Raw genomic sequence first — 54,916 nt, 5'->3', positions numbered from 1 at the left:
GCGCGCTCGGCTCTGGCTGGTCATACCGCCGCCCGCGCGTGGCCCGCCGCACCGCGCCCCTGCTCAGGAGAAGAACTCCTGGCCGAGCGAGTTCTGACTGGCGACGAGCGGGCTCGCCGAGTCCTGATCGACCGAGTGCATCGCCCGCTCTCTGAGTCCGGCGCCCTACTGCCGACCGCGCGGACCTACCTGGAGCTCGGCGGTCTAGAAGCGACCGCGCGTGAGCTCTTTATCCACCCCAACACCGTCCGCTACCGACTCGGACGGATCGCGGACCTCACGGGCTACGACCTCGCGACACCGCACGATGCCTTCACCGCCAGGGTCGCCCTCTCATTGGCCCGGCTCGACGAGCCTCGGCCGTGGCGACGCCTCACCGCACCGGACTAAGCGACTTGTAGGTTTCCTCCAAATCCGTGCATCAACTCTCGTCCGTGTCAACAGCGCGTCGACACCCCTCGACAGGGCAGGCTGGATATGTGCTTGCGATCGTCTGCCCTGGACAGGGCTCCCAGACCCCCGGATTCCTCTCGCCCTGGCTCGAACTCCCCGGAGTTTCAGACCACCTCGCTCGACTCTCAGATGTGGCCGGACTCGACCTGACGGCGTTCGGCACCACGGCTGACGAGGAGGCGATCAAGGACACGGCGGTGGCGCAGCCACTCATTGTGGCCGCGGGAGCGATCGCACTCCCCCTGTTGTTCCCTGAGGGCGACATCGCCGCGCAGATCGACGTCACCGCGGGACATTCGGTCGGTGAGTTCACCGCCTCGGTCGTGGCAGGCGTCCTCACCGACGACGACGCCATCAGCCTGGTCCAAGTGCGTGGTCACGCCATGGCGGAGGCCAGTGCGGTGACGCCTACGGGTATGAGCGCGGTCCTGGGGGGCCAGGCGGAGGACGTCAGCGGCGCCCTCGAACGCCACGGCCTCACGGCGGCCAACATGAACGGCGGCGGCCAGGTCGTCGCCGCTGGCACCCTTGAGCAGCTGACGGCGCTTGCCGACGACCCACCGGCTCGCGCGCGGGTCATTCCGCTCAAGGTCGCGGGCGCCTTTCATACTCGCCATATGGCCACTGCGGTCCAGGCACTGGAGCAGCGGGCCGCCCAGGTGACTGCACACGACGCGCAGATCACCTTCCTCAGCAACAAGGACGGGGCAAACGTCACCGACCACCAGGATGCCCTCGCGCGCCTGGTCAATCAGGTGAGCAATCCGGTCCGGTGGGACCTGTGCATGGAAGCCCTGCTTGAGCTCGGCGTCACTGGCATGATCGAACTCCCTCCCGCAGGCACTCTCGCGGGCCTCGCCAAGCGCGGGATGCGCGGTGTCGAAACTGTGGCGCTCAAGTCGCCCGACGACCTCGAGGCGGCACGTAGCCTCGTGCGCGAGCACACCACTCCCCAGCGCACCGCCAACTGAGAAGGCGCTCCAATGTCTCACTCCCCCAAAGGAACAGGCTCTCTGGTCAGCACGGAAGGCACCCGCCACACACGCATCAGCGGCGTTGGCGGGTACCGCCCCGAGCGAGTGGTCACCAACGCGGAGGTCTGCACCTGGATCGACTCCACCGACGAGTGGATCCGGGAGCGTTCCGGGGTGGTCAGCCGGCGTTTTGCCGCCAAGGACGAAACCGTGGTCGACATGGCTCTGGAAGCAGCGGGCCCGGCCCTGGAGATGGCAGGGATCACCGCCGATCAACTCGGCGCCGTGGTCTGCGCGACAGTGACCCATGGCTACCGCACGCCCGCCGCTGCGCCCTTAATCGCGCTCCGGCTCGGCGCAAACGGCATCCCTGCCTTTGATGTCGGGGCTGCCTGCGCCGGCTACTGCTACGCGATCTCTATTGCCTCGGACATGGTCCGCGGGGGGTCAGCCGACCACGTTCTCGTCGTGGGCACTGACAGGCTTTCGGAGGCCACCAACCACCACGACCGAGGCAGCGCCTTCATCTTCGGCGATGGCGCAGGTGCTGCTGTCGTGAGCTCATCCGACGTACCCGGCATCGGGCCCACAGTGTGGGGCTCCGACGGCGAGAAGTGGGACGCCATCCGCCAGCGCCTGAGCTGGACAGAAATCCAGGATCGCAGTGAGCGCGAACTCGCAGGCGAGCCGCAAGACTGGTCGGATGCTGGCGCCGAGGATGCTCGATCCGCCAGCACGTTGATCATGTCCGGCCAGTCTGTGTTCCGCTGGGCGGTGTGGAGCATGGCCCCGGTCGCCCAGCAGGCCATCGATCAGGCTGGCATCACCGCGGACGACCTGGACGCGTTCATCCCCCATCAGGCCAACATGCGAATCATCGACGCGATGGTCAAGCAGCTCAAACTGCCCGCGGACATTCCCGTCGCTCGCGATATCGCCGAGACGGGAAACACCTCCGCAGCCTCCGTACCACTTGCCACCGAGCGCATGCTGCGCGAGGGTGAGGTTCCACATGGTGGGCTCGCCCTGCAGATCGGCTTCGGCGCGGGCCTGGCGTACGCCGCTCAGGTCATCCGATTGCCATGACACAAGTTCCCGCGGCCCGGCGGGCAATCCGGGTCAGCCCTAGAAATTTCCAACAGGAGGTAGACCCATGGCGCAGAGTGACGCCGAGATCCTGAGCGGCCTCGCCGACATCATCAACGAAGAGACCGGTCTGGAGCAGGACCTCGTTCAGCCGGACAAGTCCTTCACCGAAGACCTCGACATCGACTCCCTGTCGATGATGACGGTCGTCGTGAACGCTGAAGAGAAGTTCGACGTCCGTATCCCCGACGACGAGGTCAAGAACCTCACCACCGTCGGCGACGCGGTCACCTACATCAAGAACGCCCAGGGCTGATCCGGCTCGGCCGCGGGAGGGCCTCGATGCCCTCCCGCGGCCGGATCCGGCTCGTCCCCCGCCCCGCCCAGATCACACGTACACCAGGAGCACCCTCGTTATGAGCGCGACAGATCGCATCGTCGTCACAGGCATCGGCGCCACTACCCCGCTGGGCGGCACGGCCCCCGAGACGTGGGAGGGCCTGCTGGCCGGACGATCCGGCGCACGCCCGCTGGAGGAAGACTGGGTCGAGGGCTACGGCCTGCCAGTCACCTTCGCGGCCCGCTTGGCCACTCCGCCGACCGAGGTCCTCAAGAAGGTCGAGATCCGGCGGTGCGACCCGTTCACGCAGTACGCCCTCATCGCCGCCCGCGAGGCGTGGGAAGACGCCGGCGCGCCCGACGTCGAGCCCGAGCGCTTCGGCGTGGCCGTCGGCACGGGGATCGGCGGCGTACACAGCCTGCTCGATCAGTACGACGTGCTGAAGGAAAAGGGCCCGCGTCGCATCTACCCGCTGACGGTGCCGATGCTGATGCCGAACGCCGCAGCAGGCTTCCTCTCCCTAGAGTTCGGTGCCCGTGCGGGTGCTCACTCGACCGTGTCTGCCTGCTCCTCCGGCGCCGAGTCGATGGGCTATGGCGCCGACCTCATCCGCAAGGGTCGCGCTGACATCGTCATCGCCGGTGGCAGCGAAGCCGCGATCCACCCGCTGCCGATCAGCGGCTTCGCCGCGGCACACGCCCTGTCGACGCGTAACGACGACCCGCAGGCCGCCTCACGCCCCTGGGACAACGGTCGTGATGGATTCCTGCTCGCGGAGGGCGCTGGGATCATTGTGCTGGAGTCCTACGAACACGCCATGGCGCGTGGCGCCAAGATCTATGGCGAGCTAGCCAGTGTGGGAATGTCGGCCGACGCCTACCACATCACCGCGGGCGAGCCCGAGGGCAAGGGTGCGGCGCGAGCGATGACCGAGGCAGTCCAACTCGCCGACGTCAGCCTGACCGACATCAAGCACATCAATGCCCACGCGACCTCGACTCCGGTCGGCGACGCGGCTGAAGCCGCCGCGATTCGTCGGGCCTTCGGTGAGCACGCCTCCAGCATCGCCCTCACCGGAACCAAGTCGATGACTGGGCACCTGCTCGGCGCCGCTGGCGCGCTGGAAACCGTGATCGCAATCCAGACCGTGCACCACCGCACTATTCCGGCCACCATCAACCTGGACGAACGCGACGAGCAGTTCGCTGACTTGGACATCGTTCACGGTGAGCCTCGCGCGCTGCCCGATGGTGACGTCGCCGTGCTGAACAACTCCTTCGGCTTCGGCGGTCACAACATCGCGGTCGTGGTCAAGAACGTCTGAGCATTACGGCCGCGGCCGCTGCGTTCGTTGCTAGTCTCCTGGTCAAAACGATGTACGACCAGGAGACGATGCATGAGCCATATCAATCGCCGCACGGCCCTTGTTTCGGCGGCTACTGGCGCCAGTGGCCTGGCTGCCATCGTTCCTGTCGCATCCACTCAGGCCAGGACGCACCGCGTTCCCACTCGACGCAACAAATTCCACATCTTCGCGCTGATGGGCCAGTCCAATATGGCCGGGAACGGTGAGCTCACCGAAGACGATGTGCGGCCCCGCAAGAACATCGTGCACCTGCCGACGGTGACCGCCGATCCCAATATCTGGCGGCCCTCCGTGCACCCGCTGCACAACCGACTCATCTCGGATCGGTTCGGGCTGGGCCTGGTCTTCGCCGAGCGATACGTGCGCGAGAACCCGGGCGTCACGGTCGGTCTGCTCCCCTTGGCATGGGGCGGCGCCGGAATCACCAAGCTTCACAAAGGCACGCCGACCTACAACGACTTCCTCTCACGGTTGGCGTTTGCGCAACCTCGAGGCGTCTTCAAGGGCGTGCTGTGGCACCAAGGCGAGACCGACACCTTCACCGAGACCGACACCTCGCAATACGCCGACCGGCTCGACCAACTCATCGCCGACATCCGATCCGACGCAAACTCACCGAAACTGCCGTTCATCGTCGGCAACCTCTCTCCCCGCTGGGACGGCGCCCCGCAAGAGCAGGCGTACCCAGGTGTCACTTCGCGCGTGCCACGCATTCGGGCTTCCCTGCGAGAGCTCCCAACGCGGGTGCCGCACACCGGATGGGTTTCATCGGACTCGTGTGAGTCCTTCCCCAAGGACCCGATCCACTTCAACCGCGCCGGCCTCATCACCTTGGGTCGCCGCTATCTGCGGGCATACAACAAGCTGACCGACTGATCAACTCACGCGGTGCAGCCAACGGACGGTGGCACCATCGCCAGCGCAACGGAAGGGCTCGAGTTCCTGGTCCCACGCGGTGCCCAGCAACTCGGCCATTTCGCCCCGAAACGCCTCCGGGTTTCCGCCGCTCGCGGCGAGCGCAGATCGCAAGCGGTCCTCGGCAACCATTCCGTCGCCGTTGGCGGACGTCCAGGTGTGGTGGATACCCAACGAGGGCGTGTGCGACCAGCGGCTGCCATCGGCACCGGGACTGGGATCCTCGGTGATCTCATAGCGAAGGTGTTCCCAGCCCCGCAAAGCAGAAGCCAGGCGCGCGCCCGTGCCTTGAGGGCCCGACCAAGACACCTCACCCCGGACGAGTCCGGGCGCGATGGGTTGGTTGGTCCACTCCAGGCGTACGGGCGAGTCGAGGACGGCGTCTAGCGCCCATTCAACATGCGGGCACAACGCCGTCGGGGTGGAGTGCACAAAAACCACCCCGCGCGTGGCGACGTGCGACACGGCGACAGACATCCGGGACCTCCTAGCAACGAGAGACGTCTTCCCCAACGGCCTCGTGATCGCGGTCTCGCATGTCGTGCGTCTTCGGTTATGCCACACAGTATGCCTCACCTGTCACATCTGTACCAAGTGCTGCAGTCACTCAGCCTGGCAGACGTACCAAAAACCGGCAGCCCGGCGGTGCGTTCGTCACCGAAATCGTGCCGCCGTGGGCGTCGATGATTCCCCGAACGATGGCCAAGCCAAGGCCTGCGCCACTGCTGAACGCTGTCGCCTGGGTCGGGGTTCGAGCCCGACTTCGTTGCCAGGCCATGTCAAATACCCGCTCGAGTTCGTGGTCGGGCATGCCTCCACATCCATCGGCAACGGACAATTCGATGCTGCTGTCGCGGGAGGTGGCGTGGATATGAACGGCTCCGCCCACCTCGGTATGGCGGATCGCGTTGGTGACCAAGTTCGACAGGACTCGCGAGATGCCACCGGGGTCTGCCTGGAGTTGGAGTCCGTCGTCGACCACTCCATCGATGCCTACCCCACGTGTCCTGGCCATCGGTTCGGCGCTTGCGAGCGCCTCGCTGACCAGGTCGCTCAGGGATACCGGTTCCCGGTTGACGTGAAAACTGCCGGCGTTGATGCGGGAGAGTTCAAAGAGGTCATCAACCATAAGCGCCAACCGGTCGACCTCGGCACGAATCTGACGGTGATAGCGATCAGGATCTTCTGCAATGCCGTCTTCGAGCGATTCGGCCATGGCCCGGATCCCCGCGAGTGGACTACGCAGGTCGTGCGATACCCAGGAGATGAGTTCTCGGCGCGAGCCTTCCAGGCGTTCTTCGCGCTCGCGGGCAAGACCCAATCTGATGCTGGCCGAGGCTAGTTCGCGCGATATTCCGTCCAGCTCGGCTGGCATGTCCCTGAGCGCTTCGAATTGACCGGTCTCCGCGAACGACCCCACGGCCTGCTGCAGTGAGCGAGACCACCTGGAAAACGCCCAGCCCACGACAGCGGCGCAGAGGCAGGTGATCACTCCGGCGATGCACAGCACCCAGGCCATCACCGTGAAGTCGTGCGGTGAGACGAACATGGCGCGCGCTGCTCCGTAGACGCCCGCGAGTGCCGCAGCCACGGCGACGACTACGACTCCCGGCACCAGGACTCGCAATGACCGGCGCCGTCCCCACCACAACAGGCTGAGTCCGATCAACGCGACGACGATCGACCAGCCGCCCGCGAGGAGCGCGATCTGTAGTTGATCGCTCATGATGCGGGCACCCAGCGGTAGCCCACGCCCCAGACGGTGACCAGTCTGGTGGGTGACTGAGGCTCGCGCTCAACTTTCTCCCGAAGCCGGCGTACGTGCACGGTCACCGTCGATTGGTCCCCGAAACTCCAACCCCAGACCTCCTGGAGCAAGTCGTCCCGGGAATAGGCGATGTCCGGGTGCGCTACGAGAAACTGCAAGAGGTCGTACTCGCGGCCGGTGAGATTGAGTGGTGTTCCGGCGAGCGTGGCCCGATGCCGCTCGGCGTCGATCGAAAGATCACCGTCAGTGACCACTCCGTGAGCGGGAGCCGAGCGCTCGCCCGCACGCCGAATCAGGGCCGCCACACGAAGGACAAGCTCCCGCGGGCTAAACGGCTTGGTGACGTAGTCATCAGCGCCAGCCTCCAGCCCATCGACGCGGTGGGTCTCATCTCCGAGCGCCGTGAGCATGATGACGGGCACGCCACCCATGGCGCGCAGCCGCCGGCATACCTCGAACCCGTCCACCCCGGGCAGCATCAAGTCGAGGACAACCACATCGAACCGGTATTGGCGAACGGCACGCAGCGCGTCTTCGCCATCGGCCGCCTCGTGGACCTCATGGCCAGCCACCTTGAGATAGGACACCACGACTTCCCGAACGGTGAGGTCATCATCGACGACCAGAACCCGTGCCAACCTGCTCACCTGCCTCAGCCGTGCGGTCGCGCTGTCGCAGGGTGGCGAGCGCGCTCAACCCCAGGGTCACACTGGCGAAGATAACCCAGCCGGCCAGGTAGTTCCGGTCCAGCAGTGTCGCGTTATCTGGTCGTGCACCGAATCGGCCCAGCATGGGAACGACGGCCAACGTCACGGATCCAATGACGATGAGACCGACCACGATCGGCCGCGGGAGCTGAACGTGCAGCAAGGTCAGTACGGCCGCGATGCCAAGTACCAGGGGAACCAGCACCCCATCGTGCAGGATGACGCCCGCGAGCAACCAGGTGCCAGCGGCAACCACCTTGTCCTGCTCCTGGGCGAGGAGCAACCGGACGCCGTATGCCAGCGCGAGCGCACTCGCTACCACCAGTGCGGCGCGAACAACCCGCTCCATCACAGCACCTCCAGTCGAGTGATCCACTTGGTTTGAAGGACTCCCGGACGGTTGGGAGCAATCAGCCGACATGGAAAGCCGTGATCAATAGAGAGCTCAGATCCGTTGAGGCTCAGCGCAATCAAGGTCTGGGGCTCGTCCACGAACTGATGCGGGAGAATCGTTCGTCCGAACGAACCGCGAGTTTGCAAGGAGACGACCCGAACGTCCCGACCCATCGGGGCACCAACCAGCTCCAGCAAGTCCCGAAGCACGACGCCGCTCCATGACCCGGTGGCACTCCATCCTTCAACGCATGCGATCGGAAGGTCATGGGTGCGTTGGGGCAATTCCTCCAGATCGGCTCTGCTGAAGGTCCGACGCGTGTCGCCGTTGACCACGGTCAGTTCATAGGAGTCGGCCCGGGCCGTCTCGAGTACGCCTGCGGCGCGGGCCGATCGGTTGATCGGTATTCCTTGCGGGCCCTCCCCTGAACGCACCGCAAAGACCGACACTCGCCGCAGGAACGGCACCGTACTTCCGGCTGTGGTCAGCATGGCGATACCCGACGCGAGGAGCGCGCTATTCACCAACCCGCGGCGGCTCAGAGTGCTGGGACGGGTCGCTGCCGGGTGGTCGTCCTGGACCGCGTCGATGTCGGCGCCCAGAGCGCGTCTGATCACGGGCAACTTGACGGCGATGTGAATTCCCAAAGACCCGATTGCTACCCAGCCCAAGGCGTAGTGCGTGGCGCGGAAACTGAACTCCCAGGGGTACCACTGCGCGGCATTCATCACGCCGGTGACCACCTGGAAGATGGAACTGGCCACCAATGCCGCGATCGACGCCCGTTCGATCCCCACGATGAGAAGTCGGCGGGCACGCGTCGGTATGGGTGCAAAGAGTTTGGGGTAGACCGTCCACAATTTGAGGAGCAGCAAGGGAATCGAGGCTGTTCCGACGACGACGTGCACACCCTGCGTCACTTGGTAGAGCCAGGCAGGTTGAGTGGGGAACGGTACCCACGTCTCGGGATTCTGTGCCTCATGGCTAAGCCACCCGGTGACAAAGGTCAGCAGAAAACACACGCCGAGCCACACGCCGATGCGTGCGGCGACGGCCGGGCTATGCAGCCGTGAGGTGAAGCGGCCCTCATGCGGCAAAGGGGCCGCTTCCATCGCTCGTTGCACCCGCTCTCGGAGCCGCTCGACCATGTCAGCGCCCTCGCCGAACGACGGCGAACCAGCGTGCGCCGACCCGATAGACCTGTGGCACCCCGAGACCAGCCGCACCGGCCACAGACGCGATCCCGTCGACGCCCACTTCGGCCCATGGGAACGGTCGGCTTCGTGACGTCGTCGTTTCCAACCACAACCGTCGCCGTTGAACGGTGATACCCGGCGGGCTGATGTCGGCGACGATACGGCCCTTCGGGGTGATGAGTTCGGCCAGCCGGCCCAGCAACGCCACCGGATCTCCCCCGATACCGACATTGCCATCGGCGAGCAGCGCCGTGTCCCAATTCCCTTCTCCCGGAACGGGTCCAAACACATCGCAGGTCATCGCCATGGCACCCCTGGCCATAGTCAGGTTGACCGCGGCAGGCACGACATCGACTCCTAGCGCGATATGGCCTCGCCCGGTGAGCATCTCCGTCATGCGTCCCGGACCGCAGCCCACGTCGAGCGTCGTACCCACGCAATGCGATAGCACCGCGATATCGCTGTCAGTCGCCGTCCTGGACCATTGCGCCACCGGGAGCGGCAAGGAATGCCCGTGCACGTTGGTGACCTGGCAGTCTTCGCCGCCTAAGGCAGCCGTATAGACCGCGTCCAAGGGTGATTCCATCAAGGTCATGTCCGGGCTCCAGAAAGTTCCGCCCACAGGCGGCTGAAGCGGCCAGTCGGGTAGGTGTCAGCGACCGTTTGGGCATCGGACGCATCGTCAATGTCGACCAGTTCCGCGAGGAGCACCGGTTCGATCTCTTCGCCAAGGACTTTGCGAAGCGCGCGAACGGTCTCAGTTCGCGTATCCGGTTGGGACATTGGGACATCCGCGAGAGCGTCGGCGGCCCGCGGATCACCTAAGCCCAGCAGCCACCAGCCTCCGTCGGCAGCTGGCCCCAGCACGAGGGGCGAGCCGGAGTCGAGTGCTTCGGCGCCCCTGCGCAGTTCGTCCGGTGAAATCTGCGGGGTGTCCATGCCGATCTGGAGAGTGCGTACACCCGCACCTGCGCCCACGATTCGGTGTGCGTGAGCGAGGCGTTCGGCAAAGGTCTCACCTTCTTGGCCGAAGACAGCCCATTCCGACAGCCGCTGCTCTGTCTCCATGCCTCGCGCAGCCGCCCTCAGGTCTCCGTCAAGTGCTAGGTGGCAGCGGCCAGGAAAAACGTTGGCGCACAGGTCGATTGAGTCGAGCAGGGCGGCAGCTGCAAGGTCGGCAGCAGCAGTCATTCCGACCGTTGCTCCGAGTCGAGTCTTCGCCAATCCGGGCACAGGGGCTTTGGCAACCAACAGCAATTCAACGCTCATCGCAGCACCGCGTAGAAGTCGCGGGCGGTACGCACCGTTCCGCGCACGGATCCGGACACCTTTGACTTGGTGCCCTCAGCACGCGGACGGTAGGCCACCTCGTGTTCGGTGAAGCTCCAGCCCGCATCCACCGCGCGGCGCATGAGCTCGACGGGATAACCAAAACGCCGGTCCTGGATGTCGAGGTCAAGCAGGTCTTGGCGAGCCGCAACACGCATCGGCGAGATGTCGTGGAGGGGAAAATCGCCCCGGCGGCGGAGCGCGCTGACTGCGAGGTTGTTACCGAACCGGGCGTGCCAGGGCCAGTCGGCCGACCGGACTGGTCGACGCCTCCCCACGGACATCGTGGACCGTCCGAGGCGTACATCGTCCAGAAGTGGCAGAAGGTCCGCTGGATCGAAGGAATCGTCCCCGTCCATCACGGCGACCCACTGCGTGGTCGCGGCAAGGACTCCAGCATGAACCGCTGCGCCATACCCCGGCTGGGCTTCGTGGATGGCCCGAGCACCGGCCGCGCGGGCGACTTCAACGGTGTCATCCGTCGATCCGTTGTCGACTACCAGGACCTCGAAAGCTGGTGGCACGGCTGGCAACACCGCGCGCAGGGCAATGCCTTCATCGCGGCACGGCAAGATCAGAGTGCAATCGTTCATCACCCGCTCACCGTAGATTCACCACACCGTTCTCGTGGGCTCAGAACCCTTACAGATCGGTGACGCCACGTCTCCCAGCAGCCAAATTGCCGGCCGCAACGCCTACCGTCGAGGCGTGACTACAGTTCGGGATAGCTCCGCTTCGCGCTACGCATCGTGGGGACTTGCCGTCGTCACCGTCATCGCGGTCTTGGCGATGGCCCTCCCCGCCATCACCGGGTGGGAGGTCAATATCAAGTCCTTTCCGCCGATCCACGCGAACTGGCAGCCGCGGGTTGGACCAGGGACCCTCTCCGCCCTTCTCATCGCGTTTCTGGTCTTGGTCTACGGGCAACGGGTTTGCGAATCATGGCCGTGGCGGCGACTGCTCGCGGTGTGTTGGGTGACAGGTGCCGCCTGGGCGTTATCCCTGGCGATGGTCGATGGCAGCAGCGGTATCGGCTACATCCTCGGAAACGACTACGAGTACTTGCAGACCGCACGAGCGGTCAACGACGTGCCCATGGTCTTGAACGACTACATCAGCAAGATTCCCCTGGACGCACCCACGGGGAACTGGCCGACGCACGTCGCTGGCCACCCGCCGGGGGCCTTGCTCTTCTTCGTCCTGCTGGCCCGCACCGGATTGGGCGGTGGGTTCGCCGCTGGCATGGTGGTCACGCTCCTGGGCGCGACGACGGCCGTCGGCGTGCTGATCACCGTCCGGGTTCTTGGTGCGCCCGAATTGGCACGTCGCGCAGCACCGTTCGTCACCATCGGCCCCGCGGCGATCTGGCACGCAGTGTCAGCAGATGCGGTCTTCGCCGCGGTAGGGGCCTGGGGAATCGCCGCATTGGCCTATTCCGCGACGCGCAAGTCGCTCGGAACGATGCTTGGCTTCTCGGCGCTCGCCGGTCTACTTCTTGGCTACCTGGTGATGATGTCGTACGGCTTGCCGCTGTTTGGCCTTCTGGCCGTGGCGGTCCTGGTCGTGGCGAAGTCGTGGCGCCCGCTGATTCCCACCATCGTGAGCGCCTTGGTGGTTGTTGGCGCATTCGCCGCCTTCGGATTCGCTTGGTGGGAGGCGATCTCCGTTCTGCGCGAGCGGTATTGGGATGGCATCGCCAGTAGCCGCCCTGCTTCGTACTGGATTTGGGCCAACCTTGCAGCGTTGACTTTCGCAGCCGGACCGTTGCTGGGTGCCGGTGTCGCGGAGTGGGTGCGACGGGTGTTGCGCGTGCGTCCGACCGAAGCTGCGACGCGAGCCGTGCTGTGGCTCAGCGGCGCAGGGATAGCCATGGTGGCCGCGGCGGACCTGTCCCTCATGAGTAAGGCTGAGGTAGAACGGATCTGGCTACCGTTTGTCCCATGGCTCTTGCTGTCCTGCGCCCTCTTACCGCCGCGGTGGCGAACCGGCGGACTGGCAGTTCAGATCGCCTTTGCACTCCTCGTGCAGCACCTACTGCACACCAGTTGGTAGCCAGCTTTCTAGCCCTCCCGAAGTGGCTCCGTGGCAAAGGCTGGCAAGCCGTCCGTGGGGTCGACCGCGGCGATGAATCCCAGTTCGTGTGCAGCGCGCTGCGGCGAGGCGACCACGTGCCGCACATCACCCAGCCGGTAAGCACCGGTCACCTCTGGCGTCAGGTTGGCTTCGGTGCCGGATGACACCAGTTCCGCGACCTGACCGATCGTGACGGGGCGCCCCGAACACACGTTGTAGGCCACCAACCCGGTGTCGTGCTCCCCCGCCGCCTCAATGGCCAGCGCGTTCGCGCGGGCAATGTCGTGGACATGGACGAAGTCGCGTGTCTGCGCGCCGTCCTCATAGACCTGCGGGGCCAATCCGCGCTCAAGAGACGATCGGAACATGGCCGCAACGCCGGAGTACGGGGTGTCTCGCGGCATTCCTGGACCGTAGACGTTGTGATAGCGCAGGGCGATGACGCTACTGCTCGTCGCACGGGCCCACGCCGAGGCGTAATGCTCCTGCGCGAGTTTGCTGGCGGCATACGCACTCCGCGGGTCGAGTGGGGCATCCTCCCCCACCAACTCCCACGCGAGCCGGGCTCCACAATCTGGGCAGGTCGGATCGTAAACTCCCGCGTCCAGGTCGGCGGTCGCGCGAGGCTGTGGGCGCCGAATCCCGTGCTGCACACAGGAATACAGTCCTTCGCCGTAAACAACCATGGACGACGCAAGGACCAGGCTGGAGACATTTCGCTCGTGCATCGCCGCGAGCAGAGCCGCCGTTCCGAGGTCGTTGTGCGAGGCATACAGCGGCAGATCGGCCACGTTGGCGCCTGCCCCCACGACCGCGGCTTGATGGCATACGACGTCGACGCCGTCGAGCAGGTGTGCCCACTGTCGCGCGTCGCGCACGTCGAGTTGGTGAATTCCCTCCGGAGGCAACGTGTTTCCATGCGCCTGCTCCAGCATCAGGTCGACGCAAACAACCTCCGCCCCACGACTATTCAACTCACGCGCTATTGCCGTGCCGATGAACCCAGCGGCACCAGTCAGGAGGACCTTCATCCGCATACTCTCGCACGCGGTCGAGATGAACACCCGCCGCAGTATCGGCGGAATCGAGCACGTCCTGGCCAACATCCCTAGCCTTACGCCATGCGCGCTGTTGCCACTGTGAAGGACAATCTGAAGCCGAAGGCGTTGAAGAACGCCGCCGGCTTCACGCTGGTCTGGGTCACCGCGAAGATTGCACACCGGGTGCGCTTCACCCACTCGGCACATCTCCCGAGATCAGGTCCGGTCCTCATCGTCGCGAACCATCTGTCGATGTCAGAGGCTCTTGCGGTGGCCCGACTGACGATTGGGCACCGCCGCTTTCCCCACTTCTTAGCCATGGCCGAGGTGTTCTCCTGGCCCGTCGTGGGCACGCTGGCGCGCTGGACCGGTCAGATCCCTGTCGAACGCGGTACGGCAGCTGCTGCCGGTTCCCTTCAGGCCGCTGCGGAACGTCTCGAGTTAGGCCAGGTCGTCGTGCTCTACCCGGAGGGGCAGTTGACCAAACAACCGGATTTGCGCCCCGGGCCAGGTCGCACCGGCGCAGCCAGGCTTGCGTTGGCCCACCCGCAGGTCCCGGTCATTCCCATCGGTCAGTGGGGGCCTCGTCCCGGCAACCGCCACCTCTGGCACCGGCACACCACGCGCCTCGTCGTCGGAGCGCCACTCGACTTGTCCCCCTGGGCCGGCCGCGCAGACGACCCCGAGGCCGTACGCGCCGCCACCGACCTGACGATGAGCACCATCACAGCGTTGGTTGAGATCGCCCGCGGTGAGGAGTTCGACGAGCCAACGCCGGTCGAGCCGACGGGAACGCAGTGATCCGTCGTGTCGAGACACAGTCAATCTTTGGGCTTCGACCTGTGCATCACCACACCCAGGCCAATCAGGAGTGGCAGCCCGAACGTCTTCAGCGTCTCGGAAGTCGCCTGATCCTTGAGCTCTGAGTACCCGAGCACGAGGGCAACACCCCCGAGAGGAAACAGGGCGATACTGATGAAGAAGATGGACCAGTTTCTTTCCTGGTCAACTTCAGACCTGTCCTTGTGCATGAGGGCCTCCGCTTCCGCTCCTCTGTGACCGTCGGCCAGCATAGAAGCAGGGGCTCATCCTGGACCAGACTCGAAGACTCGGCGCTGGATCGGCGATCCCCCACGGGCTCAGCCGGTTGCGATTTCCGAGCCGAAGCGTCGCCGGGTGAGGCGATTAGAACCAGGATGCTGTTCACAGACGTCGGCTTGAGGGCGTCCTCCACGACAGTGCGGCCTTGGGACGTGACACGACGATCCTTTCACTCGCCGTAAATGTAGACGTGGAAACGATCGGGCACGTGCGCGCGCTGGAATTCCAATCCTTCAGTGAGCGCCTGGCCCGAGAGGGCTTTGTTCGTATAGCGCGGCAGGTTTCGTGCATGCCAACCCATGTGGGCAACGGCTACGGCCTGGCCGCAGACACGCGCTACGGACGCAGCCGCTGGGTCTGTGCAGTCGCGAGCAGCAGCGTGGCACCCGAGGGCTTGCTTGCGCATTGGGCCGACCGTCAGTTTTCCCTCTCGGAATTTCTCGACGGCGTCGAGTGCGATCGCGAGTCGGTCATCGTCCGGACGATGCCGATCGAACAATGGCAGGAGTCGGTGGGCGCAAGTAGCGGCCCATTCAATCAACTCTTGCCGATCCAGTTCGGACAAAGTCAAGTTGGTCAGTTCTGGCCCTGTGGCCTGATCGTTAGTCATGTGCATCGAGGCTGCGTTATATGCGTCGGCATAAGCGAGTCCTCCAGTTTTCTCAGTCAGCACCGGCAGCGCCGTCGGGCACACGGCCGCCCTGCCGACAACCATCCGGCTCACGCGACACCGACTCATCACCATGCCCCGACAAACAGATTTACCAGAGATCGAGACCAGAACGTGCCGTCGCGCTCGGGCGTACGGTGAGTACCTCGTTTTCCCAGGAATCCGCACTCTCGCGCAGTCACACCCCGTAGCGTGCGGTCATGACGCCTGATGCCTGCACCCTTCTGGTCGCTGTGAAGCGTGATCTGGGTAAGCCGACTACCTGGGGCGCGCCGGTCGAGTTCAGAGATTCTCTGGCTCTGGCTGCCTTGAACTCCGCGTACTCGCTGCGAGCCAAGTCGCCAGCTGTCCGGAACGTCCTCGCCCGCTATCGAGACGTGCGACCCAAAGCCGACACCGATGGTGGCCCGGAGCTCATGGCTGCCATGGACGCAGTCGGTGGCCCAGAGCGCTTCGCCGTCGAGGTCCTGCGCAACGAGAGCAAGCTGCCGGGCACCAAAAGGCTGCGGACGGTCGGGCTCTACGAAGGACTCACCAAGCTGTGCCAGCTCGAGCCATCGGTGTGCACCGCTGCTGACCTCCGGGCAAACGCGCAGACATCCACGACTAAGGAGGCGTGGCGTTCGGTCAGCGGTTTCGGGGACATGGCGTGGTCCTACCTGCTGATGAACGCCGGCGTGACTGACCTATCGAAACCCGACGTCATGGTCCAGCGGTATCTGAACAGGTGCCTGGAGCACTCGGGCAGCCAACGTCTCTCGTCGACCCAGGTGCGTGGCCTACTCGAGGAGGTCGCCGAGGAGCTGTGCGTGGATGTGCGATCCCTGGACCGTGCGATCTGGCTGTACGAGAGCCCTACCGGCTAGGACCGCCCGTCGACCTCGAGCAAAGGGCCTACGCATTCGGGAGCTCGAAACTGGCATAATCGTCCGGGTCTTCGACCAACATGCCGTCTTCTTCGCTCTCTGTGAGCACCGACGTCGGACGTTCACCCTTGGGCACCTGGAAGGCGCTGGCGAACTGAACGCTCTGCTTGGGGTTGATCGTGTCGGCGAAGCCCCCGAAGTCGACGCCGTCGTACCCGCCATACAACGTGTCATCTGGTCCCGCATAGGTGGTGCCATCAGACGTTTGCACCGCGTAGAACGTAGGTGCACTGTCCAGTGGCTTCTTAGATCTGTTCTCTACCGTCGCGAACACCACGCAGAACTCCTGCCCCTCGTCTGCGGTCGCGGGTGTCTCGTCGATCGTGACGTCCGGAAGAGCGAGTATGCCGCAGGTCAGCTTGTCGACGGTGACCGTGCCCGCCAAGTAAGTGTGCGCCTTTCCTACGGCGACTTTCACCGGCTCCAAGGGATTCTCGCCCTCAGCAGGGAAGTCCTCCTCGCTATCACAATGCTCGATCCACTCAGCTTGCGACAGACCCTCGTCAGAGCAGTCAACCGCTGGGGTGGACCCAGCCGCGTCATTGCCTTCTCCGTCATTGCCCTCGACTCTGAACTCCGGTGCCAGACCACCGGTCTTACCGGCCGGCTTCACAATGGCAAGCCACGTCTCCCGCTGGCCCTCCACCGAGATCGTGCAGGTCGTCGATGCGTTCTTGACCGCGGGCAACCCCTTCTTGCAGGTCGCATCCCCCATCGCAGCTCTGGGCACATTGAGGCTTTCCTTAAGCTGCTCGCCCAGGTCCTTCTTGCTCCACTCCACAGATGAGGCCCCATCCTCGGAAGAGCCCCCACAACCAGCCAGCGCCAGTGCCCCGGCAATGAAGGCCGTCGAGATCTTTGTTCCCCTCATAACTCTCATCTTTCGTCCCACCCCGAGAAATTTGGGCCCAAGCATAACCCGGAGCGGTCACGGCAGTGAGGGAATGCGGACCACAGATGGGAACGCCCGCCAACCCGCCAAAATGGACGACAATCGGGCGCACTGCCCGCTGAACGAGACCAGCAGGGCGGTCAGTTCGCTGAGCGGGCTGCCCTCCGCTTTGCCCGCTTCTTCGAAACGAAGCGACCGCTCACAGCACCTACCCGATTCGTCGCCATCGACTTCAGGCTCGTCGACTGCTGACGTGTTCGAGTTGTCTTCGAGGCAGCTAACTTTCGAATCCGATCTGGCACCGGCTCGCCCAACTTCTCGCTCGCAACAACATAGAGCTGTGCCGCAGCGACCCTGTTCGCCTGGGACACGGGCGCGCGCCGGGGCGTCACCTGCGACTCATTCGCTGTCGTCATGATCCGCCTCCTCACCTGCGTGTTCCTCCACGATACTCCCTGCGTCCAGCAGACCAGATGCGTTAACCACCGGAAAGACTGCATGCCTGACAAACGCCACCGCGTTGGAATCCGGTGGGGCGTGCTCGATCAGGAAGTTCAGCGTGGACAGCCCCAACGCCACGTCGTTGTCGTCGCCGGCGAGCTTCTCGGTCGCCCACTTGGCCTGCTCCCACCACCGGTCTTCGATTGCTCGTGCGTTCTGCGCCCGGACACCCTTGGTCGCGCCCCGATAGGCGATGACGGCAGCCGCCACGGCCGCGAGGCCACCGAACCCCGGGGACGTCACGAAGGTGCTCAGCCAGTCCATCCTCGCCCCCTCGCCATTGTGGTCTGCATAGTCTGGCCCATCGATCCGACATCCCCGTGCCTTGGTCAGACGAGTTACGGTGGCCGCCTGCGGATCGCGCGCCCGCACGAACGACCCCCGGTCGACGAACTTCCGAAACCCTCAGCGTCGCCCACCTGCATGCTGCCAAAGTAAGTCGCCGGGCTTCCGGAGACGTGGCGATCACTGGCGCGCCGTCGTCGGTGCTGAACCCCGAACACCGCGACGGCGTGGCCGAGCACGGATAATCCCGACGGGTCCCTCGCCGAACTCCTCTCACGCACGGCGGTGCCAGCTGAGCCAGCCACCCCCGATGGACCGCCCCAGACCCCTGGAGGGTTCTCAGGGTTTGTGAGGAATCGGACGAATCCTGTCGCGCTTCGACCCTGCAAAACCTTAGGAACGCCTGGTAAGTCGACGTTTTCTGGTGGGGCGACTGGGGCTTGAACCCAGGACCGACGGATTATGAGTCCGCTGCTCTAACCGGCTGAGCTATCGCCCCTGCAAAGCAGCACACTATCCGGCGGGTTCGTACCCTCGTGCGGGCATCCCTCGTCGCCCGGCGCGTTCATCTGGTTGATGTGCTCCTCCGGCGCGATCGGTACGCGTAGCGGCCGCCCGTCACCGGGACACTTTGGCATCGGCAAATGCACACGACTCAGGCCGTGGTCCCGCTCGACCAGACCAAGCGCGGGCATCGATCACGGTGACGACACCGCTCGCGGAACTGGCGTACGCCGCAAGAACGAGACTTGTCGTCTCATTAGGGTCACGACCTTCGACGATTCGGCCGCATACCCACCACTGCGGTCAGTAAGGTCTGGCGCATGAGCGAACCTCTCGCGCGGGACACCCCTGCCCACGGCGAACCACTCGTGGTGATGACGGACGTGCAGAAACACTTCGGCGACCTCCACGTTCTCCAGGACATTCAACTGACGGTTCATCGCGGTGAAGTTGTGGTGGTGATTGGCCCCTCCGGTTCAGGTAAATCGACCCTGTGCCGCACCATTAACCGGCTCGAGACCTACGAGGCTGGAACCATCACCATCGACGGCAAGGACCTCCCCGAAGAGGGCGCCGAACTCGCTAAGCTGCGCGCCGACGTCGGCATGGTGTTCCAGTCGTTCAACCTGTTCTCGCACAAGACGATTCTTGAGAACGTCACGCTCGGTCCGATCAAGGTCCGTGGCATCAAGAAGCCCGAGGCCGAACAGCGGGCCATGGAGCTACTCAATCGCGTCGGGGTAGACCATCAGGCCAAGAAGTACCCAGCCCAGCTCTCCGGCGGTCAGCAACAGCGCGTCGCGATCGCACGGTCGCTGGCGATGGAACCCAAGGTCATGCTCTTCGACGAGCCAACCTCGGCACTTGACCCCGAGATGATCAACGAGGTTCTCGACGTGATGGCCGATCTGGCCAAAGAGGGCATGACGATGATCGTGGTCACCCACGAAATGGGCTTCGCTCGACGTGCCGCCGACCGTGTCGTCTTCATGTCCGACGGCAAGATCCTCGAACAGAACACGCCACACGAATTTTTCGACCACCCGCAGACCGATCGAGCCAAGGACTTCCTTGGCAAGATCCTGACTCACTGAGCACTCAACACAAGGAGACCTCCATGCAGAAGACTCGTCGGATGGCCGGTGTCGCTGGCCTATCGGTCGTAGCGCTCAGCCTCGCAGCGTGCGGCGGCAGCGAAAACGAAGGCGGCGAAGACGGCGTCAACGTCGGTATCAAGTTCGACCAGCCCGGGCTCGGCCAGAAGGTTGGCAGTGGCTACGAGGGTCTCGACGTTGATGTGGCGAACTATGTGGCCAAGGACGCTGGCCTGGGCAAGGTCACCTTCAAGGAGGCGCCGTCCAAGCAGCGCGAACAACTGATCAAGTCTGGTCAGGTCAAGATGGTCATCGCGACCTACTCCGTCACCGACGAGCGCAAGCAGGAAGTCTCCTTCGCGGGCCCGTACTTCATCGCAGAGCAGGCGCTGCTCGTGGCGAAAGACTCGAAGATCAACGGCGTCAAGTCGCTGAGTGGCAAAAAGTTGTGCTCGGTGTCGGGTTCAACGTCAGCCACCAAGCTCAAGGAGCAGGTCCCGGGGGTCAACCTTCAGGAGTTCGACACCTACTCCAAGTGCGCTTCGGCCCTGTCAACCGGCCAGATTGATGCGATGACGACGGACGACACCATCCTGTCGGGCTACGCCCAGCAGGACTCGTACAAGGGCAAGTTCAAGGTCGTCAAGGGAGTCGGTGGCGATGAGATCTACGGCATCGGCATCAAGAAGGGCGACACCGCCCTGTGCAAGAAGGTCAACACCTCGTTGCAGAAGATGGTCGATTCTGGCGAGTGGAAGAAGTCGGTCGAGAAGCACCTCGGTGCCGAGTACCAACTGAATGCCGAAAAGAACCCGCCAAAGCAAGAGACCTGCTCCTAATCCAGGTTGTCTGAGTCCGGGCCTGCCGATACAGCGGGCCCGGACCCAGGCCCTGCCGGACCTATACCTCGAGGCCACCCGTGTCACAGATCTTCGAGCAGTTCGACGTCATTTCTTTCTTTTGGATGACGATCAAGCTCACCGCACTCGCAGCCGTTGCCTCGTTCATCATCGGCACGGTCATGGCGATCATGCGGTTATCGCCAGTGCCAGTACTCCGGTTCGTCGGTACGGCCTACGTCACCCTCTTCCGCAACACGCCCTTGACGCTGATTGTGTTCGGCAGCCTGTTCGGCATCAGCATTACCTTGCAGTTCAGCATCTCGGACACCCTGTCGACCAATGCGTTCTTCTTCGCCATCTTTGGCTTGGCCGTCTACCACGCAGCGTTCGTCTGTGAGGCAATCCGCTCCGGGGTCAACACCATTCCCCTTGGCCAAGCCGAGGCCGCGCGCTCGATCGGGTTGACCTTTACGCAGACCTTGCGCGAGGTCATCCTGCCGCAGGCCATGCGCGGCGCCATTACGCCACTCGGCAATACGCTGATTGCCCTCGCGAAGAACACCACGGTGGTCATGACGATCGGCGTTCTGGAGTCCGCGTACTTCCTCTCGAAGGTGAGTGAGGATGCCTCCAGCCAACTCAATAACGCGTTCCTCCTGGTCGCGGGATTCTTCGTACTCTTCACCGTGCCCATGGGCCTAGCGACCGGGTATGCCTCACGGAAACTGGCGGTGAAGCGATGAGCTCAAGCAGCGTGCTCTTCGATGCGCCCGGGCCTAAAGCCCGTGTGCGCAATCGGATCCTGAGCATCATCAGCCTCGTGACCTTTGCGGCATTCGCTTGGTGGATCATTTCCGTCCTCGCCGACCAGGGCCAGTTCGAGGCGGCCAAGTGGAAGCCCTTCATTCAGTCTGAGATCTGGTCTGAATACCTCGTCCCAGGTCTGATCAACACCGTGAAGGCCGCCGCGATCAGCATCGTGTTGGCCGCGGTCCTTGGCCTGGTCCTTGCCCTCGCTCGGATGTCGGCGCTCACACCCCTGCGGTGGGCGGCCGGTGTCTTCGTCGAGTTCTTCCGCGCCGTGCCGGTGCTGATGATGATGATCTTCACCTGGGGTCTCTTCATCCAGACACCGTCGATCCCACCAGACCAGGCGCCCCTGCTCGCCGTGGTGACGGCGTTGACCTTGTACAACGGTTCGGTGATGTGTGAGGTCGTCCGCGCCGGCGTCGGCCAACTCCCTGCAGGCCAACGTGAGGCCGGGCTGTCTGTTGGCCTCAGCGAGCAGCAAACCCTGCGGACAATCCTGCTCCCCCAGGCGATTACGGCGATGTTGCCTAGCCTGGTAAGCCAGTTGGTCGTAGTCCTGAAGGACACCGCGTTGGGCTTCAACGTGACGTATCTCGAACTCCTGCGCTCTGGCACGCAGGCCGAGTCCAACTACACCAACCTTGTCCCCGTGCTGATCGTGGTCGCCACGATCTACATCATCATCAACTACGCCGTCACCAAGCTCGCGGAGTACATCGAAGGTCGCCTGAAGCGTCGCGGACTGGGCCGCAAGGGGACCACTGGCGCTGCAGGCAGCACCGCCGCTGGTCCGGACATGGCGTTCAACCGGGAAACCGGCTGAACGCAGCGTCGTTCACGCCAGCAGGATCGAGTTCTGGGTCGGCGGCGCCATCGTGGGGTGTCCCGGGGTGTACCCGGGGTTCGATGCCGCGTAGTGCCGTAACTGCGCCTCAGTGATCCGCTCGGTGCGCGGCGTCGTCCCGATCGGGTCGAGAACCAAGTAGTAGCCCGAGTAGTAGCCCACGACCACGACCCAGTGGGAGACGGGGCTCTTGACGCGCTTGGAATACGGCATGCGATAGACGTCCCCGCCTGCGATCGAGGGAACGCCACGCTTGGCGTCGCGGATCGTGTCCTCGATGCCGCCGCGTCGCACTTTGATCCCGTAATCGCCCAAGCCCTTCTGGAAGTCGGGAAACTCGGTCCCACTCTTGTCACGCGCAGATGACTTCGCCAAGCCCATGGCTTCGTAGCGGAACCGCTCAACGGCGGTACGCGTGGAGCTGCTGTATCCATTCCACCCGGATGGGGTCTTGCGATGAGCCAGAATCATCTGGACTCCACACACTGGCCCGCAGTTCGACCACTGAGCGTTCCCAGTGCCCGACTGCTCCAACGGTGTACCCGCGATGGTGATCTGCTCGGAGAACAGGTTCTGCCAGGTCCCGACACCAACCAACGCACCGCGGCCTTTTCGATGCTGCATCTGGAAAGACTGCACCAGCAGACTGGTCTGCGCCCCGAACGGATTGTTGTTGATGCTCTTGTCGATGGGCATCGTGTGGAAGTTGTGCTTGCGCAATAGGAGAGCTGCAGCTCGTACCGCGGGCCGGTTTTGCCCGTACTTGACCGTGATGCAGAGCTTCTCGAGAGTCTTTGGTCCACAGACGCCGTCCTGCGTCAGACCCTTAGCCTTCTGGAAGGCCTTGATTCGGCTCTTGGTGTACGTCCCGAAACTGTCCTCCCAGGTGGTGATCGAGTACCCGTGCTCGCGCAGCAGGTGTTGAACAGCCCGGACGTTATAGGTCCGATTGACGGGAGTGGACCAGGTGGTGACGTTGTTGTTGGCAGCACCGGCCACCATCGCCCACGATGCATCTGCGGGGAGCAAGAACGGTGCGGCGACTCCTGCCGCCGTCGCCGTCAGGAGGGACCGTCGGTTGAGCGCGATCGACGGTCGGTCGCGGATCGCGTCCAGATCACCCACCCCGGCACCGCGGAACCGGTCATCTCCTCCGGCTGCTTCAACATCCATGAACGACTCCTCGGCAGTCGGTATACGACTCAGTGTCAGATGACTCAGTCCGCGTGTTTTCAGTGTGCTCGCTTTGGTCAACCCTTGGCGTCAGGCTGATCACCCGGTAAGGGGCCACAGACGCCCTCAACAAGGAAGCCCGTCATTCCGAGAATCTCGCGGAATGACGGGCAGGGCGCTCCCCCGGTTGGACTCGAACCAACAACCCTCCGGTTAACAGCCGAATGCTCTGCCAATTGAGCTACAGGGGAAAGGCGCCAGCACGCTGGCGCGACCGCAACGATATCAAAGGACTGACTGAGTCACGAATCGGTCGGCGTCCTTCACGCGGCCCGTTTCACAGTCCGGCTTGCTCCTCCAGAAAGGCGCGCAATCTGGACACTTCGGCACGTACCTCCGGGTCGTCCTGGCGCGTCCGGCGACCGAGCACCTCTTGAACGAAAACGCGTTGCTCGGCCAGGTCCTTTCGCAGCACCACCCGGCCGGAAGTCCCTGGCCCGACCAGGCCAAGCGGCTCGGATAACAGCACCGTCGCCTGCACCCGCTCCCGGAATGCTTCAGGGAAACGACCCTCGACCCGCTCCGGAAAGGTCCACTGCGCGGCCCAGCGACCATCGACCCAGGTCACGCTGAGCGTCCAGGTGTCGGAGTCCCACTGCCCCGCATCGACCTCATGCCACGGCCGGTCCACCCGGACATCGCCGTCCGCAGAAACCGCGACGACGCGGAAGGTGGTGGCCACAACCCACACCTCATCGGTCGTCGGCGCCCAGGTGATCGCCTGCTCGCCACGGCGCAGGCCGAGTGCGCTGCGGACTTGATCTGGGAGAGCAGCACCTTTGGTGCCGAACATCCTCATCACTGAACCTGTGTCCGGAAGCACGTGGTGACGTGGGGCAACTCGAGAAGACCATCGTCTCCGGCCACCCGCTGGCCCAAGGTGCGTACATCCCCAAGGATCTCTTCTTTGTCGGGATGGATCGTGATGTGCGACCACGAACGCACCTGCACGGCCAGATCTTCGGGACTGATCCGCATGATGTACGCACGCCGCACCGGGTGCGCCGGCGCGAACCCTGGGATGTCGAGGGGCTCCTCATCGGACGCTGTCTCGGATGCTTCTGGTCGACACGTCACCTCATGGAGCTCGCGAACCCACGGCACCTGCACATCCAGAGAGTGCCAGGCCAGCCCGAATGTGCCGCCAGGACGCAGAACACGCGCCACCTCAGGCCCAGCGATGTCGTGATCGACCCAATGCCACGCCTGGAGGCAGACGGCGGCATCAATGCTGCTGTCTGGCAAGGGAATCGACTCCGCTCCAGTTGGAAGGACCTGGACCGCGCGATGAGCCACACTCGCCTGCAACACTTCCCGCATTCCGGCCGCGGGCTCCAGAGCCGTGACGTGGTGCCCGAGGTCGGCCAGGACGCGGGTGGCCTTCCCGGTGCCGGCACCGATATCGAGGACATCGCGTGGCGCCCCCGGGTCACCGAGAAGCCAGGCCAGCGTTTCTGCGGGCCATTCCGGACGGACGCGCTCGTACTCGGCAGCGCCTTCTTCGAACGACGTCCGACGCGCCTCGTAAACCTCTTGGGTCATGCCCGAGCCCGTCAAGTCTGCCGCCATGTCAGGTCCCTCGGATCAGGTCGGCGCACTTCTCCCCCACCATCATCACCGTGATGTTGGGGTTGACTGTCGTGTGCTCGGGGAACACCGAGGCGTCCGCGACACGGAGGCCTACCACGCCCTTGACACGCAGTTGCGGGTCCAACGGTGACTGGTCATCGTCTGCCGCGCCCATGCGCACCGTGCCGACCGGGTGATAGACGGTGTTGTGCGTGCGCCGCACATAATCCGCGAGTTCCTCATCGGTCTGCGTCTCCTCGCCGGGGTAGAGCTCACGCCCTCGCCACTGCGCGAGCGCCGGCTGCGACACGATCTCGCGAGCCTTACGGATACCAGCGATCATCACCCGCATGTCGTGGCCCTCGGCATCCGTGAAGTAACGCGGGTCGACCTTGGGCTTGTCGCGAAAGTCGCGGGAGCGCAACCGAACCGTGCCGCGCGAGCGCGCGTGAGTCACGTTCGGAGTCAAGCAGAATGCGTTATCACTGGTCGGGTAACCCTGGCGCACCGTGTGCATGTCAAAGGGCACTGCCCCGTAGTGCATCATCAGGTCTGGCCGGTCCAAACCGTCAGTAGTCGTGGCGAAGACTCCAATCTCCCACCATTGGTAGCCCTCGGTGATCATCGGCTGAGTAGCCTCCCACTGGATCACGCCCTCGGGGTGATCCTGCAGGTGTTCTCCCACTCCCGGCGCGTCTACGCGTACGTCCACGCCGACTTCGCGGAGATGCTCACGTGGACCAATCCCTGACAACATCAACAACTTCGGGGTGTCGATCGCCCCACACGAGACCACCACCTCCCGTGTGGCCGAGATCGTCCGGGCCTTCCCAAAAGCGTTGTCTACCACCGATACTCCGGTGCACCGCGGCTGCTCGCCGGACTCATCGAAAGTCAGCTCACGGGCCCACGAGTCGGTAAGAACAGTGAGGTTCTCGCGCTCCAGAATGGGGTGCAAGTAACTGACCGAGGAGGATGACCGGGTGCCGTCGGCCTTGCGGTTGACCTGAAAGAAGTTGGCACCGTTGACCACGGTGGTTCCCGTGTTAAAGGTCGCCCGCGGGAGCCCTGCCTGCTCACACGCATCGAGCAGGGCTACGCCGCACGGGTCGTGTGGCGGAATAGTCATCAGGTGAACCGGTCCGTCGGAGCCGTGGTTCTCCCCACCGTCCGCATTCGTCTCTAGGCGCTTGACCAAGGGAAGGGTGTGCTCGGATCCCCAACCCTGGCAACCGTGTTCGCTCTCCCAGCCGTCCAGGTCCTCGACAGGTGGCCAGAACGCGATGCACGAGTTATGCGATGAGCAGCCGCCGAGCACCTTGGCCCGCGCATGCCGCATGAAGGAGTTTCCGTTCTCCTGCGGCTCGATCGGGTAATCCCAGTCATATCCGGACTCGAGCAACTCCATCCATCGGTTCAGTTGGAGGATGACGTCTTTATCGACATCGGTGGGCCCAGCCTCTAGAAGCGCCACCGTCACGCCGGGGTCCTCGGACAGGCGGGCCGCAACGGCTGCGCCCGCGGAGCCGCCCCCAACGATGACGTAGTCAAAAGTGTGGTGAGTCAACGGATCTCCTCTCAACGCTGAGCGAACCAACCGGTGACAGCCGGACGCAGATTCTCATAAACATGCTTGTGCTCTTGGTACTCGGCCAGACCGGTTGGTCCCAGCTCGCGCCCGAAGCCGGAGTACCCGAAGCCACCCCATTCGGCCTGCGGGAGGTACGGCCCGAATTCGTTGATCCAGACCGTCCCATGCCGCAGCCGCGCAGCAACCCGCTGAGCGCGGGCGCTGTCACCGCTCCACACGGCGCCAGCCAGCCCGTAGACCGTGTCGTTGGCGATACCTACTGCCTCATCCTCGGTGGTGAAGGTCTCCACGGTGACGGTCGGACCAAAGGCCTCGTCGTGCGCGCAATCCATGTCGCGGGTGACGTTGTCCAGAACGGTCGGGAGGTAAAACCATCCCTCGTCGAGGCTGCCCGCCCCCAGGTCACCGGAACCGAACTCACCGCCACACCGCAACGTTGCGCCCTGCTCGACCGCGCGCTGCACATAGGCATGCACCTTGTCCCGATGGTCGGCCGAGATCAATGGGCCAGTCTCGGTGGCCGCGTCGTAAGGCAGGCCCACCATGATGGCCTGCGCGCGGCGTACCAGCTCGTCGACGAAGCGGTCCTTAACCGACTCCTCGATCACCAAGCGCGCGCCGGCCGAACACACCTGACCCGAGTGTAGGAAGGCCGCGTTGAGGGCGTTGTCGACTGCTGCATCAAACCGATCGTCGGTGTCACAGGCGTCGGCGAAGACCACATTGGGGTTCTTGCCGCCGAGCTCCAGCGCGACCTTTTTGACGGTGGCCATGGCCGTTGCGCCGATTCGACGCCCGGTCTCCAGACCACCCGTGAACGACACCATGTCGACGTCGGGATGCTCCGACAGGGGCGCGCCCGCCGAGGCACCAGCACCCAAGATCAGGTTGCCCACCCCAGCAGGAAGACCGGCTGCCGCGAGCGCCTCCATCAGCAGCATGGAAGTGTGCGGTGTCAGCTCAGAAGGCTTGAGCACAAAGGTATTTCCGGCAACCAGCGCCGGTGCGACCTTCCACGCCGCCTGCAGAAGGGGATAGTTCCAGGGCGTGATGAGCGCACATACCCCGACAGGTTCGTGCACGATGCGCGAGGCCACGTCCGGGCTTCCCGCATCGACCACTCGGCCGCTGTCCTGCCCGGCAAGGCGGCCGAAGTAGTCGAAGCAGTTGGCGATGTCGTCCATGTCGACCTCGGACTCCATCGGACGCTTACCCGTGTCGAGGGTCTCCGCCTTCGCGAATTCGTCCCGTCGCTCCCGAATGATGCGAGCAACCTCGATGACGAGCGCGCCGCGAGTCGCCGCAGGGACAGCGGACCAGACTCCGGAGTCGTGCGCCGCCCGAGCGGCAGCGATGGCGCGTTCGGTGTCAACGGCAGTCCCCTCCGAGACAGTTGCCACGAGCGTTCCGTCTGCGGGACAACGGATCTCACGAGTGCCGCCATCCGCTGCGGCCACCCACTCGCCGTTGATGAACAAGCTGTGCGGACTGGACATACTCACACCGTCTCCTCGGACTCTTCAGTGTTGTGGTCGACGTGCTGCTGGTAGGCATGCAGGTAGGACAGGTGCATTTCGTACTGATCCAGCACGTCCCCGATGATTTGCTCCCGCGTGTAGCCGTTGATGTGGTAACCCTCACTGCCCTCGTTCAGGCACACCTCGCAACGGTAGTACCGGTCAACGGATTCCCCAGCCCGGTATGTCGCGAAGGACGGGGTCGGCGCCGCGATCGGCGTGACGCGATAGCGGAAGTCACCTTCACCACCGAGATCAATCCGCAGTTCTACGGAGTCCAGGTCAGACCCAGGCTCCGAGGTGCGACCGACGACAGCCGGCATGTCAGTCGTCGCCAGTTCGGCGGCCACCGATTCCAGTGCAGGCTCGACTCGTTCATCAAGGAACCGCTGGGTGGCCTTAGCCCCAGGGAAGACCGCCAGGCGCGCCAGACGCTGCTTCCAGTCTGGGCTGTCCTGCATCCGACCGGATGCGAGTGCGGCACGAAGAGAAGGACGCAAGGCATCGGTCTTGAAGGACTCCTGCCGCAACTTGCGCCACATTCCGAACATGACGAGCGCCAGCACGAACGAGAATGGCAGACCCATGATGATGGTCGCGTTCTGCAGGGTGACGATCGATCCGGCGTCGCCTCCGGCAAAGAGCATGCTCAGGGTCAGGACGCCGATGGCCACTGACCAGAAGACGCGTACGCCCTTGGAGCAGTCCTGCATCGGGTGCGTCAACCGCGACGTGAAGTTGCCCATGACCAGGGCACCTGAATCGGCACTGGTCACATAGAACAGCAGACCCGTCAGCGTGGCCACGCCGACGACCAGCGGTGCCCACGGATAGGTCTCGAGCAGCGTATAGAAACCGACCTCGGGGGTGTTGTAGGTGGCATCAGCGAACGTCTTGTCGTCCCGTGCCGTGGTGAGAGCACTGTTGCCGAAGATCGAGACCCACAACAGGATGAACAAGAACGGGATGCTCAGCACGCCGAGGACGAACTGTCGGATCGTGCGCCCCCGGGAGATGCGTGCGAGGAAGAGCCCGACGAAGGGCGCCCACGCGATCCACCAGGCCCAGAAGAACAGGGTCCAGCCGTTGATCCAGTCGACCGGCGCATCCCAGGCCATGGTGTCCATCGCCATGCTGGGGAAACCAGACAGGTAGTCGCCGGTGTTCATTACCAGGCCGTTGAGCAGGAACGTCGTGTTGCCACTGAAGAGCACCCACAGCAGCAACGCGAGCGACAGGAGCACGTTCAGTTCGGATAGCCGACGGATACCTTTGTCGATCCCGGTCGTGGCCGAGATGGTGCCCAGCACGACGGACAATACGATCAGCCCGATCTGCGCGGCCTTGCCCGTCGGGATGTCGAACATGACGTTGAGCCCGTAGTTGAGCTGGACAATGCCGATCCCCAGCGAGGTCGCAATACCGAAGATCGTACCGAGCACGGCCGCGATGTCGACGACATCACCGAAGCGGCCCTCGACGCGGCGACCGAAGACCGGCGCCAGGGCGGATCGGATTGCCAAGGGCATGTTGTGCCGAAAAGCAAAGTACGCCAGCGCCATTCCCATGAGGGCATACATCGCCCAACCGGTAATGCCGTAGTGAAAGAGCGTCCATTCGACGGCCTCGCGAGCCGCATCGTTGGTCTGTCCCTTGCCGACTGGCGGCTCCAGCCAGTGACTCACCGGTTCAGCCACCGAGAAGAACATCAAGTCGATACCGATACCCGCGGCGAAGAGCATCGCGGTCCAGGTGAACAGGTTGTATTCGGGCCGCGACTCCTCTGGTCCGAGTCGGTAACTGCCGAACCGCGACAGCGCGACGACGAGGACGAAGATGACGAACACCGCGGCCAGCGCGAAATACCACCACCCGAACCAGTCGGTAATCCAGGTCACCACATTGGCGATGGCTGCGGCGGCCTGAGTCGGCATGGCGAGCGTGACGACGGCGAAGACCAGCACGAGGCCGGCCGAGACGCCAAACACCATCCAGTTGATCTCTGGCTTGGTGTCGGTGGTCCCCACCTGAGATTCATCAGCCGTGCTCGGTGTGCTCATAGAGACGACATTAACCGTCCCCGGCGGAAGTCACGCCGTTAGTACTGGGCCCGCAAGTTCGCAAGTTCACGCTGCAGCCGGGTGAGCTCGACGGAAGCTGCCCGCGCTGCGGCCTCATCGTCCGCGTGCCGGCGGAGTGCGCTCATGGTGTCGCCGATGCGCCGGGTCAGCAGCATCTCCTGTACGCGACGCACCAGCGAGTCGACGTAGCGCTGGTCTGGCCGACCCGTGTCGTCGAGCGTCGCAGGAATCGGAGCCACAGCCAGCTCACGCACCAGACCTCGGACGGCCTCTGGCGCTGCCGTCGCAACGGCCGCGGTCCAAGCCCCTGAGGACTGTGCTGCGGATGGCCCACCGGCGGCGGCGACCGCATCCAGGACCGCGCGCAGTGCAGGTGCTGAAAACCCTTCGGATTCAAGTGCTTTCCACTGATCGCCCACTGCTGCCGGGTGCTGAAGTAGGACCTGCAGCATCTGACGTTCGAGAAGCACGATGGGGTCGCGCAGATCAGGAGCCGGGTAGGTGGACGCCCCGCTCGCCTGCTCAGCACCCGAATCCGGACCGGGACTGTTCTTCTCAGGTGTGCCCGCCCGAGCGGTGGATCGTGGAGCGCGCGCGATCTCCCGGGACAGCTGGTCGACATCGACGCCAAGCCATCCCGCAACACTGCGGGCGTATTCAGGGCGCAGCGAACGATCACGGATGCTGCTGATGATGGGTGCGACCGCCCGCATCGCCTGCACCCGGCCTTCAGGCCGGTCCAGGTCAAAGCGATCAAGCGTGGTTCGGACCGCGAACTCAAACATTGGCACGGCCTCGTCGACCAGGTTCTTGACCGCCGCGTCACCAGCGCTCAGCCGCAGGTCGCACGGATCTTGCCCTCCGGGTGCCACCGCAACAAAGGACTGCGATGCCCATTGTTGATCTTCGCCAAAGGCCTTCATTGCGGCCTTCTGTCCGGCCGCGTCGCCATCGAAGGTAAAGACGACGCGCGCTGGCTCTCGATCGGCTTCGTCCCGCAGAATTCGCCGCAGCAACTTGATGTGATCGATGCCAAAGGCCGTGCCACACGTCGCCACGGCGTAAGGGACGCCAGCAAGGTGGCATGCCATCACGTCGGTATAGCCCTCCACCACCACGGCCTTGCGATCCCGCGCCATATCGCGCTTGGCCAGATCGAGGCCGTACAGCACGTGGGTCTTCTTATAGATCGGCGTCTCGGACGTATTGAGGTACTTCGCCTCGATGCGGTCATCCTCAAAGAGTCGTCGCGCACCGAAGCCGACCGTGTCGCCGGTGATGTCGCGAATCGGCCACACCACCCGTCCCCGGAAGCGGTCGTAGAGGCTCCCCCGTTGGCTGCGACCTGCCAACCCTGAGGTCACCATCTCGTCCGCGCTGAAACCTTTGTCGCGAAGGTGTGCCGCGAGGACATCCATGCCTCGCGGGGCATAGCCGACACCGAATGCCTGCGCCGCTTTGCCGTCAAAACCCTTGCCCCGCAGGAAATCTCGTGCGGTACGCGCCTCACCTGGAGCAAGCAACTGCTCGGCGTAGAACTCCTCCGCGACCCGATGCGCTTCGATGAGCCGGGAACGTCGGCCAAGGGACTCTTCCCGCGGACGTTGACCATCCTCGTAATGAAGCTCGAGTCCGACCTTGGCCGCCAGTCTCTCGACGGCCTCCGAGAAGGACAGATGCTCGACCTTCATCACGAACTCGATGACATCGCCGCCCTCGCCACACCCGAAGCAGTGATACGCGCCGACGGCGGGCCTGATGTTGAACGATGGGCTCTTCTCATCGTGGAAGGGGCAGAGGCCCTTGAGTGAGCCGGGGCCGGCAGCCCGCAACGTCACGTGCTCGCGTACGACGTCCTCAAGAGATGCGCGCTCCTTGACCAGCGCAATGTCTTCAGCCTTGATTAGTCCAGCCATGGGAGCCTCCTCTCGACGGTGCGAGTCTAGGGAGTCAGGTCCCCGACGACTGCGGCCGCCGACCCAACCGCTGCCCGGCGCCACCCGTTCCCGGCCCACAAACTGACGTGTTGGTGGTCGCCGCGGCTGGCGGCTGCGGCCCGAAGTGGCTTAGTCAACTGGTCGACCACCGGGAAGACCGACGGAGCATGAGCATCCTCGGCAGCGACAAAAGCGTTCCTCAGGCCTCGGGCCGGCCGGCCCGAGAACGCCCGGGTGACCACGAGTTCACTCAGATCGGGATCCTGCAGGCCAGCACGATGCGCCGCACTCGTTCCGGCCTGGTCGGTCAACAGGAACATAGTGCCGACCTGTGCAGCGGCCGCCCCGGCGCGGCATACCGCCACTACTTCCTCGGCGCTAGTGATTCCCCCGGCAGCGATCAGCGGGCAGGAAAATTCACTGTGCAGCGCCTGCACCAGGGCCAGGGTGGTCATCTCGTTGGGTCGCGCCTCCACCTGATGGGTGCTGCGGTGTCCGCCAGCCTCACAGCCCTGCGCACACAGCACGTCGGCCCCTTGCGCCACCGCGGCCCGGGCCTCGGCGAGGTCCGTCACCGTGATCGTGACCGATGTTCCAACCGCGTGCAGACGATCAATCACCGATCGTCCCGGCAGACCGAAGGTGAACGACACTCCATCGACCGGGTCGGCCACCAACAGATCGATCTTCTCGGCGAAGCTGTCTGTGTCGGCCCACCAGGGCTCGGGCATGGTGACGTCCCACTTCACGGCGTAGGACTCGAGGCGTTCGGCATAGGCGCGTACGGCCGCGGACTGGCGTACGGAGTCCAGCACCGCGGGGACAAAAACGTTGACACCAAAGGGCTTTGCCGTCAGCGCACGGGTCGCCTGGATCTGTTCTCTGACAGCGTCGACCGACTTGTACGCCGCCGCGAGGTAGCCGTAACCACCCGCCTGGCACACCGCGGCCACGAGCTCCGGTGTTGAGGGACCTCCGGCCATCGGCGCGGCCATAATCGGACTGGTGAGACGTCGGAAATCCATGGTGTGACCCTAGAACTCAGGTCCAGCGTTCAGCCAGAACGAGGGCCCGACCATCGGTGAGCGAGGCAATCTGATCGATGACAACGCGCTCGCGAGCGCTGTCGTCGGCGGCGTCCTGGAAATCCTGCAAGTACAACGGGTCGAGCCGGTCAGGATGCGCGAGATAGACCGCGTATAGCGCGTCCAAGATGCCCCGCTGGTGGCCGAGGAGCGACCCACGCTGCTCGTCCATGAGCACAAATCGTGCGCTCACCGACTTCAACATCAGGCACTCTGCACGCACCATCGGAGGAATTACGACGTCGGCCTCAAAGCGGGTCAGCGGGCCAGTGCCGAAGCGCTCCCGCGTAGCGTCGTGGGCTTGGCGCACGAAGTGGCCAATGAAGCGACTTGTCGCATCCTTCAGGGCGGCGAGGCTGCTACGGGTGCCGTCGTGGGTAGCGGGCATCCGTCCCGCGACGAGCGCCTGATCCAGGGCCTCCATGAGCTCATTCTCGTCTTGATCCGAGCCGTACCAGGAGCGTGCCGCCTGGGCGATCGTGCGGACGGTATCGGGATCACGCAGCACTCGTGGATCCAAGATGCCAGAGGCAATCGCATCCTCGACATCGTGCACCGAGTAGGCCACGTCGTCGGCCCAGTCCATGACCTGGGCCTCCAGGCACGGCCGGTCGACGTGATCTGGCGGAGCACCTCGGCGTACCCAGGTGAAGGCCTCACGGTCAACCTCGTAGAACCCGAATTTCTTTGAACTGGAGTCGATTTCACCGCGACCCCACGGGTACTTCATGGAGGCGTCGAGCACGGCGCGCGTCAGGTTTAGGCCCGCTGGCCGACCATCATCATGGGTTCGCTTGGCCTCCAGGCGAGATAGCAGGCGCAGTGTCTGGGCGTTGCCTTCGAAGCCACCGATCTGATCTGACAGCCGATTCAGTGCGGCCTCACCGTTGTGCCCGAACGGCGGATGACCCAGGTCATGCGCAAGGCAGGCGGTGTCCACGACATCGGCGTCACACCCCAGAGCGGCACCAAACTCGCGTCCGATCTGCGCGACTTCCAGCGAGTGCGTCAGGCGGTTGCGGACGAAGTCATCTCGGGTCGGCTGATGCATCTGGGTTTTCTGCCCGAGACGGCGCAGGGCCGCCGAGTGCAGCAGTCGTGCTCGGTCACGGGCAAAATCGCCCCGCAACCGACTGTCTCCTGATTCAGGTACCCATCGCTCGCGCGACGTTGCGTCGTAGCCGTTCATCGAGGCATCGGGAGCAGGCGCGCCGGGCGCCTCATGCGGGAGAGTCCGTCAAGCCGACCAGCAGGTTCTCCACCCATTGCGGTATCCAACCGACCTCGGCAACCTCCCAGGCCGCGGCGACTGGGTCGCTCGGGAACAACACCGCGCTCTCGTCCGGCGTGGTCAACGCCAGGTCGGTGCCTTGGGAATCGGTCACCACGCGCCATTCCAAACTGCTGCGCTGACGGAGATGCTCCCCCATCGCAAACCCGATCATCGTGCAGAACGTGGTGGGGTCGCCTCGCTCAGCGGCCTTGGTCTGCACCGTCTGTTCGACATAACCGTCGAAGGCACGGCTGATGGACATGACATCACCGACGTCAATGCCCTGTTGGGCGGCGTCATCGAGCCATTCCTGCAACACACGCTGCTGGTCAGCCTCGGGAGCTGAGATGGTGAAATCAGCCGAGGAATCCGCCATCAGCCGGCGTTGGCATAACGCTTGGCGGCGCGGGCCTTAGCCTTGGCGGCCTCGACCTCACGGTCCTTCGGCGGCGCTTTGGTGACCAGCGAATCGATCAACTTGCGCGTCGCAGCGGTCACCGCTTCAACCGCACGGTCAAAAGCTTCCTGGTTAGCCTGCGACGGTTTGGTAGACCCGCTGACCTTGCGGACGTACTGAATCGCGGCGGCTTCGACCTCATCAGGTGTTGCTGCTGGCTCGAAGTTGTGGAGTTGTCTGATGTTGCGGCACATACCGCAAGCCTGGCACATCCACCCGCGAATCCCTATGCCCGCTGTCTTTGACAGGGCCAACGACAGCGGTAGCATCGCGGGCAACGTCGCGTGCTGGTGACAGGTCGTGTCAAGCATGGAGGCGTCGAACCCAAAGGACTGACGATGGTTTCATCGCTTCCTTCGTCGTCGCGTGACTGAGCGCGAGATGACCAGGCTGATGGCCTGGAGCACCGAACTACGCCGAGTGCACCAACGGCTGCGCGATGCCCTGGCCGTCGCTCAAGAAGCCGTCAGCGACGGCGGCCCATCCGACGACGCGACACGGGATCTGCTGCTGTACTGCCACGGATTCTGCACGGCACTCGACGGCCACCATCGCGGCGAAGACCGGGTCTTGTTCCCCGCGATCGAGGCAGCGCATCCGCACCTGGGCCCGGTGCTGCGATCTCTGACCCAGGACCATTCGATGATCGGCCACCTCCTCGGGGGGCTCGCTGCGGCCGTCGACCGATCAGCGCCGGCGACCGAACTCGCGATACATCTGGAGGGGGTTGCCGCGGTAATGGAGACTCACTTCCGCTACGAAGAACGACAGCTCTTACAGGTACTTGAAAGTCTTGAACTGCAGGATGGCGTGCGCGATGTCCTAGGGCCGCTCTAGTCGCCGATCCCCGTTTCGCCCTACGCTCGGGGTATGCGCCGCCCAGACGGACCGTTGATCAGCGCCGAGCACCTGCAGCGAGCCCGCAATTCGGCGGCGCCGCCCGTGTTGCTGGATGTCAGTTGGAGCCTGGGCTCGGAATCTCAGCGCGCGGCGTACGACCGCGAGCACCTTCCGGGCGCCGCGTGGGTGGAGTTTGAGGGCGCGCTCTCCGGCCTGCCTGGTGAGCAGGGAAGACACCCGATGCCGGAGGTTGCCGCCTTCACCGCAGCGCTGCGGGCGGCCGGGGTGCGCAACGACTCCCATGTCGTGGTCTATGACCGCGAGAACAGCCTGTCGGCAGCTCGGCTGTGGTGGTTGCTCAAGCATGCCGGGCATGAGGCGGTCCAGGTCCTCGACGGTGGAATGCGGCGATGGCTGGCGTTGGGCCTACCCACCAATCACGACCCGGTCATTCCGACTCCGGGCGATTTCGTGGCCACGCCGCCGCATCGGCAGGTCCTGAGTGCCGAAGACGCAGCCGACTACGCCGACCGCCATGTGCTGCTCGATGCTCGGCCCGCCCCTCGATTCCACGGACGTCAGGAGACGATCGATCCCATCGCAGGTCACATCCCTGGAGCCGTCAGTGCGCCCGCGTTGAACAACCTGCAAGAGGACGGACGGTTTCTGCCCGCGGATGATCTGGCCGTCCACCTCACCCGGGTCGGCGTCCGGCCCGGCGCGCCCGTCGGGGTCTATTGCGGGTCCGGGGTCCAAGCGATGCATACCGCGCTGGCGATCGAAGCCGCGCAGGTCGGAGCCGAGCCCGCTGTGTACGTCGGGTCCTGGTCGCACTGGATCACTGACCCCGAGCGGCCGATCGCGACCTGAGGCCGAGCGGTCTCAGCCGCCCGAGACGGACAGCTCGGCGGCTGCGATGGCGTCCGCGCCGACGCCATCGAGTTCACGCGAATCGAGCCAGCCTTCGGGAAGCACTACGCGCCGCTCAGACCCAGCGCGGCCACGCGGGCCGTCGGCATCTGCGGGCCAGTCCTGGTCCAGGTCCAAGGTGGCTACCAGGTCATCGAGCGAGGACAGCGAGACGACCGTTGCCAAGCTTGACCGTACGTGCGAGCCGACTCGGAATCCTTTGAGGTACCAAGAGATGTGCTTGCGGATGTCGCGGCACCCTTTTTCCTCGGAACCGTGGAACTCCGTGAGGTATGCGGCATGTCGCCGGAGGGTCTCGCATACCTCCCCCAAGGTCGGGCGCACCCGCAGGTCGGAGCCAGCGAATGCTGCGGCGAGATCGGTGAAGAGCCACGGGCGACCGAGGCACCCACGCCCGACCACCACACCGTCGCACCCGGTTTCGTGCACCATTCGCACGGCATCCTCGGCGGACCAAATATCACCGTTTCCCAGCACCGGAATGCTGGTCACCGCCTGCTTCAAGTCTCGAATCGCGCTCCAGTCCGCCTGACCCGAATAGGACTGCGCGACGGTACGACCGTGGAGCGCGACGGCCGCGGCGCCCTCACCCTCGGCGATGCGCCCAGCCTCCAAAAAAGTCAGGTGGCGGTCGTCGATGCCCTTGCGCATCTTGACGGTGACCGGGATGTCGTACGGTGCGGCCGCGCGAACAGCGGTCGACACGATGCTGCGGAACAGTTCAGACTTCCACGGCAGGGCTCCCCCTCCACCCTTTCGAGTGACTTTGGGGACTGGGCAACCGAAGTTGAGATCGATGTGGTCACAGCGGTTTTCGCTCGCCAGGATGTGCACTGCACGCCCTGCCGTGACCGGATCCACGCTGTACAGCTGGATCGACCGGGGCGCCTCGTCGGGGTCGTGTTCGATCAACTGCATCGTCACCGGCGTGCGCTCCACAAGGGCCCGAGAGGTGATCATCTCGCTGACATACAGCGAGGTCGCTCCGGAAGGAGCGGCGCCGCCGTCTGCGGGCGCACCCTGAGCGCCGTACTGGCGGCAGAGCCGCCGGAACGCTCGGTTTGTGATCCCAGCCATCGGCGCCAGCACCACCGGGGAGGAAATGGTGTGCCGTCCGATCTGCAGCGGTGGCAGCACTGGGTGGGCTGTGGGAGTGAGAAGTTCAGTCATGGCCTCCCCATTCTCCCGCATGAATCGGCCAGTTTCGAATCGCTCACCCCCTAGGCGTACGTCACGGCACACCCGAGGTGTCCCGTCGCGTACTCGGTGGAAGGAGACACCGAGTACGCCACCGCAGGTGCGCCGTGACGACTACCGGTTGCGGGCAGGGGGAGGACTGGAAGGGGTCGCCCGCAACAAGAACGACACTATGCGGCGGTGTCTCTATAGGGGTTCACGCAAAGGTCAAAACTTGGTCAATTCTCCAGCCGGTAGTCTTTTCCGGTGCCATCTGCCGACCCAAAACCCTCTGTGCGCACGACACGGCTCCGTTCCTTCGTCGAGCACCGCAGTCACGCTGCGGTCGAGCGATTGGAGTCGTGGCCCGCCCGCACACCGTTGATCGCGACCGCGATCTTGGCCGTGATCGGACTCATCTTTCGGGGAGTCGTCGGCGCGGCCTGCTTTGGCCTGATCACCCTCCTTCTTGGATGGATGCTGTACCTCGCCTGGCCGCGACTGCGACCGCTTGAACGACTCATGCGCTCTTCAGTCCTGCTCCTGAGCGCTGTCCTCGCGCTGGTTCTCGCACTCCCGCGCTAATTTGACAACGATTATCACTAGATTGAGAATCGTTGTCATGCGCCCTCCCGTCTCTGCTGCCCTGACTGCTGCCCTCCTGATGGGCGTGACCGCCTGCGGTTCGGACACCTCGAACTCGGACGGCGCCTCGGGCGAGGCTGGCGGGGACACCGTGGAGGTGCTGACGTCGTTCTACCCGCTGGAGTTCGCGGTGTCCGAGATCGGCGGCAAGCGCGTCTCCGCCTCAAACCTGGTCAAGCCCGGCACCGATCCGCATGATCTCGAACTCAGCCCGAAGGATGTGGCCAAGGTCTCCGAGACGGATCTCTTCGTCTATCTCAAGGGATTCGCCGGTCCGATCGATGACGCGGCGAAGAACCAGGGCAGTGATCACGCGTACGACGTCAGCACCAGTGCCGAACTGGATCTGTCGGCACCGCCAGAGGGCGGCGATCACGAGGGCCACGACCACGGCGAAGAAGACCACGACCATGGCCCGAACGACCCGCACTTCTGGCTCGACCCAGTGCGCTACGCCAAAGTCGCCACAGCCATCGGCGACCGGCTCGCCAAAGCCGACCCGGACCATGCCGCCGAATACCGAGCCAACGCCAAGAAGTTCGGCAGCAAACTCACTTCGCTGAACAAAGACCTCACGACTCGACTTGCCAACTGCAAGCGCCAGGACCTGATTACGGGCCACGCCGCGTTCGGGTATCTCGCGCAGCGAGTGGGGATGACTCAGGTGCCGATCTCGGGGGTGTCCCCCAAGGAGTCACCTGACGCCAAGACGTTGACCAAGATCAGCACCCTCGCCAAGGAATCCGGAGCCACGGTGATCTATACCGAGACGCTCGCCTCGCCACGCTTCGCAGAAGCTGTCGCGCGATCCAGCGGCGCCAAGACCGCCGTCTTGGACCCTCTTGAGGGAATCACCAGCAAATCCCCCGGCTCGGACTACTTTGAGGTTATGCGCGCCAACATCAAGACCTTGGAGAAGGGGCAGGCCTGTTCGTGACGGCAGTTGATTCCACACCTGTCCTGGCCTTGCGTTCAACCTCCTTCGGGTATGCCGACCGCAAGATCGTTCACGACGTTGACCTCACCATCACCTCGGGTGAGGTCGTCGCGTTGTTGGGCGCTAACGGGTCAGGCAAGTCGACCCTGGTCCGTGGTCTACTCGGCCTAACTGATCAGCTGGGCGGTGAGGCGCGGCTCCTCGGGAGCGACTTGGCCCGCCTCAAAGATCGCCACCGCCTGGGCTATGTCCCGCAGCGGCACACGCTGTCCGGATCCGTGAGCGCCACGGTCGAAGAGGTCACCCTGGTGGGTCGCCTCCCCCACCAACGTTGGTGGGCCCGTCCGCGCGACGAAGATCGTCGCCTCGTGCGGGAAGCCCTCGACCTGGTGGGCCTTGCAGATCGGGCCCGTGAGGACGTCAGCACCTTGTCTGGCGGCCAACAGCGGCGCGTCCTGATTGCTCGAGCTCTTGCCGCGCAGCCCGAAATCTTGCTGATGGACGAGCCCACCGCTGGTGTCGATGAGGCCAGCCAGCACGTACTCGCCGACGTGTTGCGACGCCTCGCTGAGCGGGGCACCACGATGGTGATCGTGACTCACGAACTCGCCGCATTTGCCGATGTTGTGACCCGGATCGTGGAACTCTCTGGCGGCCGGGTCCACTTTGACGGTGTCCCCACGGCATACGCCAGGCATCACCACGCGCAAATCCTTGGCGGACATCACCACCATCACGAGGACACACCCCGAAGCACTGGCATCGTTCCTGCCGAAGGTCCACTGGCCAGAGGAGATCGACATGTTTGACCTCCTCAACTACGACTTCATGCAGCGCGCCATCATCGCGGCGTTCTTGGTCGGCCTGGCGGCACCCCTGGTGGGTATCTTCCTGGTGCAGCGCCGCCTGGCGTTGATCGGCGATGGCATGGGGCACGTGGCCCTCGCCGGCGTGGCCGTGGGCGTGGTCACCGGAACCCAACCGGTCTGGACGGCGCTCATTCTCACCATCGCCTCCGCCGTTCTGGTCGAACTAGTGCGGGCGCGCGGCCGCACCAGTGGCGATGTCGCGCTCGCGGTGATGTTTTACGGGGGCATCGCCATCGGTGTGGTGCTCCTGAGCCGTGCTGCCGATGGCCAATCCGGCAACCTGGAGACCTACCTCTTTGGCGCGATCACCACCACCAGCCCCACCGATATCTGGACCTTTGCCGCACTGACCCTCGTGATTGTCGTCGTGACCTGGGTCCTTCGACCACGATTGTTCGCGGTCGCTGGCGACGAGGAATACGCCCGCGCGACCGGAATGCGTGTGCTGGCACTCAACATCACCCTCGCGGTACTCACCGCAGTCACCGTGGTGATCTCTATGCGCATTGTCGGACTGTTGCTGATCAGCGCCCTGATGATCGTGCCCAACGCCTCGGCACAACTCTTGACCCGGAGCTTTAGCGCCGCGCTTCGTACCGCCGTCGTCATTGGCGTTGCCTGCAGCGTGGGCGGCGTCTTTGTGTCCTACCACGCCGACACCCCATCGGGCGCGACGATCGTCGTGCTGACCGTGCTCGCCTTTACCCTGGCGGCAGCCCTCGGGGGTCTATGGACACGGTGGAGCAATGCCCGCCACGAGACGCCTGACGAGCACCCCCATGAGCATGGTGGCGATTGCGGCCACCCGGCAGTGCGCCATGGGGATCATGTTGACTATCTTCATGACGGTGAGCGCCATGCAGCACACGCTGATCATTGGGATCGACACCCGACCGACCGCACGACGACACCCCGGGGATGACGCGTATGACGGCACCTGAGACTTCGACCCGACGGCCTACTCGCCAGCAGGTCGCGGTTGCCGAAGCACTCGATGAGCACGGAGATTTCACCTCCGCACAGGATTTGCACGCCGTGCTGCGCTCGCAGGGAAATTCAGTGGGCCTAGCGACGGTCTATCGCGCCCTCCAAGCGATGGCCGCGGACGGTGAAGTCGACGTGCTGCGCACAGCCGAGGGTGAGGCGGTCTACCGCCGGTGCTCCTCGTCTCATCACCATCACCTGGTCTGCCGGAACTGTGGACGTACCGTCGAGGTTGAGGGCCCGGCAGTGGAAAAATGGGCGACCAGGGTGAGTGCCGAGCACGGTTTTCGCGACGTGACCCACCAGATGGAGATCTTCGGCGTGTGCATGAAGTGCCCCACCGACGATTGACGAACCCTCAGTCCGCCGCGGGACGCTGGCGGTCACGCTTGGTCACCGATCTCTGACGCTTGGCCTCGAGTCGGCGACGCTGTGAGCCGCGAGTCGGTCGGGTTGCCCGACGCGGCGTCTGCGGTACGAGCGCCTCACGCAGCAAGGCCGCCAGGCGGTCACGCGCCGCAGCCCGATTTCGACGCTGCGATCGGTGCTCCTCAGCAGTCACGGTGAGGACGGTGCCCGTGAGGCGGGCCGCGAGCTGGCGCAGCACACGCTCGCGTTGCAGGTCGGTGAGCGCCGAGGTAGTCGCCACGTCGAGACTGAGCTGAACCCTGGAGTCGGTCGTATTTACGCCTTGCCCGCCCGGGCCCGATGACCGCGAGAACCGCTCGGTGAGGTCCTCAGCAGGCACGATCAGGCCGCGCGGCGCGCCCGGTCCCGAGGGGACGACCAGGTCATCCACCGATCAGCGGTTTCCGTCCGCGAGCCGAGGCATTTCCTCTCTCAGCCTCGGCTCCACCCGACGCGAAGGCTCGAATCCCGCCTTGTCGGCGTAGAACGCCCGGATCCGATCCATGTCGGCCGGCACCTCGCCAGTGAGTTCGATCGTCGGCCCCAGCCCGGTGGTCATCGTGGTCCGGTCGACATATCCCAGCGTGACGGGCATACCTGTTTCTCGGGCGATGCGGTAGAAGCCCGACTTCCAATGGGTATGTCCCTGTCGAGTGCCATCCGGGGTGATCACCAAACCAAACACCTCGCCAGTGGCGGTGCGGCGCACCGTGTCTTGGATCAGATTGCCGGGGTTCTCCCGATCCACCGGGATGCCGCCGAGCGCTCTCATCACGGGACCACGCCACCCGGCGAACAGGCTCTTCTTGCCCATCCAATGCACGTCCATGTCGAGTCGCCAGGTGATTGCGAGCATCAACGGGAAGTCCCAGTTGGACGTATGCGGCGCACCGATCAGGACGGTGGGACGGTCGGGCGCGGGCTCGGATACCAGCTTCCACCGGCTGAGGGTCCAGAACGCGCGAGCAAGGGTGCGACGAAACATAAGGGATATCAGACCATGCCCGGCCGCAGATGGCCTACGTCTTGGCCTGGTCGATCGCGCCGCCATATCGACGATCCCGGCTGGCATAGGTCTCGACGGCCTCCCACAGATGCCGGCGATCGAAGTCAGGCCACAAGGTGTCCAAGAAGACCAGTTCGGCGTAGGCCGACTGCCAAAGCAAAAAGTTGCTGGTCCGCTGCTCCCCCGAACTGCGGACGAACAGGTCAACGTCAGGAGTGTCGGGCCAATCGAGGTACTTCTGCACGGTCTTTTCAGTGATCTTGTCGGGATTGAGGCGTCCGGCCTTTGCCTCCCGAGCAATGCGCTGCGTGGCAGCGGCGATCTCCGACCGCCCGCCATAGTTCACACACATCTGCAGAGTCATCACCGAGTTGTTCTTGGTCTTTTCCTGAGCGGACTCCAACTCGGAGATGACCGACCGCCACAGCCGCGGACGCTGGCCTGACCAGCGGCAGCGCACGCCCCAGGAGTTCAAGAGCTCCACCCGGCGGCGGATCACATCTCGGTTGAATCCCATGAGGAAGCGCACCTCGTCGGGCGAGCGCTTCCAATTTTCCGTGGAGAACATGTAGGCCGACAGGGTGCCGACGCCGAGCTCGATGGCGCCAGCGACCACGTCCAACAGTTGGGCTTCCCCGGCCTCATGGCCCTTGGTCCTGGGCAACCCCCGCGCATTGGCCCATCGACCGTTGCCATCCATCACGACTGCGATGTGCTTCGGAACCAGGTCGCTCGGGATCGCAGGCGGGCGTACGCCGCTCGGGTGCGGTGGAGGCTTGACCGTCATGTCAGCAGCGTAGAAGGCGGCGTTGACCGGTCGACATGGCGCAGTGCCCGGACCCCTCGCTCCAGGTGCCAATGCACATAGGCCGAGACGAGGCCGCTCGCTTCGCTACGCACGCGGCCTTCGCTGGCCGTGGCAACGGTCCAGTCACCAGCAAGCAGCGCAGAGAGCAATTCAAAGGTCTCGGGTCGCGGCGCTTGGGATCCTGGCGGACGGCAGTCGGAGCACACCGCGCCACCGCTGCCCACGTGAAATCCTCGATGCGGTCCGGACGCACCGCAGCTGGCGCAGTCACGGAAGGATGGCGTCCAGCCTGCGGTCGCGAGCGCCCGGAGCAGATAGGAGTCGAGAACCATCGTGGGCTCGAGCTCGCCGGCCGCGAGCGCCGCCAACCCGCCCGCGAGCAGGATGAATTGTCGTTGAACACTTTCCCGCTCCTCGGTCAGCTGGTCGGCTGTCTCGAGCATCGCGACCGCCGCGGTCCACGCGGCGTAGTCGGCGGCGACCTGTTCACCATAGGGCGCCAGCATTGCGGCCTGGGTGATGGTGTCGAGCGAACGCCCTTGGTAGCACTGCAGATCCACCACCATGCCCGGCTCCAGTCGAGCCCCGAATTTGGAGGTCGTACGACGCACGCCCTTGGCCACCGCACGCACCTTGCCGGTGTTGCGACAGAGCACCGTGACGATGCGGTCGGCCTCACCCAGCTTGTGGGTGCGCAGCACGATCGCGGCGTCTCGATAGATGGCCATGCCGCTATTGTCGCCCGCGTGGCGCGGTTCGGTAACGTGCCACGCCCGACCGCCGTGTGAGGATGGATTCGCCAGATTGGGTCTCACCGACCGGATGACCCCACCCACCCCGCCTCTGGAGGATCGATGGCCGACTGGGCCGAGCTGACCGATCGAAGCCTGACCGAGTTGCGCTCTGTTCCGGAGACCTACCGCCCGACCAACTTCTGGGGACCTGGCGTCGACCAGCTTCTGGACAACATGAAGACGCTGGGACTGCCCAAGTTCAAGTCGTGGCCGTCCTCCTCGATCTGGTTCTATCCGCTCTACGGGGACCGGTGGACGGACGCGACGATGGCGGGGGCGTTCGAGCAGGTCACCGCACAGTTGCGCCCCAATGCCAATCGCAACTTCTTCGTCTCTGCGCTCAATGGGTCCCAGCAGGCGCAGCGCGACTACGACGTCGCCTCGGTCAACTGGGACCAGGAGCGGTGGCCGTTCGACCTCGCCGCGCACGGTGAAAGCAAGATCGGCACCCCGCCGCAGGCGTACAGCGTCGGTCGCGGTGGCGACGCCCGGTTCGGGCGCGGCTACGCCAACTACCTGCTGTGCCTGTCGGCGCTGTCCCGGCACGTCGACGCGCCGCCAAAGAGCTTCCTGGAGATCGGAGGCGGCTTCGGCGTGCTCGGTGAGATCGTCACCCAGCGCGACCCCGAGGCGCGCTATGTCGACCTCGACATCCCGCCGCTACTGACCGTCGCGTCCTATTACCTCACCGAGCTGCTCGGCGCGGACAACCCCACGGTGTACGACGGTGACACCGCCGCGCCCGGGCCCATCTCCGTGCCGTGCAGCGGTGTGCTGCCCAACTACCGGATCGACGACCTCGACGGCGAGTTCGAGGTGTTCGTCAACTCCTTCTCCTTCCAGGAGATGGAGCCGGAGGTCGTCGAGCACTACATCGAGAAGGTGTGCGGCAAGGGCATCACCTACGCCGTCTCGCTCAACTCAAAGCTCGGCAAGCCCAAGGCCAAGAAGGCCGGCGACTGGGGCGCACTCGACCCGGTGACGTCGGCGCGGATCATCGAGATGTTCGACAAGCACGGTCTCGATCTAGTCGGTCAGTATGACGCTCCCGTCGTGCGGAGCGCCGGTCAACTCAACGTGTTCCGACGTCGATGAGCCAGTGCGACGTCGCGATCGTCGGTGGCGGGCACAACGCCCTGACCGCGGCGGCATACCTCGCGCGCGCGGGACTCACCGTCACGGTTCTCGAGCAGGACGACCACCTCGGCGGTGCCACGATCTCCGCGGAGGCCTTTCCAGGCACCGGCGCGCGGCTGTCGCGCTACTCCTATCTCGTCAGCCTGATGCCGCAGCAGATCCGGGATGACCTTGGCTTGACGGTTGAGCTACGCCGCAGGCGTTTTGCGTCGTACACCCCGCGCCCTGACACCACGACTGGGCTGTTGATCGACACCCACGATCAGGCCGCGACGGCTGCCTCGTTCGCGGGGATCGGGGCGACGGCCGATCATGCCGCGTTCGAGGATCTGTACGCGCGCACTGGGCGCCTCGCGGAGGCGCTCTGGCCGACCTTTACCGAGCCGTTGATGACCCGTAGCCAGGCGAGAAAGCGGCTTGGTGAGGACGCGGTATGGCAGGAGTTCATCGAGCGGCCGCTCGGCGAGACCATCGAGACCCACCTCGCGGATGACGTGGTGCGCGGGGTCGTGCTCACCGATGGCCTGATCAGCACCTATGCACACGCGCATCAGGAGGACCTGCAGCACAACATCTGCTTCCTCTACCACGTCGTGGGCGGTGGCACTGGCGCCTGGGATGTCCCGGTCGGCGGCATGGGCGAGATTGCTGGCGCGCTCGAACACGCGGCCCGAACCGCTGGTGCACACCTCGTGACCGGGGCGCGCGTCCTGGCGATCAGCGGAGACGGCGAGATTCGCTACGCCCACCGCGACCAAGAGCATCGACTGCAGGCACGCTTGGTGCTCTGTGGCGCCTCACCAGGCGTGCTCGCCGACCTGACCGGGACGACCCCACCACCGGCTGAAGGCGCCCAGGTCAAGGTCAACCTCTTGCTCTCCCGGCTCCCACGGCTGCGCAACCCCGACGTGGCGCCGGAGGCGGCGTTCGGCGGAACGTTCCATATCAACGAGACCTATCAGCAGCTTGAGTCGGCGTATCGGGCTGCCGCACAAGGCCGGGTCCCGGACCCGGTTCCGGCCGAGATCTACTGTCACTCGCTAGCCGATCCCAGCATTCTGCCCCCGGACTTGCGCGCCTCGGGCGCCCAGACCTTGACCGTTTTTGCGCTCCAAGTGCCACACCGGCTGATCGACCAGCATCACCATGAGGAGCAGCGCGCCGAGTTGCAGCGCGGGGTCTTGCGCTCGCTGTCGAGCGTGTTGGACGAACCCATCGAGGATGTCCTGTTGCGCGACGGTCACGGCGATCTATGCGTCGAGACCAAGACCACGCTCGACCTGGAAGAGGCAATCGGCATGAGCGGCGGCAGCATCTTTCACGGACCGTTGTCCTGGCCTTTTGCCGAGGACGACGACCCCATGGAATCCCCCGCCCAACGGTGGGGCGTTTCTACCGACCATGAGCGAATCCTGTTGTGCGGCGCTGGATCCCGCCGAGGTGGCGGGGTCAGCGGGCTGGGCGGATATCACGCAGCACAGGCCGCACTCGAAATCCTGGGGCAGCCAACATCCCACGCAACACTCCGGCCATAAGCGACCATTAATCGAACACGCGTTCTACACTTGCCGCATGGTGTCGTACGCATTGCAAGGGTCTCTGCTTGACCAGGTCGACGAGATCGGCCTGCGCCAACTCGGCGGTTCGGTGCACCGCACACCTCTATCCCGTGGCGCGTGGGTCGACCTGCGCCCTGGTTGGCTCACCGGCGCCGACAAACTGTTCTCCCGGCTCAGCCTGGGCGGCAGCGCCGGAGTGGACTGGCAAGGCGAGCGTCGGGTGATGTGGGACCGCGAGGTAGAGACTCCACGCCTGCTGCGTTTCTATGACGAGCGTGAAGCATGGCCAGACCCGGTGCTTAACGATGCGCGTCGCGCGCTCTCCGCGCACTACGCACCCGAACTCGGCGAGCCATTCCGCACCGCCGGAATGTGCCTCTATCGAGACGGCCGCGACTCTGTTGCCTGGCATGGCGATCGCGAGGGCCGCGGGGCCACCCACAACACCATGGTGGCCATCGTGTCGATCGGCGCTCCCCGCACGCTGGCACTGCGCCCTCGCGGCGGCGGCGCGTCGCTTCGCTTCAATCTGGGCCACGGCGATCTTGTCGTGATGGGCGGCTCCTGCCAACGCACGTGGGAGCACGCGATTCCCAAGACCGCCAAGCCGGTCGGCCCAAGGATCAGCATCCAGTTCCGTCCCCACGGCGTGCGCTGAGCCCCTGGCCTTTCACGGCGACTCCGCGCGCCTCCGCCACCGCACCGCAGACACTCTCTACGGTGCGTCAGGTGAGCGTCATGACTGTGCTTCAGAGCCGCCTCGGTAGTCGACGCCTCCAACGGCTCCCGGTCCGCCCCCGGCACCTCGGCGTCATCATCGATGGCAATCGTCGGTGGGCGCGAGCCGCGGGCTACACCTCACCCACGGTTGGTCACCGCCATGGCGCTGAGCACGTACGCGACCTGCTCATCTGGGCCCAGGACGCCGGGATCGAGCACGTCACGGTCTATATCGCCTCCGCCGACAACCTGCGCAAGCGCGAATCCGACGAAGTCACCGGACTACACGACGTCATCGAAACGACGCTGCCCGCGGCGATTGTCGGCTCGCCCGCATGGCAATTGCACCTGTCGGGAGACCTTGGCCTACTTCCCGAATCGACCCAGTCTGCACTGAGGACTGCCTGTCAGCAGACCCTTGGCAGGCCGCGTCATGTCACGGTCGCTATCGCCTATGACGGACGCCAAGACATCGTGGACGCCGTACGCCGGTCGCTCCTACGCGACTCCGGATCGACCGCGATGGCCAACCTCGACGTCGACCGAGTCACGCAATCCCTCGCGGGCGGCCCGGCGAAAGACATCGACCTGGTGATTCGCACCAGCGGGGAGCATCGGCTGTCTGGATTCTGCCCCTGGCAGACCACCAACGCCGAGATCGTGGTCAGCAACAAGATGTGGCCGGCGTTTGCCCGCCGCGACTTCATCGCCGCACTCCAGCAATACGCCGACGCGACGGACCGCCGAGCAGACCAGTGACCGCGGAAGCACCGCTTCAGGTGATTCTTCTGCGCGGGGTGAACGTCGGCGGATACCAGGTGAAGTCGGCCAGGTTGACGGCCTGCCTCAAAGGCATCCCGGATGTCACCGCCGTCAAGACCGTCCTTGCCAGCGGCAACGCGGTCGTCCGCACGCCGCACGAATCAGCCGAACTCCAAACCCTCGTCGAGAGCGCACTGCGGGAAGAGTTCGACCACGATGCCAAGGTGGTCGTGCTCAGCCTCGCGGAGGTCACAGATCTTGCTGACCGCTGCCCGTACCCGTTCGACGACCGTGCGATGCACGCCTATCTCACCCTGGCCTCGGACCCCACTGCGCTGGACGCCTGGGAGCAGGCCGCCCGCGAGCTGGCCCAAGAGCATCGGCGCCTGTCCCCCGAGGCGCTCGCCTGGACCTGCCCTGTGGGCGATTCCCTCGGCACTCCCTTCGCGAAAGCGCAATCTAAACAACCACTGAAGCGCTACACATCGGCGGTGACGACCCGCAACGGCCGAACCCTGATTCGCATACTGGCGGCCGCCGAAGTCATGCCGCCCCGCACGCCGTAAGTCGCGCGACGCAGCCCACCCACCATCGCTACGCTCGCCATCATGAGCCTCGACTTTGCCCACCACCTTCGCGCCGAGTCGGCGCGGTTCCTCGATGCGATCGGCCAGACCGCGCCCACTGACCGGGTCCCGACCTGTCCCGACTGGGACGCGGACGACCTGCTGTGGCACCTCGGTGGCGACGTGCAGTGGTTCTGGGCGTCGGTCATCGCCGAGGACCTGCGCGACACCCAACAGATCATTGACCTGGTCGACATTGAGCGTCCTGCTGACCGCGAGGGTCTGCTGGCGCTCTTCGCTCGGGAGAGCGCCCGACTGCATCACCTCGTTGCTGAGACCGATCCCAGCGAGCCGCGGTGGATGTGGGTGGCGGACACCTCTCTGCATCAGGTGGAATACCTCGGCCGACGCCAGGCCCATGAGGCGCTGATCCACCGCGTTGACGCCGAGCTCACCGCAGGACTGCCGATTTCTCCCATCGACCCCGAGTTTGCGAGCGACGGCGTGGATGAGGCCCTGCGCATCATCCACGGGAACCACCCCGCGTGGGGCGAGTTCACCCCTGACGGGCGTACCGCTCGAATGCGGGCAACGGACACCGACCTGAGCTGGGTTCTTGATCTCGGCCGGTTCGTGGGAACGGACCGCGACGGCGAGGAGGTCGACATCGCTTCGTGGCGCGCCAGAAGCGACGACCAGGGCGAGGCTGTCGCGGGAGAGATGAGCGCGGACGCGATGGACCTGGACCTCTATCTGTGGGGCCGCCCAGCCCCGCATTTCCCCGTCCTGGAGGGAGACTCCGCCGCGCTGGACCACGTCGTGGCGGTCGTCAACGACGGCGTCGCGTGAAGCCCAATTGTTTCTGAATCGCAAACACGCCACCACGATGTGCACAACAGCCGGTGAACGCGGCACACTAAGGCTGTGACAGCAACCGTCATCCTCATCCTTGTCGTGATTACGGCCTTGGCCTTCGATTTCACCAATGGCTTCCATGACACCGGTAATGCGATGGCGACGCCCATCGCGACAGGCGCGTTGCGCCCCAAGGCGGCAGTCACCCTCTGCGCTGTTCTCAATCTGGTCGGCGCGTTCTTGTCGGTTGAGGTAGCTCTCACCGTGACCAACGCGGTCATCAATATTCAGGACCCCTCAGGCGCGCCCCGACCCGAGTTTTTAACCAACGGTGGCTACGACCTGCTCCTGATCGTGCTCGCCGGTCTGGTGGGCGGCATCATCTGGAACCTCGCCACCTGGCTGTTTGGATTGCCATCCTCGTCTTCCCACGCGTTGTTTGGTGGCCTGGTTGGCTCGGCTATCGCGGCGCTCGGCACCGGTGGGGTGAAGTGGATCGGGCATGGCGACAAGCTCGACGGCGTGATCGGCAAGGTCATGTTGCCCGCGATGTTCTCGCCCGTGATTGCCGCATGCGTGGCGGGCTTGGGGACGTGGTTGATCTATCGCATTACTCGGCGGGTGAGTGAGCACTACACCGACCGCAGTTTCCGTTGGGGACAGATCGGTAGTTCCTCACTCATTTCGCTGGCGCACGGCACCAACGATGCTCAGAAGACGATGGGTGTCATCACTCTGGCGTTGATCGCTGCGGGCGACTGGACCAGCACTGATTCCATCCCCTTCTGGGTCAAGGTGGCCTGTGCCCTGGCTATCGCGCTCGGCACCTACGTCGGTGGTTGGCGCATTATCCGCACGATGGGCAAGGGCTTGGTCGATGTCCAACCCCGCCAAGGGTTCGCTGCGGAAAGCTCATCCGCCGCAGTCATCCTCGTCTCAAGCCACATGGGGTTTGCGCTTTCCACCACGCACGTCGCGACCGGATCAATTCTCGGATCGGGTCTCGGGCGGCGTGCGCAGGTGCGGTGGCGTACCGCCGGACGCATGGTCGTTGCGTGGCTCATCACCCTGCCGGCAGCGGGGATGGTGGGCGCTTTGATGTGGGTGATCGGTCACGCCTTCGGTGGCATGGCTGGCCCGCTCGTCGTCTTCGGCATCCTGCTGGTCTTGTCCGGCTTGATGTATGCCCGATCGCGCCGTGAGCCGGTCAGCGCCGACAACGTCACCGACGAGTGGTCTCCCGAACCTGCAGTCAACGAGATCCTCGGTGCTGAGCAGAAGAAGGTCTCCTCATGATGGAGAACATCGTCCTCGCCGTCGACGGCGCCTGGAAGGTCCTCATCATCGGGCTCCTCATTGGTGCAGGCCTTCCGGTCCTCTTTGCCGTCGGAGTACGCACAGCCGCAATCTCCGCGGAAGCGCACGACGGTGAACCCGTCACGCCTTTTGGTCGCCGCTCGAGTCGGGCGCTCTCGGTCCTGTGCTTCGCCTTCGTAGTGCTCGGCGTCCTTGGCGGTATCGGCGCCATCGTGGCCTCCGGGTTCGACGTCGAGTTGCCGCTACCTTTCAACTGACGCCCTGCCATGACACTCAACAACAAGTTGCGGTCAGTGGTCGACTGGCTGCAGGCGGGCTATCCCGCTGGCGTTCCGCCCACCGACTACATCCCCCTGCTGGCTCTCCTGCGACGTGGCCTCACCGAGGACGAAGTCCGTGAGGTTGCCGAGGAACTTGCGGCCAGCATTGAAGACATGAGCCATACCGACATCGGTGTGCACATCACCCAAATCACCGATGCCCTCCCCTCGCAGGCTGACATCAATCGCGTCGCGCGCAGGTTGCACGTGCACGGGTGGCCAGGAACTGAGCCTGACCACCGCGCGTAGTGCGTTCCTGTGCCTACTGGTCGCGCAACGCCCGGTTCACGGCGGATAGCACGGCCGTCAGCGAGGCCTTCACGATCGAGGAATGCAGACCGACGCCCCACAGCACCCGGTCGCCGATCGCGGCTTCGACATAGGCCGCCGCCTGGGCGCCCTCACCGGCCGACATCGCATGCTCGGCGTAGTCGAGGACGCGTACGTCGACTCCGAGCGTGGAGAGCGCGTTGGCGAACGCGGCGATCGGGCCGTTGCCGTATCCCTCGATGGTGACCTCGGCACCGTTCTGCTCGCGGTCAGTCATCGTGGCCGTGATCCGGTCGCCATCGGCCGTGCTCTCGACCGAGTGCGTGATCGGCGTGAACCGACCCCATGCCTGGCCATCGCCATCGGCGCCGGGGATGTACTCGTTCTGGAAAATCTGCCAGAGCTGTTCGGCGCTGAACTCGCCACCCTGCTGGTCGCTGTGCGCCTGGACCGCGCCACTGAACTCGACCTGCAACCGGCGCGGTAGGTCCAACTGCCGCTCACTCTTGAGGATGTAAGCCACCCCGCCCTTGCCGGACTGGCTGTTGACCCGAACGACGGCCTCATAGGAGCGACCGATGTCATGCGGATCAATCGGCAAATAAGGCACGCCCCACACCAGATCGTTGATCTCCTTGCCGGTGTCCGCAGCCTGCCGATCCATGTCCTCGAAACCCTTTTTGATGGCGTCCTGGTGAGAGCCAGAGAAGGCGGTGTAGACCAAGTCACCGCCCCACGGGTGGCGCTCGTGAACCGGCAACTGGTTGCAGTGCTCAACGGTCCGCCGGATCGCGTCCATGTCGGAGAAGTCGATTTCGGGGTCGATACCTTGGCTGAAGAGGTTCATTCCGAGCGTGACCAGGCAGACGTTGCCGGTACGTTCGCCGTTGCCAAACAAGCACCCTTCGATGCGGTCGGCTCCGGCGAGGTATCCGAGCTCGGCCGCCGCGACCCCTTCGCCCCGGTCGTTGTGCGGGTGAAGGGACAGACGCACCGACTCGCGCCGATCCAAATGGCGGCTCATCCACTCAATGGAGTCGGCGTAGATATTGGGTGTCGCCATCTCGACGGTGGCGGGCAGATTGATGATCATCGGGTGGTCCGGTGTGGGGTCAATGACCCCGATGACCTCATTGCAGATGCGTGCCGCGAACTCCAGTTCGGTGCCGGTGTAGGACTCTGGCGAGTATTGGTAGTAGACGTCGGTGTCAGCGACCGTCTCCTCCAGCTTCTTACACAGCCGCGCGCCCTGCAGCGCGATATCGATGATGCCGTCCTGATCCAGGCCGAAGACCACCCGGCGCTGCAGGATTGATGTGGAGTTATAGAAGTGCACGATCGCGCTCTTGGCTCCGCGGATGGAATCGAAGGTGCGCTCGATGAGGTGGTCCCGGCACTGCGTCAGGACCTGAATGGTGACGTCATCGGGAATGTGGTTGCCCTCGATGAGCTCCCGGACGAAGTCAAAGTCGGTCTGGCTCGCGCTCGGAAAGCCGACCTCGATCTCCTTGTAGCCCATGCTCACGAGCAAGCTGAACATGCGCATCTTGCGCTCGGAGTTCATTGGGTCGATCAGGGCCTGGTTGCCGTCGCGCAGGTCTACCGCGCACCAGCGGGGCGCCTTGGTGATGACCTTGTCCGGCCAGGTGCGATCTGGCAGGTCGACGGCGATCTGCTGCTGGAAGGGCTCGTACTTGCGAGCCGGCATGGACGTGGGCTGCTGGGGGTGGATCATTCTCGCCTCGGAGTTCTTTGGGGTGGGCACGAATCACAAAGTCGTGCAGGAGATTCCGGCCGCAGGGCGAGACTCCGCGGCGAGGAAGGCCGAAGAACTAGGCCTCGCCGCGGCAGCGAAGGAGAAGCAACGCGATCCGCACGGGGTCACTCTAACCAAATGCCCTCCCGCTCTGTCCAGCAACCTCGCCTGGGCGGGCATACGGTGCACCCATGGGTGTCTTCGATCGGGCCGTCGCGACGCGCTCCCAAAACGTCACCCGCCTTGTCCTCGGCGCATTCATGGTGCTGGCTGGCTTGGCGCACCTGACCGTGGGTCGGCAGGATTTCCACGCGCAGGTGCCCGAATGGTTGCCGGTCAACGAGGACTTCGTGGTTCTGGCTTCAGGCGTCCTCGAAATTGGACTCGGCATAGCACTACTCGCACTGCCCCGATATCGCCGGATCACCGGGCTCGTGCTCGCGGTGTTCTTTGTGCTGGTCTTTCCCGGCAACGTCGCGCAGTACGTCGAGGGCATCACCGCCTTCGGCCTGGACACCGACGCCAAGCGGTTAGCCCGGTTGTTCGGCCAGCCGCTGCTGATTTCCGGCGCGCTGTGGTCGGCCGCCATTCCCGAACGCGCCGTACCGACCGACTGTCAGTCCCAGCGGGCAGAGTAACGACATGACGACCACACCGTGCTTCATCATTCCGCCTCACCTGCTCCAGCGGCTCGCTCAAGACGACGACCGCCGGGTCGCCGAATGCGCCCAACACACCCTGGCCCTTCGACCAGAAGTTGCCGCGCGGCGCAGTGTGAAAGCTGCCCACAGCGGCCCAGACCGGGAGGCTCGCGGCAACACTGGCATCATCCCGCCTGACCTGCGCAGCCGAGCCCGAACAGCGATCACCACGACCCCAGATGCAGACCAGAACGACGCCGCTGCTGTCGATGTCGCACCAAAGCGCGCGATCCACGACGCAGGCAACAGCACCGCGCTTCCCGGTGAACTGGTGCGCGCTGAAGGCGACCCTGCCGTCGAAGATAGCGATGCCAACGAGGCCTACGAGGGCCTCGGTCACACCTTCGATCTCTTTGCCGACATCTACGGGCGCAACTCGCTCGACGATCGAGGTCTCGCGCTGGTCGCCACAGTCCACTACGACCGCAATTATGCGAATGCCATCTGGGACGGTGAGCAGATGATCTTTGGCGATGGCGACGGCGTGTTGCTGGCGTCGATGACGGACAGCGTCGACATCATCGCCCACGAGTTGGCGCACGGGATCACCCAATACACCGCCGGCCTGACCTATGTCGCACAACCTGGTGCGCTCAACGAATCCGTCTCGGATGTCTTTGGGTCATTGGTCAAGCAGCGCATCCTGGGCCAGACCGCCGAGCAAGCCGACTGGATTATCGGCGCCAACCTCTACGCCGAAGGC

At 64.5% G+C, this 54,916-nt stretch carries 61 protein-coding genes and 2 tRNA genes (2 of these 63 only partly in view); 31 read left to right on the top strand and 32 right to left on the bottom strand.

Annotated features, from left to right (window positions below; all coding sequences use genetic code 11):
* The 6 genes from F562_RS0101445 to F562_RS0101420 form a co-directional block, all read left to right on the top strand.
* Positions 1-390: the end of a PucR family transcriptional regulator gene (locus tag F562_RS0101445; protein WP_018155137.1), read on the top strand. It extends 801 nt beyond the left edge of the window; the window shows 390 of its 1,191 coding nt (coding positions 802-1,191); its start codon lies beyond the left edge, outside the window; it ends in the stop codon at positions 388-390.
* 89 nt (positions 391-479) lie between these two features.
* A complete protein-coding gene (locus F562_RS0101440; protein ID WP_018155136.1) occupies positions 480-1,424 on the top strand; it encodes an ACP S-malonyltransferase in 945 nt (314 codons plus the stop codon).
* 12 nt (positions 1,425-1,436) lie between these two features.
* Entirely contained in the window at positions 1,437-2,513 is a 1,077-nt protein-coding gene (locus F562_RS0101435) for a beta-ketoacyl-ACP synthase III (RefSeq protein WP_018155135.1), read from the top strand.
* A gap of 67 nt (positions 2,514-2,580) precedes the next feature.
* Positions 2,581-2,829, top strand: coding sequence for an acyl carrier protein (locus F562_RS0101430; protein WP_018155134.1), 249 nt, complete (start codon positions 2,581-2,583; stop codon positions 2,827-2,829).
* Between the two features lie 100 nt (positions 2,830-2,929).
* A complete protein-coding gene (gene fabF, locus F562_RS0101425; RefSeq protein WP_018155133.1) occupies positions 2,930-4,177 on the top strand; it encodes a beta-ketoacyl-ACP synthase II in 1,248 nt (415 codons plus the stop codon).
* A gap of 72 nt (positions 4,178-4,249) precedes the next feature.
* Entirely contained in the window at positions 4,250-5,095 is an 846-nt protein-coding gene (locus F562_RS0101420; protein WP_018155132.1) for a sialate O-acetylesterase, read from the top strand.
* Here F562_RS0101420 and F562_RS0101415 read toward each other — a convergent pair whose 3' ends face one another.
* From F562_RS0101415 to F562_RS0101380, 8 genes are all read right to left on the bottom strand, one after another.
* Entirely contained in the window at positions 5,096-5,611 is a 516-nt protein-coding gene (locus F562_RS0101415; RefSeq protein WP_018155131.1) for a DUF3145 domain-containing protein, read from the bottom strand. It abuts the gene before it with no gap.
* 130 nt (positions 5,612-5,741) lie between these two features.
* Positions 5,742-6,860 carry a sensor histidine kinase gene (locus F562_RS0101410; protein WP_018155130.1) on the bottom strand — a complete coding sequence of 373 codons (1,119 nt, stop codon included), beginning with the start codon at positions 6,858-6,860 and terminating at the stop codon, positions 5,742-5,744.
* Complete coding sequence (locus F562_RS0101405; RefSeq protein ID WP_026180909.1) at positions 6,857-7,549, bottom strand: response regulator transcription factor; 693 nt, start codon at positions 7,547-7,549, stop codon at positions 6,857-6,859. The genes F562_RS0101410 and F562_RS0101405 overlap by 4 nt, the downstream gene beginning before the upstream one ends.
* Positions 7,515-7,958 carry a hypothetical protein gene (locus tag F562_RS0101400; protein ID WP_018155128.1) on the bottom strand — a complete coding sequence of 148 codons (444 nt, stop codon included), beginning with the start codon at positions 7,956-7,958 and terminating at the stop codon, positions 7,515-7,517. The genes F562_RS0101405 and F562_RS0101400 overlap by 35 nt, the downstream gene beginning before the upstream one ends.
* Complete coding sequence (locus F562_RS0101395; protein ID WP_018155127.1) at positions 7,958-9,151, bottom strand: molybdopterin-dependent oxidoreductase; 1,194 nt, start codon at positions 9,149-9,151, stop codon at positions 7,958-7,960. Before F562_RS0101395 ends, F562_RS0101400 begins: the two co-directional genes overlap by 1 nt.
* A gap of 1 nt (position 9,152) precedes the next feature.
* The gene (locus F562_RS0101390; protein ID WP_018155126.1) at positions 9,153-9,794 is read right to left on the bottom strand and encodes a class I SAM-dependent methyltransferase; all 642 of its coding nucleotides are present in this window, start codon (positions 9,792-9,794) and stop codon (positions 9,153-9,155) included.
* On the bottom strand, positions 9,791-10,468 hold the full coding sequence (locus F562_RS0101385; protein WP_018155125.1) for a TIGR04282 family arsenosugar biosynthesis glycosyltransferase: 678 nt from the start codon (positions 10,466-10,468) through the stop codon (positions 9,791-9,793). The genes F562_RS0101390 and F562_RS0101385 overlap by 4 nt, the downstream gene beginning before the upstream one ends.
* Positions 10,465-11,121 carry a glycosyltransferase family 2 protein gene (locus F562_RS0101380; protein ID WP_018155124.1) on the bottom strand — a complete coding sequence of 219 codons (657 nt, stop codon included), beginning with the start codon at positions 11,119-11,121 and terminating at the stop codon, positions 10,465-10,467. Before F562_RS0101380 ends, F562_RS0101385 begins: the two co-directional genes overlap by 4 nt.
* A 115-nt stretch (positions 11,122-11,236) precedes the next feature.
* On the opposite strand from F562_RS0101380, the gene F562_RS0101375 reads away from it, so the two are divergent.
* The gene (locus F562_RS0101375) at positions 11,237-12,580 is read left to right on the top strand and encodes a hypothetical protein (protein ID WP_018155123.1); all 1,344 of its coding nucleotides are present in this window, start codon (positions 11,237-11,239) and stop codon (positions 12,578-12,580) included.
* An 8-nt stretch (positions 12,581-12,588) separates the two neighbouring features.
* On the opposite strand, the gene F562_RS0101370 is transcribed toward F562_RS0101375, so the two are convergent.
* Positions 12,589-13,632, bottom strand: coding sequence for an NAD-dependent epimerase/dehydratase family protein (locus F562_RS0101370; protein ID WP_026180906.1), 1,044 nt, complete (start codon positions 13,630-13,632; stop codon positions 12,589-12,591).
* 90 nt (positions 13,633-13,722) lie between these two features.
* Between F562_RS0101370 and F562_RS0101365 the strand changes: the two genes are divergently transcribed.
* A complete protein-coding gene (locus tag F562_RS0101365) occupies positions 13,723-14,442 on the top strand; it encodes a lysophospholipid acyltransferase family protein (RefSeq protein ID WP_018155121.1) in 720 nt (239 codons plus the stop codon).
* A gap of 20 nt (positions 14,443-14,462) precedes the next feature.
* On the opposite strand, the gene F562_RS0101360 is transcribed toward F562_RS0101365, so the two are convergent.
* Both F562_RS0101360 and F562_RS0101355 read right to left on the bottom strand, forming a co-directional pair.
* A complete protein-coding gene (locus tag F562_RS0101360; protein WP_169333351.1) occupies positions 14,463-14,672 on the bottom strand; it encodes a hypothetical protein in 210 nt (69 codons plus the stop codon).
* A gap of 239 nt (positions 14,673-14,911) precedes the next feature.
* Positions 14,912-15,352 carry a putative immunity protein gene (locus F562_RS0101355; protein WP_040385149.1) on the bottom strand — a complete coding sequence of 147 codons (441 nt, stop codon included), beginning with the start codon at positions 15,350-15,352 and terminating at the stop codon, positions 14,912-14,914.
* Positions 15,353-15,612: 260 nt separating this feature from the next.
* On the opposite strand from F562_RS0101355, the gene F562_RS0101350 reads away from it, so the two are divergent.
* Complete coding sequence (locus tag F562_RS0101350; RefSeq protein WP_018155118.1) at positions 15,613-16,278, top strand: hypothetical protein; 666 nt, start codon at positions 15,613-15,615, stop codon at positions 16,276-16,278.
* Between the two features lie 28 nt (positions 16,279-16,306).
* On the opposite strand, the gene F562_RS0101345 is transcribed toward F562_RS0101350, so the two are convergent.
* The 3 genes from F562_RS0101345 to F562_RS0101335 all read right to left on the bottom strand — a co-directional run bounded on the left by F562_RS0101345 (position 16,307) and on the right by F562_RS0101335 (position 18,515).
* Positions 16,307-17,209, bottom strand: coding sequence for a DUF4352 domain-containing protein (locus tag F562_RS0101345; protein WP_018155117.1), 903 nt, complete (start codon positions 17,207-17,209; stop codon positions 16,307-16,309).
* A gap of 420 nt (positions 17,210-17,629) precedes the next feature.
* Positions 17,630-17,995: a hypothetical protein gene (locus F562_RS17640; RefSeq protein WP_040385125.1), complete on the bottom strand. Its 366-nt coding sequence runs from the start codon at positions 17,993-17,995 to the stop codon at positions 17,630-17,632.
* A 443-nt stretch (positions 17,996-18,438) separates the two neighbouring features.
* Positions 18,439-18,515, bottom strand: a tRNA-Ile gene (locus tag F562_RS0101335).
* A gap of 325 nt (positions 18,516-18,840) precedes the next feature.
* Here F562_RS0101335 and F562_RS0101330 point away from each other — a divergent pair.
* The 4 genes from F562_RS0101330 (at position 18,841) to F562_RS0101315 (ending at position 22,089) form a co-directional block, all read left to right on the top strand.
* Positions 18,841-19,614, top strand: coding sequence for an amino acid ABC transporter ATP-binding protein (locus F562_RS0101330; RefSeq protein WP_018155115.1), 774 nt, complete (start codon positions 18,841-18,843; stop codon positions 19,612-19,614).
* A 23-nt stretch (positions 19,615-19,637) separates the two neighbouring features.
* Positions 19,638-20,453 (top strand): glutamate ABC transporter substrate-binding protein, encoded by an 816-nt coding sequence (locus F562_RS0101325; RefSeq protein WP_018155114.1) that lies wholly within the window; start codon positions 19,638-19,640, stop codon positions 20,451-20,453.
* A gap of 80 nt (positions 20,454-20,533) precedes the next feature.
* Positions 20,534-21,199, top strand: coding sequence for an amino acid ABC transporter permease (locus F562_RS0101320; protein ID WP_018155113.1), 666 nt, complete (start codon positions 20,534-20,536; stop codon positions 21,197-21,199).
* On the top strand, positions 21,196-22,089 hold the full coding sequence (locus F562_RS0101315; protein ID WP_018155112.1) for an amino acid ABC transporter permease: 894 nt from the start codon (positions 21,196-21,198) through the stop codon (positions 22,087-22,089). The genes F562_RS0101320 and F562_RS0101315 overlap by 4 nt, the downstream gene beginning before the upstream one ends.
* Before the next feature lie 12 nt (positions 22,090-22,101).
* On the opposite strand, the gene F562_RS19960 is transcribed toward F562_RS0101315, so the two are convergent.
* The 12 genes from F562_RS19960 to F562_RS0101255 form a co-directional block, all read right to left on the bottom strand.
* Entirely contained in the window at positions 22,102-23,283 is a 1,182-nt protein-coding gene (locus F562_RS19960; RefSeq protein WP_018155111.1) for a peptidoglycan-binding protein, read from the bottom strand.
* Positions 23,284-23,461: 178 nt separating this feature from the next.
* Positions 23,462-23,534, bottom strand: a tRNA-Asn gene (locus F562_RS0101305).
* An 86-nt stretch (positions 23,535-23,620) separates the two neighbouring features.
* Entirely contained in the window at positions 23,621-24,142 is a 522-nt protein-coding gene (locus F562_RS0101300; RefSeq protein ID WP_156822462.1) for a hypothetical protein, read from the bottom strand.
* Positions 24,142-24,912, bottom strand: coding sequence for a class I SAM-dependent methyltransferase (locus F562_RS0101295; RefSeq protein WP_018155109.1), 771 nt, complete (start codon positions 24,910-24,912; stop codon positions 24,142-24,144). Before F562_RS0101295 ends, F562_RS0101300 begins: the two co-directional genes overlap by 1 nt.
* A 1-nt stretch (position 24,913) precedes the next feature.
* Positions 24,914-26,479 carry a GMC family oxidoreductase gene (locus F562_RS0101290; RefSeq protein ID WP_018155108.1) on the bottom strand — a complete coding sequence of 522 codons (1,566 nt, stop codon included), beginning with the start codon at positions 26,477-26,479 and terminating at the stop codon, positions 24,914-24,916.
* 11 nt (positions 26,480-26,490) lie between these two features.
* On the bottom strand, positions 26,491-27,999 hold the full coding sequence (locus F562_RS0101285) for an aldehyde dehydrogenase family protein (protein WP_018155107.1): 1,509 nt from the start codon (positions 27,997-27,999) through the stop codon (positions 26,491-26,493).
* Positions 28,000-28,001: 2 nt separating this feature from the next.
* Positions 28,002-30,080: a choline BCCT transporter BetT gene (gene betT / locus F562_RS0101280; protein ID WP_018155106.1), complete on the bottom strand. Its 2,079-nt coding sequence runs from the start codon at positions 30,078-30,080 to the stop codon at positions 28,002-28,004.
* Positions 30,081-30,118: 38 nt separating this feature from the next.
* Positions 30,119-32,017, bottom strand: coding sequence for a DNA primase (gene dnaG, locus F562_RS0101275; RefSeq protein WP_018155105.1), 1,899 nt, complete (start codon positions 32,015-32,017; stop codon positions 30,119-30,121).
* Positions 32,018-32,043: 26 nt separating this feature from the next.
* Entirely contained in the window at positions 32,044-33,063 is a 1,020-nt protein-coding gene (locus tag F562_RS0101270; RefSeq protein WP_018155104.1) for an NAD(P)H-dependent flavin oxidoreductase, read from the bottom strand.
* Positions 33,064-33,079: 16 nt separating this feature from the next.
* Positions 33,080-34,312: a deoxyguanosinetriphosphate triphosphohydrolase gene (locus F562_RS0101265; RefSeq protein WP_018155103.1), complete on the bottom strand. Its 1,233-nt coding sequence runs from the start codon at positions 34,310-34,312 to the stop codon at positions 33,080-33,082.
* Positions 34,313-34,343: 31 nt separating this feature from the next.
* Entirely contained in the window at positions 34,344-34,772 is a 429-nt protein-coding gene (locus tag F562_RS19955; RefSeq protein ID WP_018155102.1) for a DUF3806 domain-containing protein, read from the bottom strand.
* Positions 34,772-35,047 carry a DUF2277 domain-containing protein gene (locus F562_RS0101255; RefSeq protein ID WP_018155101.1) on the bottom strand — a complete coding sequence of 92 codons (276 nt, stop codon included), beginning with the start codon at positions 35,045-35,047 and terminating at the stop codon, positions 34,772-34,774. The genes F562_RS19955 and F562_RS0101255 overlap by 1 nt, the downstream gene beginning before the upstream one ends.
* A 172-nt stretch (positions 35,048-35,219) precedes the next feature.
* Here F562_RS0101255 and F562_RS0101250 point away from each other — a divergent pair, with 172 nt between their 5' ends.
* On the top strand, positions 35,220-35,690 hold the full coding sequence (locus F562_RS0101250) for a hemerythrin domain-containing protein (protein ID WP_018155100.1): 471 nt from the start codon (positions 35,220-35,222) through the stop codon (positions 35,688-35,690).
* Positions 35,691-35,723: 33 nt separating this feature from the next.
* On the top strand, positions 35,724-36,563 hold the full coding sequence (locus tag F562_RS0101245) for a sulfurtransferase (protein WP_018155099.1): 840 nt from the start codon (positions 35,724-35,726) through the stop codon (positions 36,561-36,563).
* Positions 36,564-36,575: 12 nt separating this feature from the next.
* Here F562_RS0101245 and dusB read toward each other — a convergent pair whose 3' ends face one another.
* Positions 36,576-37,793, bottom strand: coding sequence for a tRNA dihydrouridine synthase DusB (gene dusB, locus F562_RS0101240; protein WP_018155098.1), 1,218 nt, complete (start codon positions 37,791-37,793; stop codon positions 36,576-36,578).
* Between the two features lie 273 nt (positions 37,794-38,066).
* Here dusB and F562_RS19950 point away from each other — a divergent pair, with 273 nt between their 5' ends.
* Genes F562_RS19950 through F562_RS0101215 form a run of 5 tightly spaced genes read left to right on the top strand, consistent with a single transcriptional unit; the run spans position 38,067 to position 41,585 of the window.
* Positions 38,067-38,384 (top strand): DUF6703 family protein, encoded by a 318-nt coding sequence (locus tag F562_RS19950; protein ID WP_156822461.1) that lies wholly within the window; start codon positions 38,067-38,069, stop codon positions 38,382-38,384.
* Positions 38,385-38,421: 37 nt separating this feature from the next.
* Positions 38,422-39,381 carry a metal ABC transporter substrate-binding protein gene (locus F562_RS0101230; RefSeq protein WP_018155096.1) on the top strand — a complete coding sequence of 320 codons (960 nt, stop codon included), beginning with the start codon at positions 38,422-38,424 and terminating at the stop codon, positions 39,379-39,381.
* On the top strand, positions 39,378-40,190 hold the full coding sequence (locus F562_RS0101225; protein ID WP_018155095.1) for a metal ABC transporter ATP-binding protein: 813 nt from the start codon (positions 39,378-39,380) through the stop codon (positions 40,188-40,190). The genes F562_RS0101230 and F562_RS0101225 overlap by 4 nt, the downstream gene beginning before the upstream one ends.
* Positions 40,183-41,172, top strand: coding sequence for a metal ABC transporter permease (locus tag F562_RS0101220; protein WP_018155094.1), 990 nt, complete (start codon positions 40,183-40,185; stop codon positions 41,170-41,172). Before F562_RS0101225 ends, F562_RS0101220 begins: the two co-directional genes overlap by 8 nt.
* Positions 41,173-41,177: 5 nt before the next feature.
* The gene (locus F562_RS0101215) at positions 41,178-41,585 is read left to right on the top strand and encodes a Fur family transcriptional regulator (RefSeq protein WP_018155093.1); all 408 of its coding nucleotides are present in this window, start codon (positions 41,178-41,180) and stop codon (positions 41,583-41,585) included.
* A gap of 7 nt (positions 41,586-41,592) precedes the next feature.
* Here F562_RS0101215 and arfB read toward each other — a convergent pair whose 3' ends face one another.
* From arfB to recO, 4 genes are read right to left on the bottom strand one after another with little or no spacing between them, the layout of a single operon-like run.
* Entirely contained in the window at positions 41,593-42,033 is a 441-nt protein-coding gene (arfB, locus tag F562_RS0101210) for an alternative ribosome rescue aminoacyl-tRNA hydrolase ArfB (protein WP_018155092.1), read from the bottom strand.
* Positions 42,034-42,036: 3 nt separating this feature from the next.
* Complete coding sequence (locus tag F562_RS0101205; protein ID WP_018155091.1) at positions 42,037-42,627, bottom strand: 1-acyl-sn-glycerol-3-phosphate acyltransferase; 591 nt, start codon at positions 42,625-42,627, stop codon at positions 42,037-42,039.
* Positions 42,628-42,661: 34 nt separating this feature from the next.
* Entirely contained in the window at positions 42,662-43,435 is a 774-nt protein-coding gene (locus F562_RS0101200) for an isoprenyl transferase (protein WP_018155090.1), read from the bottom strand.
* Positions 43,432-44,184: a DNA repair protein RecO gene (gene recO / locus F562_RS0101195; protein WP_018155089.1), complete on the bottom strand. Its 753-nt coding sequence runs from the start codon at positions 44,182-44,184 to the stop codon at positions 43,432-43,434. The genes F562_RS0101200 and recO overlap by 4 nt, the downstream gene beginning before the upstream one ends.
* A 126-nt stretch (positions 44,185-44,310) precedes the next feature.
* Here recO and F562_RS0101190 point away from each other — a divergent pair, with 126 nt between their 5' ends.
* The 9 genes from F562_RS0101190 to F562_RS0101150 all read left to right on the top strand — a co-directional run bounded on the left by F562_RS0101190 (position 44,311) and on the right by F562_RS0101150 (position 51,735).
* Entirely contained in the window at positions 44,311-45,345 is a 1,035-nt protein-coding gene (locus F562_RS0101190; RefSeq protein ID WP_018155088.1) for a putative sugar O-methyltransferase, read from the top strand.
* Positions 45,342-46,922, top strand: a complete 1,581-nt coding sequence (locus F562_RS0101185) for a phytoene desaturase family protein (RefSeq protein WP_018155087.1) — start codon at positions 45,342-45,344, stop codon at positions 46,920-46,922. Before F562_RS0101190 ends, F562_RS0101185 begins: the two co-directional genes overlap by 4 nt.
* Positions 46,923-46,959: 37 nt before the next feature.
* The gene (locus F562_RS0101180) at positions 46,960-47,604 is read left to right on the top strand and encodes an alpha-ketoglutarate-dependent dioxygenase AlkB (RefSeq protein WP_018155086.1); all 645 of its coding nucleotides are present in this window, start codon (positions 46,960-46,962) and stop codon (positions 47,602-47,604) included.
* 80 nt (positions 47,605-47,684) lie between these two features.
* Positions 47,685-48,425, top strand: a complete 741-nt coding sequence (gene uppS / locus F562_RS0101175; protein ID WP_018155085.1) for a polyprenyl diphosphate synthase — start codon at positions 47,685-47,687, stop codon at positions 48,423-48,425.
* A complete protein-coding gene (locus F562_RS0101170; protein ID WP_018155084.1) occupies positions 48,422-48,994 on the top strand; it encodes a DUF1697 domain-containing protein in 573 nt (190 codons plus the stop codon). The genes uppS and F562_RS0101170 overlap by 4 nt, the downstream gene beginning before the upstream one ends.
* Before the next feature lie 42 nt (positions 48,995-49,036).
* Positions 49,037-49,843, top strand: coding sequence for a maleylpyruvate isomerase N-terminal domain-containing protein (locus F562_RS0101165; protein WP_018155083.1), 807 nt, complete (start codon positions 49,037-49,039; stop codon positions 49,841-49,843).
* A 75-nt stretch (positions 49,844-49,918) separates the two neighbouring features.
* Positions 49,919-51,145 (top strand): inorganic phosphate transporter, encoded by a 1,227-nt coding sequence (locus tag F562_RS0101160; protein WP_018155082.1) that lies wholly within the window; start codon positions 49,919-49,921, stop codon positions 51,143-51,145.
* Entirely contained in the window at positions 51,142-51,423 is a 282-nt protein-coding gene (locus F562_RS0101155; protein ID WP_211206413.1) for a hypothetical protein, read from the top strand. The genes F562_RS0101160 and F562_RS0101155 overlap by 4 nt, the downstream gene beginning before the upstream one ends.
* Before the next feature lie 9 nt (positions 51,424-51,432).
* Complete coding sequence (locus F562_RS0101150) at positions 51,433-51,735, top strand: DUF3349 domain-containing protein (RefSeq protein ID WP_018155080.1); 303 nt, start codon at positions 51,433-51,435, stop codon at positions 51,733-51,735.
* A 13-nt stretch (positions 51,736-51,748) separates the two neighbouring features.
* Here the strand turns inward: F562_RS0101150 and leuA are convergent, their stop codons facing one another.
* Complete coding sequence (leuA, locus tag F562_RS0101145; protein WP_018155079.1) at positions 51,749-53,491, bottom strand: 2-isopropylmalate synthase; 1,743 nt, start codon at positions 53,489-53,491, stop codon at positions 51,749-51,751.
* A gap of 212 nt (positions 53,492-53,703) precedes the next feature.
* Here leuA and F562_RS0101140 point away from each other — a divergent pair, with 212 nt between their 5' ends.
* Both F562_RS0101140 and F562_RS0101135 read left to right on the top strand, forming a co-directional pair.
* On the top strand, positions 53,704-54,150 hold the full coding sequence (locus tag F562_RS0101140) for a DoxX family protein (RefSeq protein ID WP_018155078.1): 447 nt from the start codon (positions 53,704-53,706) through the stop codon (positions 54,148-54,150).
* Between the two features lie 4 nt (positions 54,151-54,154).
* A protein-coding gene (locus tag F562_RS0101135; RefSeq protein WP_018155077.1) for a M4 family metallopeptidase crosses the window boundary here: on the top strand, positions 54,155-54,916 show its 5' portion. Its footprint extends 384 nt past the window's final position; 762 of the gene's 1,146 nt are visible here — the first part of the coding sequence; it begins with the start codon at positions 54,155-54,157; the stop codon falls past the right edge of the window.

It is taken from the genome of Demetria terragena DSM 11295 (assembly GCF_000376825.1).
Classification (GTDB): domain Bacteria; phylum Actinomycetota; class Actinomycetes; order Actinomycetales; family Dermatophilaceae; genus Demetria; species Demetria terragena.
Note: the sequence above shows the minus strand (reverse complement) of the source record. Positions and strands in the feature narration are given on the sequence as shown.

Excerpts from the sequence above, each read along its gene's own strand:
- F562_RS0101435 (WP_018155135.1), top strand. The coding sequence starts at position 1,437 with ATGTCTCACTCCCCCAAAGGAACAGGCTCTCTGGTCAGCACGGAAGGC.
- fabF (WP_018155133.1), top strand. The coding sequence starts at position 2,930 with ATGAGCGCGACAGATCGCATCGTCGTCACAGGCATCGGCGCCACTACC.
- F562_RS0101300 (WP_156822462.1), bottom strand. The coding sequence starts at position 24,142 with ATGAGGATGTTCGGCACCAAAGGTGCTGCTCTCCCAGATCAAGTCCGC.
- F562_RS0101420 (WP_018155132.1), top strand. The coding sequence starts at position 4,250 with ATGAGCCATATCAATCGCCGCACGGCCCTTGTTTCGGCGGCTACTGGC.
- F562_RS0101180 (WP_018155086.1), top strand. The coding sequence starts at position 46,960 with ATGGTGTCGTACGCATTGCAAGGGTCTCTGCTTGACCAGGTCGACGAG.
- F562_RS0101390 (WP_018155126.1), bottom strand. The coding sequence starts at position 9,794 with ATGACCTTGATGGAATCACCCTTGGACGCGGTCTATACGGCTGCCTTA.
- F562_RS0101330 (WP_018155115.1), top strand. The coding sequence starts at position 18,841 with ATGAGCGAACCTCTCGCGCGGGACACCCCTGCCCACGGCGAACCACTC.
- F562_RS0101285 (WP_018155107.1), bottom strand. The coding sequence starts at position 27,999 with ATGTCCAGTCCGCACAGCTTGTTCATCAACGGCGAGTGGGTGGCCGCA.
- F562_RS0101345 (WP_018155117.1), bottom strand. The coding sequence starts at position 17,209 with ATGAGGGGAACAAAGATCTCGACGGCCTTCATTGCCGGGGCACTGGCG.
- F562_RS0101295 (WP_018155109.1), bottom strand. The coding sequence starts at position 24,912 with ATGGCGGCAGACTTGACGGGCTCGGGCATGACCCAAGAGGTTTACGAG.
- F562_RS0101350 (WP_018155118.1), top strand. The coding sequence starts at position 15,613 with ATGACGCCTGATGCCTGCACCCTTCTGGTCGCTGTGAAGCGTGATCTG.
- dnaG (WP_018155105.1), bottom strand. The coding sequence starts at position 32,017 with ATGGCTGGACTAATCAAGGCTGAAGACATTGCGCTGGTCAAGGAGCGC.
- F562_RS0101245 (WP_018155099.1), top strand. The coding sequence starts at position 35,724 with ATGCGCCGCCCAGACGGACCGTTGATCAGCGCCGAGCACCTGCAGCGA.
- uppS (WP_018155085.1), top strand. The coding sequence starts at position 47,685 with ATGACTGTGCTTCAGAGCCGCCTCGGTAGTCGACGCCTCCAACGGCTC.
- F562_RS0101265 (WP_018155103.1), bottom strand. The coding sequence starts at position 34,312 with ATGAACGGCTACGACGCAACGTCGCGCGAGCGATGGGTACCTGAATCA.
- F562_RS0101415 (WP_018155131.1), bottom strand. The coding sequence starts at position 5,611 with ATGTCTGTCGCCGTGTCGCACGTCGCCACGCGCGGGGTGGTTTTTGTG.
- leuA (WP_018155079.1), bottom strand. The coding sequence starts at position 53,491 with ATGATCCACCCCCAGCAGCCCACGTCCATGCCGGCTCGCAAGTACGAG.
- F562_RS0101190 (WP_018155088.1), top strand. The coding sequence starts at position 44,311 with ATGGCCGACTGGGCCGAGCTGACCGATCGAAGCCTGACCGAGTTGCGC.
- F562_RS0101205 (WP_018155091.1), bottom strand. The coding sequence starts at position 42,627 with ATGTTTCGTCGCACCCTTGCTCGCGCGTTCTGGACCCTCAGCCGGTGG.
- F562_RS0101140 (WP_018155078.1), top strand. The coding sequence starts at position 53,704 with ATGGGTGTCTTCGATCGGGCCGTCGCGACGCGCTCCCAAAACGTCACC.
- F562_RS0101150 (WP_018155080.1), top strand. The coding sequence starts at position 51,433 with ATGACACTCAACAACAAGTTGCGGTCAGTGGTCGACTGGCTGCAGGCG.
- F562_RS17640 (WP_040385125.1), bottom strand. The coding sequence starts at position 17,995 with ATGGACTGGCTGAGCACCTTCGTGACGTCCCCGGGGTTCGGTGGCCTC.
- F562_RS0101200 (WP_018155090.1), bottom strand. The coding sequence starts at position 43,435 with ATGACGGTCAAGCCTCCACCGCACCCGAGCGGCGTACGCCCGCCTGCG.
- F562_RS0101395 (WP_018155127.1), bottom strand. The coding sequence starts at position 9,151 with ATGGTCGAGCGGCTCCGAGAGCGGGTGCAACGAGCGATGGAAGCGGCC.
- F562_RS19960 (WP_018155111.1), bottom strand. The coding sequence starts at position 23,283 with ATGGATGTTGAAGCAGCCGGAGGAGATGACCGGTTCCGCGGTGCCGGG.
- F562_RS0101365 (WP_018155121.1), top strand. The coding sequence starts at position 13,723 with ATGCGCGCTGTTGCCACTGTGAAGGACAATCTGAAGCCGAAGGCGTTG.
- F562_RS0101355 (WP_040385149.1), bottom strand. The coding sequence starts at position 15,352 with ATGACTAACGATCAGGCCACAGGGCCAGAACTGACCAACTTGACTTTG.
- F562_RS19955 (WP_018155102.1), bottom strand. The coding sequence starts at position 34,772 with ATGGCGGATTCCTCGGCTGATTTCACCATCTCAGCTCCCGAGGCTGAC.
- F562_RS0101215 (WP_018155093.1), top strand. The coding sequence starts at position 41,178 with ATGACGGCACCTGAGACTTCGACCCGACGGCCTACTCGCCAGCAGGTC.
- F562_RS0101360 (WP_169333351.1), bottom strand. The coding sequence starts at position 14,672 with ATGCACAAGGACAGGTCTGAAGTTGACCAGGAAAGAAACTGGTCCATC.
- F562_RS0101155 (WP_211206413.1), top strand. The coding sequence starts at position 51,142 with ATGATGGAGAACATCGTCCTCGCCGTCGACGGCGCCTGGAAGGTCCTC.
- F562_RS0101220 (WP_018155094.1), top strand. The coding sequence starts at position 40,183 with ATGTTTGACCTCCTCAACTACGACTTCATGCAGCGCGCCATCATCGCG.
- F562_RS0101315 (WP_018155112.1), top strand. The coding sequence starts at position 21,196 with ATGAGCTCAAGCAGCGTGCTCTTCGATGCGCCCGGGCCTAAAGCCCGT.
- F562_RS0101165 (WP_018155083.1), top strand. The coding sequence starts at position 49,037 with ATGAGCCTCGACTTTGCCCACCACCTTCGCGCCGAGTCGGCGCGGTTC.
- F562_RS0101255 (WP_018155101.1), bottom strand. The coding sequence starts at position 35,047 with ATGTGCCGCAACATCAGACAACTCCACAACTTCGAGCCAGCAGCAACA.
- F562_RS0101430 (WP_018155134.1), top strand. The coding sequence starts at position 2,581 with ATGGCGCAGAGTGACGCCGAGATCCTGAGCGGCCTCGCCGACATCATC.
- F562_RS0101270 (WP_018155104.1), bottom strand. The coding sequence starts at position 33,063 with ATGGATTTCCGACGTCTCACCAGTCCGATTATGGCCGCGCCGATGGCC.
- betT (WP_018155106.1), bottom strand. The coding sequence starts at position 30,080 with ATGAGCACACCGAGCACGGCTGATGAATCTCAGGTGGGGACCACCGAC.
- F562_RS0101185 (WP_018155087.1), top strand. The coding sequence starts at position 45,342 with ATGAGCCAGTGCGACGTCGCGATCGTCGGTGGCGGGCACAACGCCCTG.
- F562_RS0101370 (WP_026180906.1), bottom strand. The coding sequence starts at position 13,632 with ATGAAGGTCCTCCTGACTGGTGCCGCTGGGTTCATCGGCACGGCAATA.
- F562_RS0101400 (WP_018155128.1), bottom strand. The coding sequence starts at position 7,958 with ATGGAGCGGGTTGTTCGCGCCGCACTGGTGGTAGCGAGTGCGCTCGCG.
- F562_RS0101230 (WP_018155096.1), top strand. The coding sequence starts at position 38,422 with ATGCGCCCTCCCGTCTCTGCTGCCCTGACTGCTGCCCTCCTGATGGGC.
- dusB (WP_018155098.1), bottom strand. The coding sequence starts at position 37,793 with ATGACTGAACTTCTCACTCCCACAGCCCACCCAGTGCTGCCACCGCTG.
- recO (WP_018155089.1), bottom strand. The coding sequence starts at position 44,184 with ATGGCCATCTATCGAGACGCCGCGATCGTGCTGCGCACCCACAAGCTG.
- F562_RS0101380 (WP_018155124.1), bottom strand. The coding sequence starts at position 11,121 with ATGAACGATTGCACTCTGATCTTGCCGTGCCGCGATGAAGGCATTGCC.
- F562_RS0101410 (WP_018155130.1), bottom strand. The coding sequence starts at position 6,860 with ATGAGCGATCAACTACAGATCGCGCTCCTCGCGGGCGGCTGGTCGATC.
- F562_RS0101325 (WP_018155114.1), top strand. The coding sequence starts at position 19,638 with ATGCAGAAGACTCGTCGGATGGCCGGTGTCGCTGGCCTATCGGTCGTA.
- F562_RS0101385 (WP_018155125.1), bottom strand. The coding sequence starts at position 10,468 with ATGAGCGTTGAATTGCTGTTGGTTGCCAAAGCCCCTGTGCCCGGATTG.